Genomic DNA, 57671 nt, shown 5'->3' with positions numbered 1-57671 from the left:
CCTATCAGAAAAACGCTTTGATGAATGGCGTCAAATGTTAGACGTCAATATCATGGGTGTTTTAAATGGGATCGCTGCTGTTTTACCTATCATGAAAAAACAACAATCTGGTCAGATTGTCGACTGATTCCGTTGCTGGACATGTTGTTTTTCAACAAGGTGCTGTTTATTGCGGGACTAAGTTTGCTGTTCGCGCCATCATGGAAGGTCTACGACAAGAGGAACGTGAAAATAATATCCGCAGCACGCTTATCTCTCCAGGAACGGTTGATACTGAGCTCCATACAACCATTAATGACCCTGAAAGACGTAAATGGGTGGAGAATCTTCAGTGTGATATCGGTTTAAAATCAAGTGATGTAGCGGATGCAGTAGCTTATGCGATAAGCACACCTGATACAGTTGCAATAAGTGAAATCATCATTCGTCCTACCAAATCCACTGCTTTTATATTTGTTTTAGATCCTTTTTCTTATAAGGGCACCCAAAGGAGAACGGCTTAAGAAGAGGTAGGGATCTTCCTTTTTGATTACGGACAAAAATCTAATCATTTTTTAATCTTTCTATCATTTCATTCTAACCTATATTACTTAATATGAAGTTAAGCTTCTATAAAGGAGGATGCACAGACATTAACATTTTTATTTAGTTTTTAGCAGGTGGTTACTTCAGTCAAAACCAAGAGTGACTTTATTTAGTAAACCGATTTAAAGTATAAAATAAAGTCAACCTTGTATATGGTATTTAACAGCAACCAAAAAAATTGGTTTGGAAATCAGGATTACACTTAAATATGAAATCAGAAGAGGAAATGTGAGATATGCATGCCTCATGTATGAATGAGTAGATATGATAGGAAGGCTAAAGTTTTGATCTATAAAAGAAAAAAATGCATCAAAAAGAATTAGGAATAATCCTATTCAGATATATGGTACTTTTTGTATTTATTTAACCTAGCATATTAGTCACCTTTATATATACCTAAAGGAGTATAGAATATATTATTTAACAAAAAATTTAAAAAAAGGAAGATAATAAAAAATGAGTGAATGTCTTGTGGGCCTAGAAGTATTCTTTATAAGAAATAACCAAAAAGTAAAAGGGAAGATCATTAAAGTATTAGACCGGTCTGCAATCCTGGAAATAAGCCAGGAAGATGCTGATAAAATAGAATCACCTAGCACTTTAACGGTTGTAAACCATAATCATTATGAAATGATAACAGACTCGTAACCTGATAAGATAACCTAGACTAGTAGGATAGAAATTTACTTACCTATTCTTCGGAGGAAAAAAGAAATTGTGAAAAAAACAGAATCATTTAAACTAATCCATCCATTTAAAGACAATATAGAAATTGAACAAAAACGTAAACAACTGATCCGTTCAGCAATGATTAAGGGATTAAATAACCCTCAAACACTCAAAATATCTGAGGAACTAGATGCTGCCATTTTATTAATGGTGAAAAAATGTACTTCTTCACAATTGAAGACTGAATAACAGGAATTGGATACAAGAAAAACGGTTATTTCGTTTAAGAGGAATAGAGATGTGAAAAGAATAAAGTTGAGAATTGGATTTTAAGATACAGAGATTTCGGATAAAATGTGTATACACTAACTAATTTCACTTACTTTGTTTTATCACCAGTTAGCAGAAAAGTAAATCAATAAAATGATAAGAAGTAACCAAGCGGCATGATTAACTATAAGTTCTCTATTTAAATTTTTGCTGTTTATAAGGAGAACTTTGAGAATTAAGGGATCATGATCCCGCCTTAGCCCATAGTCTCGTTTGAAAAATTTCAGAATCGGAGGTGTAGTTTTGAAACGGTTTATTCTATTAATAATAATGGTGGTAATCGGTTATGGATCAAAGCCGTTATGGGAAGAGTCAGTTCAACAATTTGTTCCTTTATCGCTAAAAGATTCGATCCTTTCTACAATGTCTTCAGTAAATGAGAATTCTGATATTAAATTTGTCATGGAAACGCTAAATCAGCAACTGAATTCACTGATTACTTCGTTTGAGGAACGCCCGTCAAAATCAAACGATTCAAACATAGAAACACCAACATTAACTGCTCCTATAGATCATACCTTTTCAATTCATAATATTGAATTAGGCCAAGCAAGAACTGTTGTTGAGCAGAAAATCGGTAAGCCTAAGCGGATTTCAATAAATGAATATGGTGTAAGCTGGGAAACCTATCATGAAACCTATCAAAATTTTATCATGATTGCTTATGATGAAAATAATATTGTCCGCGGCCTATATTCCAATCAAGATTTGATTGCCTCTTCAACAGGCATCGAGCAGGATAGTCCTAAGCAATTGGTTCAGGAGAAACTTGGTACACCTGAATCAATTATGAGAAAAGGGATGATCAACTATGAGATTAGGAATAATGGAGAATATGATGTATTCCAGGTCGACAACAGCTATGTGACGATTTTTTATGATAAACATGAAAATAATACGGTAACTGCTATTCAAATTATTGATGAAAAACTAGAACAAAATAAAAGCGTTCTATATACAAAATCAAGCGAGGAATTAAAAGAAGGCTTTGAATATCAGATGTTTGACCTGACAAATGCTTCAAGAAAAAATCACGATCTTCCAATTTTAACATGGGATGATCATGTGAGAGAAACTGCTCGGGATCACAGCTTGGACATGTCAAAAAATAATTATTTTGACCATACTAATTTACAAGGACAATCGCCATTTGATCGCATGAAGGAGGACAATATTCGCTTTCAAACGGCAGGTGAAAACCTCGCATATGGTCAGTTCAGCAGCATATTTGCCCACGAGGGACTAATGAATTCTTTAGGTCATAGAAAAAACATTCTTCAGGAAAGTTATGAATATTTAGGGGTTGGAGTGGCATTTAATAACGAATCACAGCCTTATTATACTCAAAATTTTTACAGTGATTTTTCACCGCTATAAACATTAAAGAATATGTAAACAATCTCTCTTATGCTGCAAATTCTAACGTAGGGGTATTAAAGTTGCGGTAAAAGAATGAGCGGGTAATCTATATTATGGGAAAGTAGGATAGGTTTTTAATAGTAAAATTTTGTACTTAAAACGTATTAAAATGAATGGGAGCATAGTATATAGGAACTGTAGAGAGAGTATTAGATCATGGTTAACTTGTAACGGAAGAGTCCAGAATAGGGCTCTTCCTTTTTACACTTTAGAAAGCATAAAATAGCAGCAATGAAGAGAATTCGACGTAGTGGCTATTTTTTAAGTATAAAGTATAAGGGCAACTACTCATCACGCTTTGCCTTTGAGACTCGCCAATCGGCGAGTTTTCTTTAGGTTATGGCCAAAATTTCTAATCATTTTTTAATCTTTCTATAATATCCTTCTAATTCAAACTACGTAATCTGTAATAAAGTGAGTTCTATCATAATTCTCAAAAAAAAATAAATACGATTTGTTAGTTATATTCAACTCAAATATATGTCGTGTTCCTTTTGAAATTGTCTGTCTGATAGCTGGAGTAACAACATTTAAGAAAGAAACATGGTTCAAAGAGCAGGAGGTATTTTAAATAACGATCTAGTTCGTTCAGTTACGAATCCAAATAAAGATATTATTGAATTCATCACTCTAATTCATCACTCTAGAAACTATATTGCCTTGGAGGTAGAAATATTATGAAAAAACGATTAATTCAGATTCTTGCATTGCTGCTGGCCCTCATCCTTACTGCTTGCTCAAACAAAGAAAATGAAACGATGGAAACTTCCCAACAGAATCCTGAGGAGACTTCTCAACAGAATCAAGAATTCGCTGAGATTGGTTCTGGGGCTCATCTTGTAAAATTTCCTGAAGACCTTGAAGAAGGAATTGTGTTTGCCACATATGATCGAGGAGATATTCATGAAGATATTTATGTAAATAGCAGGGAAGCAATAGAAGCAGCACAGAATGGAGAGGAGCTTCCGAGCGGCACTGTTATTACTCTTGTAGGTTATAAGGATGGAGAGCTTGACCAATATTTAGTGATGGAAAAGCGTGCAGGATGGGGTTCTCAATACTCGCCAGAAGAACGTAATGGAGAATGGGAATACCAGGCATTTAATCCTGAAAAAGAAGTGAGAGAAGATAATATTGGTCGTTGCTTTACCTGTCATGCGAATCAGGAAAGGGATGATTACATGAACTCGATGGATCAAATGAAAGAATTTGATTTAGGGGAAATTTCGCAATCAAATAACAGGAGGGCAGAAGACCAAGTTGCTGCTAACCATACAGAGGACTGGAAGGTAAGTGAAATATCTGCTCATAAAAATGAGTCTAAGGATGTTAATAAAGAAGAAAGTAGATTAATAGGTGATGAGGAAAAAGCGGGAATTATCCAAGACGTTCTTTTAACAATGTATTTACAACAAGATAAAAGCTAATGAATGTGTTACTTGTAAAGATTAGTTGCACGTCCACTAAGGAAACACTCCAGTGAGTAAATTAAATAGAAAGAGGAGTATATGTTGAATCGAAAGATGTTATTCAAGCTGGTTAATGATCTTGTTATGACAGTTCTTATGTTAATAGCAATGGCTTACTATATTACAGGAACGATGATTCATGAAGTCATTGGAGTTGTGGTGCTTGTATTATTTATCATCCATAATTACTTAAATCGACGTTGGTATAAAGTGATTTTAAAGGGAAAGCATAATTTCCGGCGAATACTGCAAATCGGACTCAATCTGCTTTTTCTTGTAGCAATGGTTGTCATGATGATATGCGGAATACTAATTTCTAGTGATCTATTTCCCTTTATACCTGTTAATAATGACATGATCTTCCGGCAAATACATGTTCAGTCAGCCTATTGGGGATTTATCATCATGGCAGTACACATAGGATTATCATGGGGAATCATGATCAATTCAGTACGGAGGATGACGGGAATTACCGGTACTAGCCGAATTCGCACCCTTGCGCTGCGTATGTTGGCGGTATTAATTGTTGCCTACGGGGTGCATTCTTCCTTCGAGGGAGAAATGGGCTCTAAGCTATTTATTTACAACCCATTTGGTTGGTTCAACGATGATTCTGCCATAAGATTTATACTTGACCATCTATCGATCATGGGTATCTATATTGCTGGGACACATTATGCTTTGAAATTTATTCAGAGGCAGGAACATAGAGCAGTTCAAAAAAACTGATATAGATGTATTAGTGGTAAATATGAATATTAAGATCAATAGAAGGTTCTATTACGAACACAGAATGTTATTAAATATGATGATATTCCTTATTAGCAGAAGTAATTATATTTCTATCCTAGAAGATTGTTTATTTACATTCTTCCATTATATTAGTTTCTTAAAGGAGATAAGTATGAAAACAATTGATACCATAATTGAAGTATTAAAAAGAAAAGGAATCAATGTAAAAAAGGTAAAGATAAAGAGGATTAATCATCTATATTGGAATTTCAGTCAAAACAAAGACTCTTATAAGTAATTTGGGGACCTTTCATGAAAAGGTCTCTTTGTATATGAGGTATGTTGAAGGTACGGAAACGATTCGCAGATTGAGGGGAATTGACAGATTCTATTACCGATAAAAAATATATAAGCCGGAATTCTTCACGAGATGAGCGGCTGATAATGAACAATGTTGATTCATCTGTAAAATAATCAACATTTTGCGATTATTTAACCATTGAAAGCAATCCGTTTTTGTATAAAATTAACAACAAAAAGGTTAATGGAGGAAATACACAATGTCTAAATGGTTGAAAGACGAACTAAATAAGATTGCTGTAGCCGATGACCTGCACATTTCACCGTTCCGTGAGGATGGAATAACCTACGGCACCCCGACATGGGTTTGGTCCGTTGTGGTTGACGAATCCCTCTATGTGCGTGCTTACTACGGGCAGAACTCACGTTGGTACAAGGCCGCGGTAAAGCAGAAGGCAGGAAGAATCACTGTCGCCGGCATGACGAAAGAAGTCAGTTTTGAGCAGGTCGACGGACCAATTAATGATCTGATTGATAACGCTTACCGTAAGAAGTACAACGGCAATCCATATCTTAGCTCGATGATCAGCACGAGTGCCCGATCGGCGACAGTTAAGGTCATCCTACGATAAAACAAGATATTATCAGTCGCAAAATCCATTTTGTATTGACTTAATAAACTGAAAATTTCCTATTATGATCGAAGTGTTGGTAATAAGGCAATGATGAAAAAGGCAAAGTAACTACTCAAATTAACGTTTGGGCAATTAATACTGCGATAAACAATATTGGACATGTTGTTCTAGAGAAGAAAATATCTTGTTTAAATAATTTGTGAGCTAACAGGTAGCTTTTCTTCAAGAAGAATCATACGATCCTATATGATCTTCCGCAATCGGGTCCAGAATGTTGAAGAAGAAATTCAAATTATATGCTATAGTTATTGAACAGTTTACTATTAAGCATAGTGAACCAATTAAATGCGAAAAATTAGATCTCTTCACTCCACCTTTTATTAAAAGGGGATAAAAAATAGTAATAGGATGATAAGATGAAAAAAGAAGTCACTTTAAAGGTAAAGGGCAAGTTTGTAAATAAATATAAAAGTGGTTATCCGCTCATATCGAAGGAAGCTATACTTAACTTGGACGAATCTGTTGAGGAAGGAACCTTTATCCGACTCGTTGATGAAAAGAATAAATTCATAGCAAAAGGCTATTTTGGCAAACAAAATAAGGGGTATGGATGGGTTTTTAGCAGAAGCGAGAATGAACAGATTGACCAAAGATTTTTTATGAATAAAATGAAGGACGCGATCAAATATAGAGAGGATTTTTTTAATAGCGTAGATACTAATGCATTCAGAGTAGTAAACGGCGAAGGCGATGGGTTGGGCGGATTAACCATTGATTATTTTGATGGCTACTATTTAATCAGCTGGTACAGCAAAGGAATTTACCGCTTTCGGGATTATATTATAAATGCGCTTAAAGAATTGACTCACTTTAAAGCCGTTTATCAAAAGAAAAGATTTGATGATAACGGGAAATATATTGAAGAAGATGATTTTGTAACGGGAGAAAGAGGAACATTTCCGCTTATCGTGAAAGAAAATGGAGAGAATTTTGCTGTATACTTAAATGAAAATGCGATGGTTGGTGTATTTTTAGATCAAAGAGATGTACGAAGAAAAATCCGGGATGTATATGCGAACGGAAAGGATGTACTAAACACCTTTTCTTATACAGGCGCGTTTTCAGTGTTTGCTGCCCTAGGAGGAGCAGTTAAAACGACAAGTGTAGATTTAGCAAATAGAAGCTTAAGCAAGACCATAGAGCAGTTTCGGTTGAACGGGATAGATATTGAATCACAGGATATAATTGTTGAAGATGTATTCCATTATTTTAAATATGCTGTAAAAAAACAGCTAAGCTTTGACCTGGTTATACTTGATCCCCCGAGCTTCGCAAGGTCAAAAAAGATGGTATTTAGCGCTGAAAAGGACTATAAAAATCTTTTAAAGGAAGCCATTGCTATTACAAAAGATGAGGGGATCATTGTAGCATCTACCAATTCAAGCTCTTTTAATATGAATAAATTTAAAAGTTTTATTGATCTTGCATTTAGAGAATCAAACAGAAGATATCAACTAGTTGACGAATTCTCCCTTCCAAAAGACTTTAAATCAATAAAAGAATTCCCAGAAGGCAACTATCTTAAGGTTGTGTTTATAAAGAATTTACCATAAGAAACAAAAACCACTTCCTATAAAACATAAGGGAGTGGTTTTTTGTGTTGTTATCATTTGCTTACAAGTTTTTATAGATGACAAATGTCTCAAGAACACTATTAGAGCAGGTAGTATTAACACTAAACCATTAAGAATCGAAGCATTATTAAATCATATGGTAGAAAGTCTATTCTGTTTTTAAATTTTTTCAATTGTAACTGTAAAATCGCCATCCATACTTTTTAACTTTTCTACACCAGATTCAATCTTGCCTAATTTAATAAGTCCATTTGAATACCCGAAATCTTTATAAAAGATGGCTAAATTCCCCCAGGGAGAATAATAAGTGAAATCTCCAACTGAGGGATTACTGCCAGATGGAGCTTCTTCTGTAGATAATTTTTTTGGTAGGTAATTAATTTTTTCGGTTCCAGCATAATCTTCTAAGGTTATTGTTAATGGGAGTAATGTCATAAAATCCCTGCTTGTTGGATTATCAAACATTTTTACAATAACTTCTTCGTTGTTAAACGTTAATTTTATTCTTATATCTTCCAATGTATCTGGACCCCCACTATCAATAGTAGAACCTTCACTAATCTCGTTGTTTGATTTATCAGATGGAACAATTTGTTCACCACTTTGATTCGTATCAAGATGATCATCGCTACTGACGTTGTTACCATTTTGATTGTTACCGCAAGCTGTTAGAAACGTTGAAGCGGCCAAAATAAACAATATTATCCACTTAAATTTTATTCTCATCCAAAAGCCTCCTGATATATTTTAATCATGAATGAAAGCAAACAAGTAAACCAGCAAATTATTTTAAAAAATTGCCCCAACAAGCTATGAGGCAATTTTTTAATTAGAAAATATTATGGGGATTTTCTGGCAGGGCGAATCCTTTTTTCATTAATCGCAAAATCAATTAGATAACTTGTTTTGTTGGACGAATCAAGATTTCACTTACCGCAACAGTATCAGGTGTACTAATCGCACAAGCTAATGCATCTGCGATATCGCTTGATTTCAAAGAAAAACCTTCTCCTGAATCCATAAGGTTCTTTACCCATTCTCGATCTTCATGAGTATTAATTGTTGTATAAAGTTCAGCACTTACAGCACCTGGTGAAATGATCGTTGAACGAATATTATTTTCTCTTTCTTCCTGGCGCAATCCCTCCATAAAACCCTCTAACTGTAAACTTTGTCCCAGAGTATACAGCAGACCCTGGATAAACAACATGTTCAGCTACTGAATCAGTGGAAATAATGTGACCAGACTGTTGTTTCTTCATAATAGGTAATACAGCAGCAATTCCATTTAAAACACCCATTATGTTAATATTCACCATTTGACGCTATTCATCAAAGCGAGTTTCTGAAAGCGGCGCAGTGGGCATAACTCCAGCATTGTTGTAGAGTACATTTACACGACCATATTTTTCAACTGCCAGATCGACAACGGCCTGTACTTCCTCTTTATTCGATACATCGGCAACAGCATATGGTATTTCAGCATTTGGCAATGATTCACTAAGAGCTTTCAAGCGATCTTCACGCGAGCAGCAATCACTAATTTTGCTCCTTCTTGCGCAAGTTTCTTGGTAGTTGCTTCACCTATTCCACTTGAGGCACCCATAATAATAACAACTTTATCTTGGATAGACATCATAAATCACACCCTCTCTTAATTTTGTTTTTTACTATATTTGTATAATGTTGAACAATGATTTTAACTTAACAAAAATCATCACTGATTGATTAATCACCATATGTTTACAATTTTAAATAAAAACTAGATGCATTCAATGGTTAAATTACCGCAAATAGTTGATTATTCAACATATCAATCTAAATTGTTGAATATCTTTAGGAATTTTAGTGAATTAGCAAAGACAAAGGAGAAAATGATCGTGGGGAACAGTAGAGAAGGGAGGGGCAAAAGTGGTTTGCTCCACTATGTTTTTTATGTGGCGAAATAATTGTAATAAAAAGTTATGGTTGTAGGTCGAAAAATGAAAATGCGGGATAACTGAAAGGTAGGGATTAAAAATGGAAAATTATAGAGTGGTACATACTGATTTTTGGAAAGATCCGATTGTATCGAAGGAGATGAACATTGAGGAAAAGTATTTTTACATTTATCTTCTTACGAATCCAAATACAACTAAGAATGGGGTCTATCCAATGACGAAGGAACAAATGGCGCTTGATTTAGGTTATTCGGTTATAACTGTTCAATCGTTAATCGAACGTTTCACCCGGCATCACAAGTTAATTAGGTACAATCCTGAAACAAGTGAACTTGTCATTAAAAACCGGGGGAAATATATCCATCATAATGACGAAGAACCTGTTATAGATGGTTATCATTCAAAATTAAAAGATTTTCATCTTACGACATGTGAAGAGTCATGAGTATTGTGGAAAAAGCGTTCTTAGGAAGTTTAATGAAGGCAGAGTACCTTCTTAAAGATACCGTCATTCAGCCTGAACAACTGGAAAGTACACGGCATAAAGAAATAATGCGCAGGATGGTGGAATTAAACCAAACGGGAAAGAGTATTGATTTGATCTCATTAACAACCTGACCTGACCTCGACTCATTAGGTGGAATGTCATACCTTTCATAGGTGTTATCGTTTGCAGACGTTGAGAAATTTGAAGGATTTGAGAAGCTTATTCTTGATCAATGGAAAGAACGGGAAAAGAGAAACATTTTAATAGTAGCAGCCAATTATGATTGGGAGATTCCTAAGGTAATAGGTGAATTAGATAAAATAAACCAAATGAGGACGGATGATCACACCTCCTTACAACAAGCATTGGCAAATATCTATGAGGCACCTTGGGAAGAACAAAAAATCCTGCAAAGTGCAACAACGGGTATCAAAAGGCTTGACGAGGTGACAGGTGGCTTTCAGGATGGGGAAGTGACGATTATAGCAGCAAGGCCATCGATGGGAAAAACCGACGTCATGCTTCATTTTGCTAAAATGTCGGGATGGGCAGGTTTTCTGCCGCTCGTCTTTTCCTTGGAAATGCCTGAAAGGTCGATTACCACTCGGTTAATTGCATCGATAGGAGGCTTTAACCGTACAAAAATGCGGGATCCGAAAAGAATGTTAAGTGAAGAGCAAAAGAATAAATGGTCGGATGTGATCCATTATCTCAACGAAACTCATATGCACATTTTTGATGGGGCTGGACAAACAATTGCTGAGATGAGAGCGAAAACACGAAATTTGATGAATCAGTATCCAACCAAAAAACCGATCATTTTTATTGATTACTTAACACTCATTCAGCCTAGTCAATTATACGGAGGGAATACCCATTCAAAAGTAACTGAAATATCCAAATCAATCAAAACAATGGCAAAGGATTTTCATTGTTCAGTTATTGTTTAGCGCAGCTAAATCGATCGGTGGAAGCAAGAGTCAATAAACGGCCGATGATGTCAGATATTCGCGAATCCGGTTGTGTTGAACAAGACGCCGATGTCATTTTGTTCTTGTACCGTGAAGCATATTATGACAAGGAAACTCAGGATCAATCCCTTGAAATCATTGTCTCGAAAAACCGAAATGGCCCTGTTGGAATCATTAAAGTGAATTACAACGAGTATACAGGAAAGATTGAAGAGTAAAAGGAACAGCGTCTAACCTCTGAATAACCATTGAGGAAGATGATAGACATGAAAAATTCTCATATCGAGGTGATATTACGTGATTGTAGAAGATCTTTACCTGGATTCAATCCGCTTTGAAGAATCCACATTGGCTCATTACATTCATCATTTACTAACAGAAGAGAAAATTTCATTGGATGACAACATATCCAAAATAGATCTTGATCAAGCAGATCATCAGAAGGTAGCGAAACACTGATTGAGAACAATGTATTAGGTTTTCATAAGGTTGGCATCTATTCATTGAAGATGAATCAGAATGATTTTGTCTTTATTTTTGCTAGCAGCGAGCAAGAGGCCAGCAAATTCTATACGGATACATTTCATCAAGCTCCATTGAACTGTCATGAATCATCACTGGATTTTGAGCTTACAAGAGGAAATAAGGTGATTTCATTTCGTGACATGAAGAAAGAATTCATGAGTTTTCCGGCTATAGCTGGGTATTTTAAGAGAATGGGAACTTAAGTGAAAAATAATAATATAGATTTGGGATAAGCTAAAATATGTTTTTTGGTTTATAGATTTCATACCGAACACAGGTGTCTTTTTAGTTTTGGAAAACGAGGAATACACCTACAACTAGGAGTGCCTACAAACCAACAGTTGGTATGGGTGTGGTAAATAAATTTTTGAATTTAAACCAAGCGGAAAAAAGGGTCAGTCCCCCGTTGCTTTTTCAACTGGGGATTAACCTCTTTCCATTACAAAATAATTCTGAGATCAATTTCTATCTACGCGCGAATTAATACACATTTTTTGATTTTATGTGTTATATCACTATAGAAAAATAATTGATAATTGAGTAGGAAAGTATAACTCATATACAATCTAACTCTAACACGTTGGTCAGATATAGTCATCTTGACAAAAAATAATACGGCGCCATATAATTAGGTTACTTATTATTTTGAGAAGGTGATTCATTGAACGAGTATGTAAATCCAAATATAAAGAAAAACCTGCCTTTTTGGGATCATCACTTTGACGTATTAATTCAATTATTGGGAGTGTCACGTGAGTTGGAACATGAGCTGACTTCCAAGTTATCGTATTTTGAACTGTCCAATGGAAAATTAAAAGTTCTAATATCTATACTAAACAATGAACGCCCTCTTAACCCTTCAGAGTTAGCTAATGAGGCAAGAGTAACACGGTCCACCATGACGGGGTTACTTGATGGTCTGGAAAAGGATGGATTTATTAGAAGGAGCATTCTCGATGACCGGAGAAAAACAGCCATTTATTTAACGGAAAAAGGAAATAGCGTCTTGAATACATTAATGCCCCTTTATAAGGGTCATATGACGAAGATTTTCTCCAAGACAACCGAAGAAGAGCAACAGCTTTTGGTGAATCTGCTAGTAAAAATTAAAGATGGCTTACATGAGGCAAAAGAACAAAATAATTTTCCCGTATGATGTTGCGGATTGCATGAAAAAAGTGTCATGCATCCGTCTAAATAGATAGTTAGGTGCCTTATTAATTGATTGGTTTAGTTCAACTTTTTTCATCAGATTTAATGTAGATATCTTAGAAATACTAGAATAATGTGTTTTTTACGCATATAGTTAGGCGCCGTATTATCTTTAGGGTGAAATGATGGACGATATTATTTCTTGTTAGGAGAATCTTTATGAAAGCATATGAAATCATGAATAAACAAGTCTATAAAGTAAAGGAAAACGATACCGTCCGAACTGTCATTGAGATATTCATTAAATACTATATCAGCGGGCTCCCTATTGTAAATGACAGAAACGAAATTATAGCGTATATAAGCGACGGGGATATTATGCGGTATATCGGGAAGCATGAGGATCGATTTTTTAATACGTTTAACTATAGTTTCTTTATTCAAGGGGATGATGAAGTATTTGACGAAAGAATACAAAGATTGCTTAATAAAAATGTTCTTGAAATCGCGAAAAGAAAAGTGATCAAGGTTTCATGGAATGAAGAATTAGAAAATATTGCAGCCATCTTAGGAAAAAAACAAATTAAAAAACTGCCGGTAGAACGTAACGGAGTGTTGGTTGGAATCATTAGCCGCGGAGATGTCATTCGACATTCATTTAAAGCCATAATGTAACATCGCATTGGGCAAAATAAAATTAAAGGGATCTAAGAGAATATTGAATCGTAATCTGTGTATCAGTTCGAATATAGATTTTAATTTATGTAAGAAACAGTCTTTTTTAGCTGTATTCAACTTCATAATTTTTTGCTACTTATAAGTCTTACATTCTCATAGTTGAAGAGCAGACATTCCTTCGAAGGGATGGTGTCTCTTTTAATATCGATTCGTTAAAAGATGGTTTTTAGTATTCAAAAAGAAACATGTAACCAAAAGGAGAAATTTTATAAATGGACAAATTAACCCAGCAGCATAGAATGAAGCTTAGGGATATTAGAAACGAATTAAAAAGGTTTTCATTGATTTATAAATTTGCGCTGGATGAAATGAATACCAAAATAAATATTCTAAAAGAAGAATTTCTTTACATCCATGAATACAATCCAATTGAACATTGTAATTCAAGACTAAAATCACCTGAGAGTATTTTAAAAAAGCTGCACAGGAAGAACATTAGTTTTTCCTTGGAATCCATTAAAGAGAATATTAAAGACATTGCGGGTATTCGGATTGTTTGTCCCTTTATTACGGATGTTTATAAAATAAGTCAGATGATTGAAAAACAAAAGGATATAGAGGTAGTTAAACGGAAGGATTATATAAAGAATCAAAAACCGAACGGTTATCAAAGTCTCCATTTAATAATAAAAATCCCTGTTTTTATGTCTGACAAAGTCGAAATGGTGTTTGTGGAACTTCAAATACGTACAATTGCGATGGATTTTTGGGCAAGTTTGGAGCATAAAATATACTATAAATATGACAAGGAAATACCTGAGAGGATTAAAAAAGATTTAAAAGATGCAGCACTTTCTGCTTCTGAGTTAGATTTTAAAATGGAGAAAATTAATAATGAAGTAGCTACTCTCAAAAAGGAGGAAGATATAAAAGAAGACATTTTTAATTTCGATGAAACACTAAATATTTCTGCAACTATATTACAGTCAATGATTCATGATAAATATCGCGATGGTTTAAAATAATGTTCTACCAAAAATAAAGAAGTTTTGTTGTTAAGTTTTGAGAAGGCAGGAAGCACATACAGTATTAACTTTTATGTTGCCCTTAAAAAGGCGGCATTTTTTTATACCAAACATTAAAGTGTATACATAAAGGGACATTTGGATTAGAGTACATCCCGTTTTTCTTGTTATTAAAAGAGTGGTAGCAATTTTCTAAAAATAATGTCTTAGGAAAATGTAGAGTATAAAATGATTTTCGTTTTCTTTAGTATTTAGAGGCGTCTGTCACAGCAATCAATTTAGAATCAATTCCATTATTGCGAATGTTGACAACGATTTATCTCCAAAATAAAATGAAGTTATTGGTTCTAAGACAAAACGATCTATCCTTAAAAACTTGTACTCTCAATACATCGGCGACATGAGAATCAGGGTTAATTCAGACCAAAGGAACAATAACTAATAGTCTTGCAATCTACTTTCCACTACATTGAAAAAACCGCACATGAATTCTAGAGTTAAAGAATGCGTAATTTCTATTTTATGTTGATCATCATACTTCTATCCATGCTTCCTTGATTGAACTAATCAATAAAAATGCTGGATCATGCTGAGAATGATTAAATAAGTTATCTAACTTAATGTAAGCGTATTCGCTATACGTTAGCAGGGCGGATTTACCGCTATGAATTTTATTGACTTTTTTACCGGAACAAGACCGATCATACAGATCGATCAATTTGTCAAAAAGTGAAAGTAAATGAGTGGCGACAAAGTAATGGGAGAAGAGAGCCAGAGATATGATGAAATGAAAAAGTAATTCATACGATAAGTAGGGTATAAGTGAATCCGGTGACTCACTTATACCCTGCCTTTTTGTAGGAAGAAAGGAAGATAACATGTTATCGATAACAGAACTGAAGCATGCCGGTACAGAAGTTAGATTAGTAAACACTTCAGACCAATTACTTGATTTAACGAAAGAATGGAAGAATAACGTCTGTACAACCACTCTGAAGAATCAAACAGACCAGCCAGTAAAGGTAAAAGAGGTTGTGCTTTTCAAAAAAAATTTTGAATCAGCTCCTGTGCAAATGGTCTATGGCGAAGGCTACAACATGCTTTCGCAATACAAAGGGGATCTTTCATCCCTTCAACCTCTAGGAAAATATAGCGATCGGGATCATTATAAAATTCCGCAAAAAGAAGGGTTTCAGACAGTATATAACCTAGCTGTTCTAACGCTCAAGGATTCCAGTCACGTTCTTCTGGGCTTCTCTTCGTGCCACCGGTTTAATGGAGAATTCCGCATGAATGAAAGCTCTTTTGAAATTGTACTTGATACAGAAGAGTTAACGCTTGAACCGAAGCAAGAATGGGAGCTGGAGGAGTTCGTTTTTGCCACCGGACATGACCGGGAAGCGCTATTCGATCAATTGGCAGAACGAATCCAAATAAACCACCCGAAGCTTGTGACTGCTGAGATTCCAACGGGCTGGTGTTCCTGGTACTGTTATGGTCCAAATATCACTGAACAAGATATTTCCGACAACATGGATGCGATCAGCCAGCATGTTCCTGATTTACACTATATTCAAATTGATGACGGATACCAAGCCTATATGGGGGACTGGCTTATTCCTGCGCCAAACTTTTCCAGTAACATTCAATCCTTGTGCGCGCGTATAAAGGAGAAGGGCTTTGAACCAGCAATTTGGGTTGCGCCGTTCATTGCCGAAGAAAAATCGAAACTGTTTCAGGAGCATCCAGATTGGTTTGTAAAAGATGAAACCGGGAAGCCGCTTCTATCAAGTAAAGTATCTTTCGGGGGATGGCGCCGTGGTCCTTGGTATATGCTGGATGGCTCACATCCCCAAGCCCAGCAGTACTTATATGATGTATTCCGAACAATACGTGAAGAATGGGGATGCAAGTATTTCAAGCTGGATGCCAATATGTGGGGTGCGATGCATGGAGGACATTTTTACGATTCCAATGTGACGAGAGTAGAGGCTTACCGCAGAGGAATGAAAGCCATATTAGATGGTGCAGGAGAAGATAGTTTTCTGCTCGGTTGTAATGCACCGATGTGGCCGTCTTTAGGTACCGTTCACGGGATGCGGGTCACGAATGATATCTCAAGAAAATGGACTACTATTTCTTTACTTGCTGAACAATGCTTCTTCCGCAATTGGCAGCATAATCGTCTTTGGGTGAATGATCCGGATTGTGTTGTTTTGAAAAATTCCAGTACGAAACTTATCGAGCCAGATGGAAAGCAACGCATTAAAAATCAATCAAATGTCCGTAACGAGGAGTTTCTTTTCCATGCCACTTATATTGTGGCTTCAGGCGGAATGGTGCTGTCAGGAGATAAGGTAACTGAACTCTCCAAAGAGAATAATGGCAGGCTAAAAAAATGCCTGGAGCAAAGGTACATGGCAGCCAGATTTGAAAGCGCTGACTTCCGAATAGGGCGAATAGAAACAGCGAATGCCACTCTCGTTTGTTTGTTTAACTGGGGTGAAGAGCCTGCGACGTATGAAGTGGATTTACCGGGGAAATGTAAGCTAAGCAATTATTGGACGGATGAGGATTTAGGAATTCATGATACGAAATTCCTTGCAGAAAACATAGAACCGCATGGAGCGCTATTATTGAAAGTAGATAAAATGTTGTCTTGCTAATGCATGGTTTCGGTACAATCAGCCGTCTGGGAAAAGCAATTCTAATCGGTAACGATCGTAAAGTGGAATCACTTTTTGAGTGTCCAACCATGAAATTAAGCTAAATAAAGAATAATACCCTACCATTGAGCTTAGCTCGATGATAGGGTGGATTTTTGCTTATATAGCTGATTAACTTGAAGGGGGATCTAGCTATTGAGTGACTGTTTGTTGTTCGCACCAAATAGTCTTTTTCGAAATTGTTTTAAGCTGTTCCATTTTCTGATAAAGATCCGATAAGTCTCGCTTTATCCCCTCTTAACGGTCAGTATAGCTAATATTAAGATTCAATGAAGTATAGTTGTAGTTAACTGTTCGTAAAGATTCGATAAGTCTCGCTACCCATAAGTGGATGGATGAAGAAAACCCCTCACTTATGGAAGTCTCGCTTTATCCCCTCTTAACGGTCAGTAAACCTAATTATAAGATTCAATGAAGCAAAGAAGTATATAGTTTTAGTTTACCGCCCGTAAAGATCCGATAAGTCTCGCTTTATTTACTAAAGGCTTTTATTGTTATTTCAGAGGTTTCAAGCGTTTCACGAATTTGCCGGGCGAATGTTAGTGCTTCAGGGCTATCTCCGTGTATGCAAACAGTATGCGCTTTGACTGAAATATCGGCACCTTCCTGTGTAAGAACCTTACCTTCCTTTATCATACGGACAACCTGAGAGAGTGCTAGTTCATTTTTATGGATGAGTGCGTCAGGATGTGTTCGCGGCGTTAACGAGCCATCTGACTGATAGGTACGATCAGCAAATACTTCTTGTGCAGTTTGCAGCCCGATTTTTTCTCCAGCGTGTATTAACTCACTGCCTGCAAGGCCAAAAAGAATGAGATGCGGGTCAATTTTAAAAACAGCTTCCGCAATTGCTTCTGCTAGTTCTCTGTTTTTTGCAGCCATATTATACAAGGCACCATGCGGTTTTACATGCTGCATTCTTTCACCTTCTGCTTTAATAAATCCATAAAGAGCTCCAATTTGGTAGATGACGATGTCGTAGGCCTCCTGAGGAGAAATGCTGATGTTCCGCCGGCCAAAGCCCATTAAGTCAGGAAGTCCCGGATGAGCGCCGATCTTAACTCCCTTCAAAAGAGCAAGACAAACCGTTTTACGCATGACGGATGGATCCCCTGCATGAAAACCGCAGGCGATGTTTGCTGATGTAACAAAATCTAGAATCTCATCATCCATTCCCAGCTTATAAACGCCAAAACTTTCTCCTAAATCGCAATTTAAATCAATCTGATACAACAAAAACTTCTCCTTTCGATCTATTGAAAAGTTGATTAATTATACTAAACACCGTGTTGGACAATATAATGATTACAATAAAAAGGGGATATTAATAGACAGATTAAGTGTATTTATCACCTATTGCTTTAAAAAGTAAGGAAAACCCTAAGAATGATCGGCAGGTTAGAGTCGATTTATTAATCTGAATGTAGAGATAATTGATAGAATTCGGAATTAAGGAACAGTTGTTTCGAATAATAGCATAAAATGAACATATTGTACATCAATCATCTATTCGTGAGAGCAGGCCAGAAAATAGGTAAGACGTAACCGTTCAATATTTGCATGATGCATTTTAGCGAATAATTCTTGTCTTTTTATTTTTTGATAATTAAAATAATTTTATATATCCTATCAATAAAACGATAGTTCCAAAATACGGAAAAGAGGTGATGGAATGCTTCATACCATTTTCGATGGAAAAACAAATATAGAATTCAAACCTATGGGGGATTCCTCAATCAGTGTCCAATTTGGAACGGAAATTCATCCTGCGATACACCGAAAAGTGAAAGCGTTCGTTGATCATCTTGAAAAAGAATCCTTTACTGGTTATATTGAATGTGTTCCTGCCTTTACAAGTGTGACTGTTTTTTATCATACATTGCGGGTTTATCAAAACTACGACAAAGATAAGATTCCAGTAGAGAAGAATATGTCACCTTATAAAATTGTTTGCGCAATCCTCAACGAGATAATAAAGAATCTTGAAGAGAGTCAAGAGTCTATGCAGCGCGTGGTCGAAATACCTGTCTGTTATGGAGGGGAGTTTGGTCCCGATTTAGAGGCTGTTGCAGATTATCATCATCTATCAACAAGTGACGTTGTGGATATTCACTCGAAAGAAGAATATCTTGTATATATGTTAGGTTTTGCCCCAGGATTTCCTTATCTGGGCGGGATGTCAGAAAAAATTGCGACACCTCGTCGGCATTCTCCACGTTTATCAATACCTGTAGGATCAGTCGGGATTGCAGGTATGCAGACAGGTGTTTATCCGATTTCAACTCCTGGCGGCTGGCAATTAATTGGCCGAACACCACTTGAACTTTTTTGTCCAAATGAACATCCTCCTACACTTCTCCAATCAGGTGACATTGTCAAGTTCGTGCCTATTTCTCTTGAAGAATATCAAGCTTACAAGGAGAAGACGCTATGAGCATAAAAGTGATTCGTCCTGGTTTACATGCCAGTATTCAAGATTTAGGAAGGTATGGCTTTCAAAAATACGGGGTCATTGTTAGTGGTGCAATGGACACGTTCTCTCTCCGAATTGCCAATTTGCTTGTTGGGAACGAAGAGGGCGAGGCTGCTGTGGAAGTCACCTTAATGGGGACTTCATTCATATTTGAGGAGGACTGCTTAATTTCGGTTACTGGGGGTGACTTATCGCCTGCCATTGATGGCGAAGCTGTCCCGCAATGGCGACCTGTCTATATAAAAAAAGGGAGTGTTCTTCAATTTAAAGCATGCAAGTCAGGCTGCCGTTCGTATCTAGCCGTTTCAGGCGGCTTTGCGATTCCAGAAGTGATGAACAGCAAAAGTACCTATTTAAGGGGAGGAATCGGCGGTTATAAAGGGAGAGTTTTACAAAAAGGGGATAGGTTACACAGTCATCCAATCCCGCAAAATATGAATGCCCTTTTTCAACACTTGAAAAGGAAATGTCAATCCCGTTCATTTCTTGTAACTACTTGGTTTGTCAATGCAGTGCCTTTTAAGAAGTTGAAACAAGCACCAATGATTCGTGTCATCCTTGGAGGAGAGTTCGATCGGTTCACACAAGCGAGCCAATCACAATTTTTTTCTCAAGAGTTTCAAATCACACCAAAATCCGACCGTATGGGGTACCGAATCTCAGGTCCTATATTAGAGCTAAAAGAATCATTCGACCTCATTTCTGAGGCTGTTTCCCATGGAACCATTCAAGTACCCCAGGATGGAAATCCAATTATCCTGCTCGCAGATCGGCAGACAACTGGGGGTTATCCAAGAATAGCCAATGTCGTATCAGTTGATCTTCCTGTCATTGCACAATTAAAACCTGGTGAAACCATTCGTTTTATGGAAATTACACTAGAAGAGGCAGAGCAGCTCTACTTAAAAGAGGAAAAAAGAATGGAAGAATTGAAGGTTAGCATTTTATTTAAAATGGAAAAGGAATCTCCAGTTTAAGTGAGAAGTAAGTGGGATAAACGATCCTAAATTTGACCGAAAAAAAGGGGATTGCTGACTATCCAATCGTCATGGCCGAATTTAAAACATCAAGTATTGCAATGTTGAATAGATCGTAAAGTTAATTGAATCCTTTGCTGCTATGCAGAGGATTTTTTGTTTGTCGATAAAAAGGGATTCCAGCAGTTGGTTAGATTTAAGTGAGAAGCACGATTTCATCTATAAGACAATTATTCGTTTTTATAACGGTTTGTTAACGGAAGTTAACAGTCTATTTACAATTAAGTGAATTTCTGTTGGTTCGACATATTTTTAAGAATCACTTGTTATAATGGCATTGATTTAGAAGGAAAGGAGCTGACTACTAAATAGAAATATTTGTAAACGCTTTAATTTTTGCGGATTTAACTATTTGCCTAGTGTTTTTAGGATCAGCATGAAGCAGCAAGCATCCTCACCACTTTACAAAAAGGGATTTGGCTTCATTTCTGAAAAATCCCAGTTAATACGATAAGAGGAGGAATCATGATGGAGATATTCCTTGATATTTTTACATATCTATCGGGTACGCTTGCTGTTGGCTGGCTGATTACAATCGCTTTTAAACTGTTTAGTGAATAGGTTTCATAGCCCTAAAAAAGGAATATGATAGATGAGAATATATTGGAGAAGAAAAGAAATGTTTTCATCGAAGCAAGTCATAAAAGATCCTAGAGATAACAAACAAAGAATCAAGTAAATGAGGAACGTTATGAATCTGTTATTACATACTTGTTCCCTTCAGCCAGATGATATGAAACAGCTAATTCATTTCGAATTTAGTTCGTTCTTAAAGATTCTTTAATCTAAATTTCCAGGGAGGAATTGATGTGTGGATTTTAACCCTTTTTTTACAAGACAGCATCAAAATGTTTGAGTATGATGATAAGGATGAGGCAAGAGTAGAGTTTGAAAAAGCAGATGATTGCAAGATTCTCTCAGAGATCATCCATTATAGAGACTTTGAAAAAAGAGGAAAGTTAAAAACAAGCGAAGTCAGAAATCCTCCTTGGAAATGGTAATAAGATAGAGTATATGAGTCATTCAATGCTGAAAGCAGTTATAAGGCTTTATACGAAAATGTCATTGACGATAAAGGAAAGATCTTCTGAATTGAAGGTCTTTTATCTTTTTATAGGCTGTTGTGTTATAAATTTGCTTTTAAAATAGAAAGTTGGTTATCCGCTTTATTCATTAGAAGGTAATCAATTTATTGTTTCTATTAGTGAATAGAATATTTCTATCATTCATCACTTAGATTAAAAATTATAATGAAGATAAGTATTTTAAAAACTTTTTTTAAAAATTTAACTATAAGTGGTGAATAAAATGCAAAAAGTAGTTGGGATTATTGGCGGAATGGGACCATTAGCAACTGTTGATTTAATGAATAAAATAATATCTAATACCCCTGCAAAGAAAGACCAGGATCATATCCATATTATCGTGGACAATTTTTCACAAATACCTGATCGAACGACAGCTATTTTAGGAAAAGGGTCAGATCCTGCTCCTTTTATTATACAATCAGCTCAAAGACTAGAAAGTGCTGGTGCGGATTTCCTTGTAATGGCATGTAATACTGCTCACTTTTACTATAAATCAATAAAAAAGTCTGTTAGTATTCCGATTCTGCATATGCCGTTAGAAACAGCCCGCTTTTTACACGAAAATAATATTAGAAATGCAGGTTTGTTAGCTACTGATGGGACAATCAATACAAAGCTGTATCAATCTAGTTGCCAAATCTTTCATATTCATGTCATAGAGCCTGATATGCAAATGCAAAAAGAAGTGATGGAAGGAATATATGCAATTAAAGAAAGTGATTTAGATAAAGGACGTTTATTCCTTTCAACTGTGGCAAATAAATTAATAAAAAGAGGGGCAGAAGCTATAATAGCAGGTTGTACAGAGATTCCACTTGTACTTAACTCATCACAAGATATTTGTATCATTGATCCAACAGAAATTTTAGCCAAATCGGTCATTAAAGCTGCTGCGGGTCATAATCATCAGAAGCAATTAGGTTAATTAGATAAACACAATGGTGAACTGAAATAAGGAGCAGTAAATATGAATATTGAAAATATAGAAGCCTTCATTTATGTTTGTCAGCTAGGTAGTTTCAATAAAGCAGCAGAGGCTCTTTATTTAACTCAGCCTTCTGTAACAGCACGAATTCAATCCCTTGAACGTGAGATTAATTTAAAGCTTTTTCATCGAAACGGAAAGAACATTTCTTTAACTGAAAAGGGAGAATATTTTTATCCGCACGCACAAAAAATTCTTCAATCTTATCAGGAAGCAAAGGTTGGATTACAACAAGTAACTGTTCCTTTTGAGCTAGTGTTAGGGAGTGCTTTGTCCATTTCCAACAACATTCTCCCTGAGATTTTACCAGCTTTTAAAGCTAAGTTTAAGGATGTTAGAATCAAAATGATAACAGGTCATTCTAAAGATATTCTACATAAAGTCATTAACAAAGAGGTTGACTTTGGTATTATACGAACAGAAAACCACCCTCAAGTAGAATCAATTCATCTATACAATGATCCTATTAGCCTTGTTGTACCTTCAAAGCATGCTTTTTTAAAAGAAGAAAAAATAACAGTAGAGGATGTAAGTAAACAGCCTCTCATCTTTTTTGATTATGGATCTATCGATTGGCTTATCGTACACCGTCTCTTTCAAAGTAATGGTATAAATCCGAATATCTATGTAGAAGTCGATAATATGGAAACAGCCAAAAATTTAGTATTACAAGGTCTGGGCATTAGTTTTTTACCTGAGCATTGTGTAAGAAAAGAAATAGAAAATAAAAAGTTATTTAGAGTAGAAATGACTCCTCCTGTGAAATCGAATATTAGTATTGACTTTATTTATTTAAAAGGAAAACCTAAATCTGTTTTTATGGATTTTTTTAAAAACAAAATCTTTGAAAAACAATAAACGAATCTGTATCAATCATTGTTGGAAAATCCAGTAAAGATACCGAAATAATTCTTATATCAAAAGTAAGATTGAGAAATATTTACTTCATCTAAACCAGCTAATAGTTTGTAAATCATTTTTCAATGAAAATCAAACTTAATTTATGATAGTGAATGTTGGGCTTAAAATTCGTTAACGTACAACCTCATTTTACTACTAGGGAGGATGCTTAAGGAGGCATAGCCTTTTTCTTGTTCCGATAACGTGTAAGGAGTAGGACTCTCAAAGGTTTATTTAATAAAAAGGAGATATTGTAAATAATCATTTTAAGCTATACATGGTAATAAAAAGAGTTTAATAGGGAAAATGCTGGGGATTTACAAAAAAACAGTGCTGGAAGCTCGGTGCATACCACCATTTATCCATCACTGTATAATCACTTTTTTCTTATTTTTATGTCAACCTATCATTGATTTATTTTTCTTATATTAAAATTTTCATTTAGTAATACCCAGTTCGATGGGTATGGATATCCTAGTGCCCAATAGCTGATTCCACGGAGATTAAATTCTTTGGCCAGGTCGAATTTTGCTTGAGCGCTCCGTGCGTCCTCAAACCAAACTTCGTGACTACGGCCTTGTTCATCAACGTATCGGAAAAATGGTGATTGTGTAACGTTATCATATTGAATAGAGGCACCGTAATTTACAGCACGAGCGACCGCTTCCTGGGTACTAAAAGTTTCAGCCTCTTGACCTTGAACATGAGGCAAAAGCCAATCTCTTGCATAAATTTGAAAACCTAAAAAGATCTTTTCTGTCGGCATGACAGATCGTGCATACTCTACGACTCGCCTCATTTGATTAATCGGTGAGATCGCTTGCGGCGGTCCAAGCCGGTAACCCCATTCATAGGTCATGAGGACGACAAAGTCTGCAATTCTTCCATGAGCCTCATAATCATGCGCTTCATATAATAGACCTGCCTGCGTCGCACTCACTTTTGGAGCAACTGCAGTAGAAACAAAATATCCTCTTGGATGCAGCCGGTCAACAGTAAGCTGGAGGAACTGATTGTAATTCTCCCGATCAGCAGGCAATACATTTTCATAATCGATATTTACTCCCCGATATCCTTTTTGCTCCATAATCCGAAGCATATTAGTGATTACTCTATCACGTAATTCCGGGGTAGCCAAAATAGTATGGGCTAAATTCGAACCTGCTGCAGTTGATGTGAAGTTTGTGATCGACATCATTGGAACCACATTTTCAGCTCTTGCAGCAGCAATCATTAATTCGTCACTCACCGGTTGCAATTCCCCATTTTCGTTAATGAGGTAAGCAAAAGGACTATGATACGTAAGAAAATCACCAAGTTCCCGAATGGTTTGGGCTCCTGATGCATCTGATTGATACGAATATGCATTTACTTCTATGTTTGGCTTACGATGAGGAATTCTTAACTGTAAACCAGGATAAATCAGGTTTGGATCTTGAATATTATTTTCACGAATGATGCTCTGTATCGTTACTCCATATCGATTCGCAATAAGCCATAGTGTTTCTCCAGGCTGGGTGATGTGGATTCTTGGCGGAATGATTAGTTTCATCCCTGGATTTAATACATTCGGATCCGTTAATTGGTTCACCTGTACAATTGAATTGATTGACACACCATAATGCTGGGAAATCAACCATAACGTTTCACCGCTTCTAATGATATGTGTTGTGCTAGGCACTGGAATGACTAATGATTGACCAATTACCAACCGATTCGGATTTTCCAGTCCATTTGCTTGAATGATGCCATTCATACTCACGTTGTAACGATTGGCAATTTGCCAAAGAGTTTCTCCGCTGCGAACAACATGTATGAACAAATAAATCTCCCCCAATCATAACTTCAATATTGCACTATATGTTGGGAAGTACCGTATTGATGTCATTCTTAGGTTAATTATTTGAACGATAATAAGTTCATTTGTATTCGTTTTTCATAAAGAGAATTTTTCAATTGGCACTCATAAAACGTGATACTTTAAAGAGAAAGTGAGTGGCGAGTAAGGAATATATTAAAAAACAATAAGTCCATGTTTTTTTAATTTAAGAGGTATTTAATGATTTGTAAACACCAGTAAACCTTGGTTCTTCCAATCATGATGATTTCTTAGTACAAATCATGCAATTGGGTATATTTGTTTAGATTTTATCCAATCAGAAACATACTTAATGATAAAGTGGAAAAAGATAATGGTATTAATATAAGGAGGTTACATGATGAAAGATAACGATGATCAAATTAACGAGGGGTTAAAACAAATACTTGAAATCATCAATGCAAAAGGGGATACAGGGGAATTAAATAAAATAGTGGAAAGGACCAGCAATGATTTTAATCAGGACAAGGGTGATGCTACAACTTAATACAATGGTGATTTGTGCAATTCTTCAATTAAGAGTCGCTTTTTTTTATTCCATTATTGGGAGGGTGATTGTTAGTTGAAGAAGTTGTGAAAAAAGAAGGATAAGGGTGGTAAAGAAGAGAACAAACTGATAAAAACAGTCAGCTCTCTACTTTGGCTGTAAGTACCGTATCTTATAAAAGAAATTAGAGGGTCCTTTCAGTACAAATTATAACAACACCCGTAATTATTAAAAGCAAAAATCATCCATTAGGGGTAATTTTCTTTTCCGTACTAACCTTAACTCTGTGTTCCGATAAATCATTATATTAGGTAACAGTTTTATATAATTTATTATACAATTTTCCAAGTTCTTGAATAGCTAAATCCAATTATAGGGGCTTTGAATATCGGTAATACAATTATTACAATACCCCAATTCATGCTCAAATTTATACCACTTATTACAGCTTAAACATCGCTTGTGTAATACATTATTTATTACGAGATCATACCCATAATAGGTTATCTTTTTCTCAATTCTCATAAGAATCCCTCCATATGGTGTAATCTAGGTACCATATGTAAAAAAGCGGAAATTTGTGATTGAATTCTTGAGAAGCTGCATAAAACTACTTTTTAGCTGCTTCCAAGCTTGTTAGAAGCCAAAATCGTCGGCAAGTCAATGATATTAAAGTCATTGATAAGCATTAAAAAGGACAAGAGTCTAACCACTGATACATAAAGATGTGGCTATTTTACTTACTGATGATGCATATAGTCTTTTTTATTCCCTAGAAAAATTCTCATTACTTTTCTGTTTTTCTCTTTTTTATCTCTTTTTTTATAGCAGGTATTACTTTATCATTTACTGCTTCCTTTACTTTAGGATCTTTTAGTATTTTTTTAAATTTATTTACAACCATAAGTCGAGCCTCCATTTTTATATGATATTATTCTCTTTTACCTTTTTTATAAATAATTAAACATTCTTATACAGCTATAGGAGTTCAAAGTTGGAGATTTAATACGGACTATTTAGTTTTGTGTATTGATTTGTCCATAGGTTAGCTATTTCTTTTATCAGAAGGGTAGAAAATAAGGAAATGTTTTTCGACAAACGGTGCAGCTTTGCACTTCAAGCATAATAATGAAAATATGAGAATACATTCCGTAAATTGTTAAGGCATTACTATTTACAAAAAGATAGATGCTTATTATAGTTATTAAAGAGTTGTTATATCTATAATTAACATTTTATAATGTCTAGCAACATAGTGTCCCATTTAAAATAGCACATAAAGGAGATAGAGATATAATGGAATTCTGGGAATCAAGTTTTATAGAAAAACAAACAATGTGGGGATTTGAACCTACGGAATCCGCAATATTAGCGAAGGACTTTTTTCTTGAAAGGAATGTTAAGGATATACTGGTACCAGGTATTGGATATGGGAGAAATGCGAAGGTTTTCATTGAAAATGGAATAAATGTTACAGGAATTGAGATTTCACAAACAGCGATTGATTTGGCGAGGAAAAATGGGCTTGATAGCAGTATTTTTCATGGTTCAGTAACTGACATGCCTTTTGATAACAATCTCTATGATAGTATATTTTCCCATGCCCTTATCCACTTATTGAACAAGAATGAGAGAGAGAAGTTTATTAAAGATTGCTATAATCAATTAAAGCCAAATGGATATATGATTTTTACAACTGTTTCAAAAAAAGCACCAATGTTTGGTCAGGGTAAACAATTGAATAAAGACTATTTTGAGATAATGGATGGCGTAAAAATGTTTTTTTATGATACGGACTCCATAAAACAAGATTTTGGAAAATATGGACTTGTTGAGTATTCAGAAATTGACGAGCCAAGTAAGAACATGAAAAATAAACCTCCAATAAAATTTATAATGATAAAATGTAAGAAAGGATAATAATGATAATCATGCGAAAAAAGTAAAAAATGAAATGTTAAGAGATAGGATAGGGATATGTTAACGGCTGCTTTTCTAAATAATAGGCAGTTTTTTAGTATGTAACATTCGTGGCAGCAGTCTTGTTCTAAAAGAACATGAAAATCTGAAGAGAATCACTTTAACTAAAGGATGTTTACATTAAAAGGAATGGCTGCTAAAATGCAGCCATTTTCTTATTCGGCTAATTGGCAGCATGAGTTGAACTAGAAGGAATTCTTCTTTATGTGAAGAATATATAATGGTTTGGATTTCATAGTGTGTATTCTAGAGCGATAGGAGAATTGTTATGCAGGCTTACTTATTTGTACACTTTAAGGAAAAGAGAACACCGGATGGCGAACAGGTTTACTTTGGAGTTAGTAAAGATGGCTTCATGTGGGAAGAAGTTAATGATGGAAATCCTGTATTATGGAGTTACTATGGTGATAAGGGCGTTAGAGATTTTACGATTACTAGGACCAAAGAAGGCAAATTTGTTATTTTAGCAACAGACCTAAGTTTGTCATACGGGATGTTGAATCAATATCAACATTCATGGGATGAAATCAGCAGAAACGGAAGCAAATGTCTGGTTCTTTGGGAGTCTGATGATTTGATTCACTGGTCAGAACAGAGAATGATCAAATTTGGAGATGACGATTTCGGCTGTTTGTGGGCACCGGATGTTATTTATGATAAGAGGAATGATGATTATGTTATTCACTGGTCATCATCCCATAGCACCAATAACTTTGGGGAAAAGGGAATTTATTTTTCCCGAACAAAAGATTTTGTGAATTTTACAAAGGCGCAAGTTTTATATCAGAAAGAAGACAGCGGAGTCATTGATTCTGCCATGTATGAGGAAGATGGAAAGTATTATTTATTCTTAAAGAGTGAAAAGAATCCTGCAAGAATTATTCTCATGGAGTCAGAGAATATAACTGGACCATTTAAGAAGGTTGAAGGCTTTGATAGAAGCATGGATTCCCTGGAGGAAGGACAATATGAAGCTCCGACAGCATTTAAATTGGCAGATGGCAGATGGTGCTTATTCCTGGATTTTTATGGAGTTTCCGCAGAAGAACAAGGTTATGTTCCCTTCATAGCAGCCCATTTGTCAGAAGGTACTTTCATTCGTTCTGACCAATCATTTAAGTTCCCATATGGCTATAAACATGGTACCATTTTGCAAATTACCATGGAAGAATATGAAAGATTAAAATCTTATAAAAAGAAGCCATCGGAGTATTAGGAGAATAAAAGATTATACAAGATTAAAAAGCTGTTGATTAGTTTATCAACAGCTTTTTGATTACGTTTTATTCTCAGAATTCAAATGCGTTTTGATGATAAAATGGGAAAATTAAAACGGTTTAAAGTCCATATATTTCGTCTGAATAAAATTTCTGTATTTATTTGCATTTCGAAAAGGGTTTTTGCTCTGTTTTATCTAATTTTATAATTTAGAATTTTCTAAAAAAATAAAACGAAGAGGTGATTGAATATGAATAAAACCGAATTAGTGATTGCTGTAGTTGCACGAACAGAATTAACAAAGAAAGATGCCGCAAAAGCGGTTGATACGCTGTTTGAAATAATCTCTCAAACTCTTTCAAAAGAAGAGAAGATCCAGTTGATTGGATTTGGAACATTTGAAGTACGTGATCGTGCAGCCCGAACAGGGCGTAACCCGCAAACAGGTGAAGAAATTCAAATTTCTGCTTCTAAAGTTCCAGCTTTTAAACCAGGCAAGGAATTAAAAGAAGCTGTTAAGTAATGTAGTATTGATTTACAGAAGTGGCCTCTACTTGACGGATATTAATTGACCAAATACTAAAGCCAAGACATAGGAGCTTGACTTTTTGAACAACATTGCTCCATGTGGAGTGGAGCAATAAATTTTTTAAGCACTATAGAATTGTTATACAAAACCTTTCAATAAATTCTGTAAGTCTTTTAAATTAATGATTAAAGAATAGCCGGTATTCCTTACTATTGTACAGTAATATCGGCATTTTTTATACTTTGTTCACTAACAATAAAATTCTTTTTATGGCCGTATATAGCTATGATATCAGCTGAAATGATAACTATTCCGATGGCTGATAATGGAATGGTTTCAGTAAAGGCAGTTAGTGCATTCTTATTATTCCAAATGCAAATTATTAAAGATAGATCTTATACATAGTAATAGTTTGCTATTTTACAAGATAAAAGGAGTTGATTATATGGATTTGTTAACGATTATTGATAAAGAAATTGAAAGACTGGAATGGTGCAAGCTACCCGGTAAAAGGATTCGGTCTGCTGGATCTAATGCACGTCTTGGTGTACATGGAGATAGTGTTTACTTGGATCTTGTCCGGATAACAATTGGAGGACAGGAGGGCTTCGGGTGGTCTCGGATTAGAGAACAAAGGGCTCAAGAACTTTTAGGTAAAACAGTTGGTGAGTTATTTAATACTAATGGAGAGGTAAGGCCAGCTTATTATGATATTGAGTTTCCGCTTTTAGATTGGTTAGGCAAGAAACAGAAAAAGCCTGTTTATAAGTTATTTTTAGGTGATATTGATAATAAAATAAGTGTCCCATGCTATGATACGTCTCTTTATTTTGATGACCTTCATATTGAAAATGATGTTGATGCGGTAGAACTTATCCAATCGGAGGCATTGGCAGGAAAGGCGATGGGCCATCGTGCCTTTAAAATTAAAGTGGGACGGGGAGCAATGCACATGCCACTTGATAAAGGTACAGAACGAGATATTGCAATTATCAATGGCGTTCGTGAGGCGGTAGGGCCAGAGGCCAAAATTATGATTGATGCTAATAATGGTTACAACTTAAATCTTACAAAGCATGTTTTGAAGGCCACTGCTGAATCGAACCTAACTTGGATCGAAGAGCCCTTTCACGAAGATCCGCCTCTTTTTGAAAATTTAAAGAATTGGATTCAAAAAGAACGTTTGAATGTTATGGTTACTGATGGTGAAGGAAACTCTGCACCACAAATCGTAGATTGGGCAAAGCTGGGATATTTAGATGCTATACAGTATGACATCCTTCATTATGGTTTTCATAAGTGGAAACATTTAGGTCAAGAACTAGATAAAGAAAATGTACACTCTGCACCACACAATTATGGGTGTGTATACGGCAATTATGTATCGGGTCATTTAGCTCCACTTATTAAAGGCTTTTTATTTATAGAGTGGGATGAAGTAAATGTTGAAGGAATAGATGGATCTGATTACAACATAAAGGAAGGACATGTGGAAGTTCCAGATAAACCAGGGTTCGGTATTGATTTAGATCATGTTTTTTTCTCTAATATGGTAGAAAAAGAAGGTTGGACGGTTCATTTTGTAAAAAACTAGAAAGATCATTTATTCTCTAAACAGATTAAATGATTTTCAATTCCTTATTTTACATGAAACACAGACCTGGAGAATTTTTAGATCTTTAGTCAGTTTAGCCGGCTTTGTTGTGTTAACAAGGCATCGATCCTAACTAATGATTTACAAAGGGAGGTTTTAACTTTAATGGGGAAAAAGCTTCCAACTATTGTTGATAGTCTTCTAAAAAATTATATCAAACAACTAGATAAGGTATTACCAGGCAGGGTTGAAGGTATTTATCTTTATGGATCTGTTGCTCTAAATGCATTTGATGACTCAAGTGATATAGATTATATCACAGTGGTTAATCATTATTTAACTAAAGAAGAAGTTCATTCACTTTCTCTCATTCATCGAGAAATAGAAAAGAACTATCCAAAACCAATGATGCAGGGCGGATATCTTCTATGGAGTGATATTGGAAAAAAAGAAGAAGAAATCACACCCTATCCCTACTATACTGATGGTGTGATGTATAGTTCAGGGTTTTCAAGTCATAATCCGGTTACTTGGTGGACTTTGAAAAATTATGGCGTTAGAATACTGGGTCCTTCCATTAATGAGCTCAACGTTAAGGTTAGCGAAAGAGAACTTATTGAATATGTACATCAAAATATGAATGCTTACTGGAAAAATCGTATTACAAATATTGAACATCTAATTGATACAAATGAGCATCTTGATAAATTCACTGAAACAGAAATAGACTGGGAAATTGAATGGTCTGTTTTGGGAGTATTACGTCAATTTTATACGATTTCAGAACTTGACATTACTTCAAAAATAGGTGCGGGAATATATGCTTTGGACGTAATACCAAAACAATGGCATCGAATTATTCATGAAGCACTTAGTATCCGTAAAGGTCTTGAGGACCGCTATTATGGATCTAACCAGGAGCGAATCACTGAAGCCATAGCGTTTATAAAATACCTAATAAACCATAGTAATCATATTGTCAATAGTTCTCGAATTTAAATTTTTTGCAAAGTATAGACACTCTCTTAAAAACATAAAAAAGCAAAAGAACAGATTAGAAAGTAGCATACAAATGAACTGTTAAAGGCAAACTCCAAAGTTCCACATTGGATGTTTGCCTTTTATTGTTTATTTTATTTTCCTATTTTGAAAAGAGATTTATTGTTTGACACTCTTGAACAATTAGGTTTGATGAGCCGTTTGAACAAGACATTCCTAAGAAGTTTAAACCAGATGAATGGTAAAGAGAATAAAATAGATATCCTTATTAAGCTATTAACGGGTATTTTCCTTAGTGATTTGGCTGCTAAACATGCAGTCTTTTTTTATTGGACAAAAAAGAGCAGGTTGATGGAAGAAGGATTAATACATTGGGATGTAGAAAATGTAAAGTATTGGTAAAGTTTTATCCGTAGGGGGTTTTTTATTTATGAGTTTAAAGGTTGAAATGAATAAAAAGAAGTTAGTTGTTATTCTTGTAACTCTAGCTTTATTTCTTTTAATGGCTTGTGAAATAAATGCTACTCAAACAGAAGACATGATGAAACATTTCTCTTCCAAGGAAAAAGCTGTACAATACTATATTAAAAATGAAAAGGTTGCAGGGAGTATTGATTTAATCACTACAACAAAAGGAGATAAGCTATTAGTAACCGAAAGAAGTAAAAATCTTTTATTTATTGGACAATTAATGAAGGATCGAAAAGGATATTATGTTAGTAAAATTACTGCAGATACATTGTTAAACACAGAGTCGGTTGGATGGGAACTAGATACAATGGATGATCATAAATACACTATTTATTTTACTAAGACTAATGATAATTCTGATTTTATTTTATTACCAAATGGTGAATTTTACTTTTCTATCGAAGAAGGACATACCATATGTAAAGAAGAAGTAAATATAAAAAATGCGATTCTGAAAGTTGAAAACGTAAAGAACATAGATTATGAAAAGTAGAAAAAACAGGAAACATTCGAACGTTCTATTCTTATTCGAAAGGAGATAAAAGCAGATAGAATAATGTTTCTAGATAAGTATTTTTATTTATACATCAGCCAAGCAAATTTGAGATATCGTAAAGAAAATGATGAAACAAGAAAAAGATGAAATTTAGAAAAGCATTTAGAAATTGCAGAACCTCACCAACGTTATTATGAAACCTTAAATCAATTTGTATCGAATAGTGTTCAACCAATTGAAGCAAAGAATATAGAAGAAAATATCCTTGATCATTTACCTTCATCTTCTTTAATCAGGGATTCTGTAGAGTTACTTGATAACATGACTGATTGGTTAAAGAATAACAAAGCATCAGAGAGGAAAACTGTTACTCCACTTGACTATTAGGCAGAATATTTTTGAAAAAATTGTAAAAAAAGTAAAAATTAAATGTTATGATAAAGAATAAGATATATTATGGAGGTGGTGTTTTTGTGATTTGGTTATATTTATTGATACCTATCGTCATAATAGGTGGTATTGCTGTTTATCTTGAAAAAAGATCTGGAATGACTCCACCAGATGAAAATATACAAGCTGAAAAGCTAGGGGAAGTTTTAAATCAAAATGGCATTAATTCTAGTGGGATACACGATGGAACAAGTGGTACAGGACCAAATTAATAGTTAACTAACGGAATGCAGCCTTGGTAGCTTTTCTAATTGAGCTAACGGTGCAGGAGATTGAATAAGGAAATATAAAAAGACCTGTATCAAAAATACAGGCATTTTTTTATGAGTATGCGATAGTATCATTTGTTAAATTGTTAATGTTCTAATGGATGAATTAATAATCTAACTGGCGTAAATATAAAAGTAATTCACCTTTACTATTTTTTTTCATTTTATACATACGCATTTTGCTTTCAATTTTTTCGATTTTCTTTCGTTCATCCTGTTCATTTTCTTCATTCTCTTTTTGACTAAATAATTTCGCTAATTGATTAAATCCTTCTGCCAAAATATTCGCTGTACCATCAGATCCTAATTCTATTCCTAATGTTTCTGTTTCTGAAAGCTGAGATTGAGCCAATGTTTCTATTTCTGTTTTAAATTCTCCCCTAATGAAAATATAAAGCTCCTTATTATCAAACGCTACTAATAAATCGTCATAATTGTAAGCCTCAAAAGTTGCATTTTCTTTTTCTAATCTTAATAATTCGTTAAGTACCTCTCCTTCACTTTTTTGTACGGTTTTAGCAATCGCTTGAATCGTTTTAACTGAATAACTACTTACCTTTTTCTTGTTTACACTTGCAAGCGTTTGTTGACTTATCCCTGTTTCCTTAAATACATCGTATCGTTTCTTCCCATTTCTCTGCAAATAAATATCTAAAATACTCATGGTCATAACCTGCCTTATTTATTAGTAAATTATTTTTTACTAAACTTTATTTTAGTATATGTGTAAAAATTGTAAATGATCATTTGCAATTAATTTTTATTTCTTATTACATCTTGGGTTTAGATTAATTAGTTTGTGAAACATTTGACTAAGACGGTCGAGCAGATAAAGTCTATAAAAAATATGGCATAATCGATTAAAGGATAATGTGTCATCTTGTTGAATTAGTTAATTAATATTGACAAAGCAGGTGAGAAAGTGAAAGGTGTTTTTGCTTGGATATTTAGAAGAGGTGAGAAAAATTTAAGTAGTTTATTAGCGTTAGGGATATTACTCATCGTAATGAACCTACTGCCAAGTCCCTTATTTAGAAATCTATCTTTATCTTTTATTGTGTATTTTGCTGGGTTCTTTTTTATTTTCTATCTATTAGATCGTTTTTTGAAGTTCCTGCTAGGGAAGCACAATCCAGAGATTGGCTTTGGTCTCACATTAGTTATCTGCTTTATAGTAGCGACAATAAATACAATAATAAGCATGAATATCGAATAAAAAATTCCTGGCTAATTACAAGAATTTAAGGCGGAGTATTGTTGAAGATGTAGCTGTATTTTATTGACAGAAATATTAATAAAAGAGTTTTATTAGGAGGCAGTATGGATTGTACATAACAATTGTTATTCTTGCTTCAGTGTTCATGATCATTTCGTTGATTCGAAATCACTCAAACAGGAATTGGAAACAAATATACTCGACACATGGTAATGAGGAATACTTTAAGATAGTTGCAAAATTAAAGGAGGAAGGAATTACGTATAAAGTTGAAACTTCCTTTAGAGGATTCAATAGCCGTAATGAACGATTTAAAGACGATTCACAATACAATATATTTGTAAAAAAAGATGAAGAACATAAAGCAGTTAGGGTATTACATAAAACTAGCTAACGATACAAATAAAAACGGTAAAAATAGCTTGGCAATCGACAGCCAAGCTATTTTTTAACTAATCATACAGGTATAATTCAGTAAAAGAGATTCGGGGTATAGATTGAGTTATATTTTTTTTAATACTTCTATAAAGGTTTGAAATTAGGGAAAGGTACTTGAGCCTCAGCAAGTGATGAAAGATTAGTTAGTTCAGCAACAGAACTGATTTTTTTCCAAACGTCCATTACTTTAGCTGATTGATGTGCTTTTTCTTTAGCCTCATTGGACTTCCACTCGGCGATTTCAATAATTGTCCCATCTTCCGCTTGCAGAGTTAATAACTCACGGATTGTAATTAATCCTTCTTCTCGTAACGTTGATATATGTACTTTAAGAATCTCTTTTAACTCATTTTCTTTCCCTTTTTTTGGGCGATAAAGGGCCATAAAAACCGATGATGCCATTAATCCACCTCCCATAATATTCAATTACTATGATAACATTTTATAACTACTTCACAAACCTTACATGAACGTAATTGGATAAAACGGTGGACTCATTTTGGCCTCCCTTGCTGGTAGGCTTGGCGGAATAATGGTCAATTGGAGAGTGATTTGATTGCGGTATTCGTTTGGGTTCTTTCAGTATTAGTTGCTAATTATATGCATCAAAGATCGATAAGAGGACCTTTTGAAACCTTCTTAAGAAAGGAATCACAATTCATAACGGAGTAAAAGCTGAAGATCTATCTGGTTATCTTCAGCTTTTCTTTATTTTAAAATAGTAATAATGCGATAGGAGCTGTAATAATTAACGTGAGGAGCGTCCGTTCAAACCAGATAACGACCAACTTCGTAATACTGATAGGGATTTCGGTTGATAGAATACAAGGGATTGTCGCTGAAAAGAACAATATGGATGATACTGCTACCACAGCTATAATGAACTTAGTTACGAGAGATGCTTTAACTACGAGAAGCGCCGGCAGGAACATTTCTGCAATTCCAATAGCTGAAGCCTTCGCAGCCAAAAATGGTTCAGGGATTTGTAATGCCCAGGTAAATGGGTAAAAAAGATAACCAAGTAAATTAAATACTGGGGTATACTCTGCTAATACAAGTCCGATAAGACCTACAGATAAAATGGATGGCAGAATGCTCATTGTCATAATGAAACCGTCCTTTAAGTTATCCCATAAATTCCTGCCAAGACTTACGGAATTGTTTGCTCCCACCATTGCACTGTTCCAGGCATTTTGGAAAAGCCCTTCTTTTATTACTTCTTCTGGATCCGCATGATCCAAATAATAATCGGCGCTCATTTTATTTAATGGCCAAATACGTACGGTAATGGCAGTAACAAGATACGTTATCCCTAAAGAAACCCAAAAGTAAAGGGACCACATGTCCATAAGATCGAGGGTTTGTGCTACAACGATCATGAATGTTGCTGATACGGTTGAAAAACCAGTTGCAATAATAGCTGCCTCTTTAAGGGTATATTTTCCCTCCTTATATAGTCGATTCGTAATAAGCATTCCAATAGAGTAGCTTCCCGCTAAATCAGCAACCATATCAACTGCTGAACGCCCCGGCGTTTTAAATATCGGTCTCATGATTGGCTGCATCAGGACGCCCAAAAATTCGAGCAGCCCATATCCAATAAGAAGCGCCAAAAATAAGGCACCAAGGGGTACAACCAAGCCTACAGATATGACGAGTTTATCGAAAAGGAACGGACCCATGCTTGGGGCCATCAACCATTCAGGTCCAATCTTGAAATAGATTAAGATCGCAACGACAGCGCCTAATACTTTTAATAATGAAAAAACGATGGATACCTTATCTTTGTCCCAGGTTTTTGAAACAAAAGGATAAACAGCTCCTAATAGAATGACAACAAGAGCATAAATAGGAACGGCAGAAGGGAAGTTTCCCTTAATCCATGTTACGATATGATCGATTGGAATGCTTGAAACATCATTTATTGTAATAGGAATAAAAAACATAAAACTTCCGATTAAACTATAGATAATAAACTTTAATATATTAGTAGTTGATTGAATTTGCGTCTTCTCATGTTTTGTATCTATTCCCACATTTGGTGATCCCATAGTTAATCCCCCTTTAAGTGCATGTATCCGCTTTCAATTTCCGTCAGACCTCCTCGTTAAGTTATGTTCATTGTAAACTAAAAACTTAAATTATCTATTTACGTTTTGGTGATTATTTTATAATTCGTTTACGAAAAAATCTCTATTGCTGTTTAATTTATAATTTATCTTAATTGAAGGGAAATTTAATTGCAGAATTTGTTGCGATTGGAGTGGAATTTTGTTTTGTTAATAAAAATGAAGAATGAGAGTATTAAGAATCCCAGTTTTTAATATAAGGATGATGAAATATTTTAACCGAATTAGAATGAAGAGACTAATAAACTAATTGATTAAGAAAAAAGGTACTTTGCTTAAATAAGGTAGCAAGGCAATTTTCTTATTTGGACTGTTATCAAAGATAACAGTCCTTTGAAGAGAAGATGGAATTAAACGGTTGGTTTCGAGATGTTATTGGGAATCACTTACAAAATACTGATATTCGTTTGAATAATAATTTATTGCATTTTTGCACAAAGACCTATAAAAAATACAGTCGAATTAGTATGTGAACTGCAATAAAAATACTGCAATAAACATTGATACATAAAACAATGCTAGGGCTATTCCATAATGAATTTTTTTGAAGAACAGCATTATTATTGGGATTAAAAAAATTAACGCTGCAAGGGATCGAATTAATATAACTAGAAATGTATAACGCTCTAGAAAATGCTCGAATATTTCCATTTTATCAACTCATACAAAATATTTGGGATACTATACAGTCTTTCCATTAGAAAAGTAAAAATACCTATGAATCATTTTGTTCATTCAAACAAAACCATAAAAATATATCTTGTAATTTTCTTATTGAATCAAGATAAAAATCAATTATGTAAAAAGTACAATATAAAATGAGCTTGGTGCATTTCCCTAATTTTTAAACAGACATAAAAAACACCATTTAAAAGTGGACAAACAAACCATTTCATCTCGTAGCACTGGTATTTATCGTAAGAGAATATGAAAAGATTAGATTCATAATAACCATTTCGAGAATTTATTGTATTTATATGATTTTTGAGTATATATATGGTACTATTAATTCTAATATCTTCCATTCGATAAGGAGCTTAGTTTTACCTTATTATACAGAAATACAGATAACGCCGAAATACGTATCTGTTTTTTTGTAGGGAAGGTTTATTTTTTATTTGAGGAGGAGTTTGTAATGAAAAAGTTAATGAAATTCTGCAAAAGGTTTAATCCAAGCTTGGGGGTTATATACTATGAACCATAAAGCAAATCATAGCAAGGACTACTTTATTCAACAGGTAAAATATATTGATGAAAATATTATGGAGTTAACTGACCTTTATGTATCATCAACCCCTATACAAGAACGATTAAAACACTATTTTAATTTATACGTATTAGAAGTTGAGAACTTATTACAAATAAATCAAAAAAATGATTTTATTCCATCCTTTCCGAAAGTATATATCGGGACAAAAGTCAAAGTATTGTACGATGAAGAAAACGAAACTGAAGAATATGTAATTTGTTTCCCTGAACAGTCAAGTCCAGATTGTGGCTTTATTTCCTTTTTATCTCCGGTAGGCAGACAACTTCTTTTAAAGAATATCGGAGAAAAAATATCATTAAAAATACCAACTGGGAACCTTTTAGTAACAATAAAAGACATTTCGTTTGTTGGACACTTTTTTGATGTTGAAAGAAAAAAAGCATGATTAGTAATATTGTGATGTTCCCTTCCTAATGGAAGGGGTTTTCTTCTATTAAGTGGAAATTTTGTAACTATATAACTTTAATCCTTTTTGCAATAAAGTTTTGGCTTTGTCCCTCACTAAGAGATATAATAGTTACTCTCACATCAGCTTCCAATTTTCCTGTCCATCTCATTAATTCTTTATGTGTAGGGCTTTTGCCATGTATTGAAGTATTAAAGTAAATTCGGAAATATTTCCTTTTAAGAACACAATTCATAAAGATCACGTTCCTTTAAGAAATATTACGAGAGCTAATCTACGTATTTTCAAGTGTAATTTGCTTACAAGCACATGGCCCTCACATATAAAGGTGAGGGCTATTTATTCTCATCATAATTGCTTATTTCCTTTAAATGATGTAAGGGTAAAAAAATGAAATATCTCTAAAAAAGATACTCTTAATACGTCGAAAATACTGTAAAAACCATTATTTGAACTTGCGGGAAAAGGGATTTTATTCCAATGATTCGATGTAAGCTGACCCCCATTTGGAAAATATATCACCGTTTGGGGGCTAAGTCTGATCTATTTTCGTTTAGACTCCTGGATCGATACATTTTTGGGCCGTTTTGGATATAATGCTTTTCCTGAATCGTCAGGTCCAGTAAGGTCATTTCGTTGATCTAAAACCTTCCCAGTATACTCAATTGGGTTTTGATTTGTCATGTTTACCACCTCCATTAATAGGATTGGTAAAAATTAAGCTCCAATGACAGGTAATATTTCCATGGAGGATAAAACTTAATATTCTTTTGTCGACGGGTGATAGAATTACAGATCAAGGCTGTCACTTTGTCGGTCTCTTTTTTGTTGTAATACTGGTGAGAATAGTTAAAGAAAATGGACTGTTTCGAAACCTCTTTAATCCTTACCATTATAAAGTTAAAGGTAAGATTTGTTGGAATTAATTTATTTTCAGTGGAAATCATAAATATAAATGAGGGAAAAGGAGAATAGTTATGCCCACGGATAAAGAATTAAATCCAAGGAATGTGATGAAACCACTAAATATAAATCTAAAAATATCATATGAGACCCAACCTTTTACGTCTTTTGAAATTGGTAAACTTTGGGCTGCCAATATAGGAAACAGCATGGCCATTCAAATTTAAAGTAATTTTCTTCAAAATTGCGAGGATGAAGATATTAGGATGCTATTGGTAAATGGTTTAGCCTTAGCAGAGGAATTCACGCAGAGGATAGAGGGATTTTTCAAAAAGGAGAATATCCACATCCCAATTGGATTTACAAAAGATGATGTAAATCCTGGTGCCCCTCATTTACACTATCCCATTGCTAGAGGATATGAAAAATATGTAGAAAAACCGAATAAAATGGAAATGAAAACTATGTTAGGAATTCTATTAAACGGGAAAAACATAAATGACAGAAAATTCAAATTCGTTATTTTAACTAATAAGTGTACCTTGCATTTTTTTGATAAACATTAAACGATTGGAGGACTTTAAAATGAGAATTTATAAACCTGAATGGCTTTCACTTAGCAAGGAAATAAAGTTGAAACTTATTCGTTTAGCAGTTTTGGAAAACGGGAGATCCTTTAAACAGTTAAATAGCTCAGAGGAATAGGAGGCCTTTAAATTTTTAATAAGAAGAGGTAATTTTCAATGGAATACAGGGATTTAATGAATCAGAAAGGCTATATCTATATCACCCTTAACAGATTAATAGAACAAGAAACAAATCCTCTAAGAATATTTATTGATAGATGTAAATTAAGCCAACAAAGTGAAGCTTTTGAATTAGGAGAAAATATCATAAGTGAGTCATACCACTTAGAAGTAGATGAAAATTTGCCAATAGTACAATTAGACTTTGATTCGTATGTATATTATATGGAACTTTCTTTCAATAAACAAAGAAAGACCCACTCAAGGATATTTCTTTGTTCGACAATTTTTCGGATGTTGCCTGTCACCTTATTAGATATTTGCTTAATACTTGTTTCAGGGATTGGTCTGTCTGCACCCATTCATCAAGCTTATACTTATTTAGCATTTTTGCCAGGTTTGGCTTGATGCCGATTAATTTTATGACGCTGCCAGTCATAAAGTTTAAGGTTTTCATCAGCTGAGTGAACTTTTCAATGCCTCTTGCTTCAATTTTTCCAACAGCAGTAAGATCAAAGAGAATTTCTTCGTATTCGACCGTAAACACTGCTTTCAGGCAGCTTTCAGAGATGATGTTCATTTTTTCTTCTGTGATATCACCGAATATGGGAATCAAGCACATCGTTTCAGACAGTGGGATAAACGGGCCGGATAATTCATTCAAGCGAATGAGGACTTGCTCGAGCTCTTCTTTTTTCTCTAAAAGCTCAAAATCGGTGGAAGCAAGGCGTTTCTGCATCTCCATTAATTTTTGGAGCAATCCTTCATTAGAGCTGTCTTTTGGCAGAAAAATCATATTGGCATGATCATTGCTGTCCCATAGAATATGAACTTCGAATAAAGCTATCGGTTCATTTTTCGTTTTCATATTCAGTTCCAGCCTCACGGAATCAAATTCAGGTACCCAACTGTATTGAAGCAGTTTTATGACAGATTCTTCATCGAGAATCCCTTTTAAATTCCCCTCGCTCAGTTCAAAATTCTCACGTGCAAGAGTCGAATAGCTCAATATTTCTCCATTCCTGTCAGCTTTTAAAAACGCAAGCGGAAGCGGATGATCAAAATATTGCATTTTGCTGACCTCCCGCCACATAGTTTTTTAGCCATTCCTTTGTTTCTGACAAGTCTCGAAGTATGACTGTATTCTGCGAACAATATGGAAGCAGGTCATACTTGACTGCTAGGCGTCCGCCAAGAAGAACGGCTGGCTTGTGCGGCAGTTTGGAAAATTCTTCGGTATATTCCTTCAGCTTTAGTAAATGGTAGACAATGCTGACTGACAATCCAATTACATTTGGCATCCAAACTTTTGCCGTATTCAGAGCATATTCTAAAGGCAGGCTCGGGCCAAAATATTTTGTTTCCCAGCCATGTTCTTCAAAAATACTGTTGACCATTTTCAAGCCAATATAATGCTGTTCTCCGTCGAGACATAGGAACATCGCTTTTTGTGCTGATTGCCTTTTCTCACGGCCATAAGCAAGTCTTGAAAGCACAAAATCACACGTAGCTGTTGCCAAATGTTCATCTGCCACAGTGATTTGATTTCTCTCCCATAAAAGACCGATATGCTGCATGGCAGGTGTAATCAGATTTTGATAGACTTGCAGACGTGATAGTTCCGGATGATTTTTTTGAATGAACCCCCAAACTTTGGAAGTATTGCCTTCAAGCAATAAGGAAGCCAATGTTTCAGCATGCTGCATCCTATACTTCTCCATTCACTGGTTCGCCTTTCAAAACAGCAATGGCGTCTGCCAGGTAAACGTTGAACCTTTCTTCCTGTTCTGCAATGCCTTTATCTTTTGCCAGCACAATCCGAATGATATCAAAGTTGTCAATAAGATGCTGAGTTTTCATACCGTGCTTGGTTAAAATTCCATCAAGCCAGACAGCATAATCAATGAAAAAAGAAGATTGGTTTAACTCGTAAGCTGTCTGGAGATGTTTCATATGATGATAGTTATCTTCGAGGCATTTTTCTTTTCCTTTTACGCCAAAACGCTCAAGGAGGGAAGGATTGCGTTCATAAATTTCTTCGGTTACTTTAATTACGATCTCTTCAAAATTCACTTAGCCACCACCCTATATTGCGACACTTTCGGAACGACCGCAGCTAACTCCTGATCCGGGTATTTCTTCTCTAAATCATGAATTCTCTTAAAATCTTTGCTACGTACCCAATTCAAATAGTTCTCATTGGTATCAAAAATGAGTTGAACTGTCAGTTCGCCGGCGCGCTTATCATTCTGCAGAAGCAGAAAATCGATAAAACCCTCCGCCTGGTCGATAGACCGCGAACGGTTTTTATATAGGCTAATGACTTCCTCCGATTTTTCATCGGGAACATCAAATGTTGAAAAAACTATGTACATGAACTCTCCTCCTTTTTTGGAGTATTCTGCTTTATTAAGTATAACATACTGTTTGGATCATCTCTTGGACGGCGCAAGCTGATAGATCTACTGAGGGGCACCTTCAAGATTTTGACAATTTACTATGTTAAGGATACAAAGGCTATTATATCATGTGAAATATGAGGTTTGTATTAATAAGGTCTATTCTATTGAAATTGAGCCCTATATTACATTATAACAAGGCTTTCACTGTCTCATAAAACTTGTAACAAAATGTTTAGTGTTATAAATTGCATTTACTGATTCCATCCCAATCGGTGTTTGCTGTTTATCTCTGCCTTTAGTCTCGAATCGTATGATGTCAACAGGTTTAGTCAAGATAGTCAAGGCACCTCAAAAGATTTAATAACAATTTCTCGTATACAAGAAAGCCAAACTGTATTTATCGGTGGAACTGCCATTCATTAAGTACTACTCAAATATTTACCTACTTAAATTTCCTTTACTGTAGTTACAAACTCTATAGAAATCGCAAATCACTAACGGGATAATGAAAATATTAGTACCTATGTAATTGGAGGAGAAATGAATAGTTTTGGCAATATCGAGTTCAACAAGGATTAATTTGAGCTTCGTAGGAGGTTTCTTTATATTAGTATAGAATATATACGTATTATCTCATTGAAACTAATGCAATGGAGGAAATCATGGAGCCAAATTGTGTATTTTGCAACATTATCAACAGGAAAATTCCAGCAAAAGTTGAATATGAGGACGACCAGGTTATAGTATTTCACGACATTCGTCCTACAGCTCCCGTTCATTTGCTTGCTGTCCCCAAAAAACATATCCCAACCTTGATAGATGTAGAAGAAGCAGACCTACTTATTATCTCTCATATACATAAGATTGCCCAACGCATGTACCATCAGTTAAATCTTGAGGGAATGAGTATGAATAATAACTGCGGGGAAAAAGGTGGGCAGGATGTGTTTCATGTCCATTACCATATCAAGGGATGGAAATAAGGATATACGTGAGAGTTATTCAAAAATAATTTATTGTGCTAAAATATGCTTTGCTTCAATAAGGAGCAAGGCATTTTTTCTTTTTCGACTAACGTAAGCAGGTTTGTGGAAGGTAGTGGGTGTCGCCTTTTTTGGTTGGACAAACGAGGTACATTAGTAAACGAAAGCAATATCTAATGAGTTAATGGAGTGATCTTTCTACCTTAAATGAGGTGTACGCTATGTCTAATTATGATATCAAAGCAGTTGTACAAGAGCCATATTATAAATGTCCTGAATGGCTTGAAACAGTTGAATATAAAGAATACATTATTCTCTCGAAAAAAATTTCTAACCATGATGTAGATTTATTTCTGGTTGAGTTATTTGGCTACAACGACATTGATGTGGATAGAGAACCAAAGCAAGTATTTAAAGATCTACTTAATGAAGAGAGTATTGTAGTCGCGGGAGGTGTCCTGTTTGTTGAGAACCATGACAAAATGATATTCCCCAGTTGTTGCTCCGGTTTAGAAGGATGGCGAGAGAACCTTAACGGGGTTATCGAGGGGAAAAGCCCTTGTATGGGGCACGATCCCTCTCCTACTTTAGAATTTCATGGTGATAAGGTTCGTATCTGGTCTGATGACTATAAGGGGAAACAAAACCTTCCCAATAGTGATATTTTTTACATTGAGTTTGACCGACATGATTTAATAAGCAAGTTGAGAAATATTGAAACTGATTTGAAAGAATTCGCCTGTTCACCTCTTTACAATCGTGTGAATCTGTTTGATAAAACACTTGCTGAACAGATGATTGAAAAATTCTCTGCTTGGTTTGATCTAACGAATAATTAGACAGTGACCAAATAAACTTCGGCCATTTCACTCCATGATGGATCAATTCTTCAACAAACGTGGGTTTTAGCTTAACAACGGAGGTAGCTGCGGCACCTCCATTTCTTATTGAACAATCGGGGCAGGGTTAGTTTAACAAGAAGCCCTTATTTGGCTATTGTTTTTACAATTTTTGATAAGCGTTTTATACCATCATGTATATTGGGAAGAGAAGCAAATGAATAGGAAATTCGCAGATATTGTTCAGCTTGATTATCATAAACATTTCCTGGATTCAGTAATATTCCTTCTGCAAGTGCCATTTCAAATAATTTTCTCATAGAGATTGACGGCAACAAACGCAGCCAAATATAAAATCCTCCAGTTGGCTTATTCCAAACTGCAATATCAGAAAAATACTTGTTCAAAGTATCTAAAGTAAAATCCCTTCGAGTTTTCAGTTGTTCTCTTACTTCATTTATATGTTTATAGTAAAGTCCACTGGAAAACCATTCTACTGCTGCCCACTGTGATAAAGAACTAGAACCATAATCGGTTTGCATTTTAATATCTGCTAAGTGCTCAACTACTGGTTCTGGACCAACAATCCATCCAATACGAAGACCAGGACTTAAAGATTTAGATAAACTTCCCAAATAAAGAACCAGTCCATGTTTGTCAAAAGCCTTAATTGGGTTTGGCGGACTTTCATCGAACCATAATTCTCGGTATACATCATCTTCAATTAAAGGCAGTTGTTCTTGTTGACAAGTATCCAGCAATTGTTTACGTCTTTCCAAAGTCATTAAGGTACCAGTTGGATTATGAAATGAAGGAATGGTATAGAGTAAAGCAGCTTTTTGTTGTTTTTTATATTGTTGAATAAGATTGGCTTGAATTCCTTCTTTATCCAAAGGGATACCCACTAAACGCATACCTGCTGACTGGAAGACATTTAAAGAATGAAGATATGATGGCTTTTCTGTTAATACGGTAGAACCCCTATTTAATAAACCAACACTAATAAGCTGTAGGGCTTGTAATGCACCTGATACGATTAAAATGGAAGAAGGAGATGCAGAAATCCCAATTGTCCTTAAATAGTTGGCAATTGATTCTCTTAAGGACAGCAACCCCTTTGGTTCTTCATAGCCATAAGAAATTTCGCTATTCGACATTTGATGAATAATTTTTTTCATCGATGTGCTCGGAATAAGATTTGGCGATAATTCTCCAGTTCCCAAACGAATTATGTTAGGAATAAATTCAGCTTGATTTATTTCTTGAATCGTTGGCAAGTTGGGCTTGTGAGATCCTACCTTTACATATGAATTCCAATCAGGAGGAGGGGTTGTTGCTAGCAAGTTCCATGTATTGTTTACCACTCTGGTTCCACTTCCGCTTTTTCCCTCAATAAGTCCTTCAGCTATTAATTCATCATATGCAGTTACAACTGTACTTCTATTTACTCCAAAAACTTTTGCTAATGTACGTTGGGGAGGGAGCTTATATCCTATCGTCCACTCTCCATTGGATATTTTTTCTTTAATCCTATCGGCTATTTGTTTATGTAATGGAACTGGTGATGACTTATTTGGTTTCCAATCGGTTTTAAACATCAAAATCGTTCTCCTTTTGTTATTATTATATTACTTGGTTGGTTTCGATTCCATCCAATTGGTCGGAGACAAAAATAAAATTTCAAAATAAAATAAGACTCGTTGAATTATATACAAGAAAGGGCGTACTTAGGATGTTAGAACCATTATTTCATGGATTTATTCTTGCACTAGGGCTGATTCTTCCTCTTGGTGTCCAAAATGTTTTTGTTTTTAATCAAGGGGTATATCAGCCACGTTTTGTTAATACATTACCAGCTACTATAACAGCTTCTTTGTGTGATACCCTCTTAATCCTGATATCTGTTTTGGGTGTTTCATTTGTTATTTTAGGTTCATTCTGGATAAAAATGTTTTTGGTTGGGGCAGGTTGCATTTTTTTAATCTATATGGGATGGACCACATGGAATAGTAAACCAAGTAATGAAAGAGGAGTAAGTGCGAATAAATTTTCTTTAAAGAAACAAGTATTGTTTGCAGCATCTGTTTCCTTACTAAACCCTCATGCCATCATGGATACTGTAGGTGTAATTGGAACTAGTTCATTAAGATACCAAGGGGAAGATAAAGTAATCTTTGCATTTGCTTGTATTTTGGTTTCATGGGTTTGGTTTTTTGGGCTTTCACTGATTGGTCGAATAAGTGGAGAGCGTGATAAATCTGGTAACTTTTTATTGATTTTAAATAAAATATCAGCCCTAGTTATGTGGGGGGCAGCAGTCTATCTATTGTTTACTTTATTTAGTAAATAGCACAAGTTAATTGGGATAGAGGTAAGATTGTGAAGAGATGTACTTAAGTTAACGGGGTCAAGAGTTAAAGAAGCAATGCTCAAAGTGTTTTATTTCCTTTGCAGGGAGTAAAGCTCTTTTTGTTGAATATATTTGCTTAAAGAGAAGAATAAGAGGAGACAATAAATGGATAAAAATTATGATGAATATATTAACAATGCAATTGAGTGGGCTAAATGTCATTTGAATTCTAAAGAATATTGTTATATTTGTTTGGCTTTTGTAGAGGATGCATTAGAAAGAAGTAATAACATTGAAATCTTTGGTGGGGATACTGCAAAAGAATCTGCGGATTTATATGAAGCAAATAAGCATACAGGTATGCCTCCAAAAGGAACCTTTGTTTTTTATGATTGCTTAGGAGTAATTAATGGTGAGCGTAAAAATTGGGGGCATGTAGGCTTATCTATTGGTAATGGTGAGGTTATTCATGCTTGGGATAAGGTAAGGATTAATAATTACCTTGATGTAGAAAAGTTAACTACTGCTCCAGGTTGGGAAAAACCAAAGATTATTGGATGGGTATCTCTTGAACGTATTATGGTTGGGTTTCAAAGTAAAATTTATTAATGTTAAAAAAGAATGTGAAAAAATGTACGGGTGCGATTCTGCAATAAGAAGGATTGCGTTTTGCCTATTCAATTAGCGGATGCAATTTAATAAAAAAAAGAGATGTTAATTTTACAACATCTCCTTTACTTATAATTCCTTATGATTTTTAAACTCTATTTCATATTTTAGATATTCCAGAAAGGGTGCTTTAGTTGAAGAGCGGCGATTGTTGCCGCACCTCCATTTTCTTTTCAAAAAACGGGTTAATCAAATATGAAAGTAGTATAAGAATATTATTAGTAGGCGATACCTACACGTGATTTTATATAATCGCTTGCTTTTATCTGTCTAAATGTAAATTCTGCTGTATCATGTACGGATATTTCAGCTCCACCCTCCGGCAAAAAATTTCGGTCTATTCGATATTTGCCTACCCTTTCTCCATTCGGCAAGTACGTAGGACAGACAATCGTCCATTCGAGGGTTGATTGTTTGAGCATATCGTAAACTTTATGATGTTCTTTCGCTGCACGGGTTGACTTCTGCTTTGATTCACTTGATTGATAACGCAGAGAATTTGGCGTGGTTCTACTTTGCAGAATACCCGCAGTTCCTATAGTTATTATTCTTTTTATACCTTCGTTTTCCATTGCTTCGATAATAAGTGGCATACTTTCTGATAGAGTGGTTGTGCCATCAGTATTTAGTGCACTAATAACTACATCAATCCCATGCATTGCACGTACGATATCATCTTTATTTAAAACATTCCCTTGAATAATAGTTAAATTTTCATTATTTATTTGAATCTTCTCTGGAGTGCGAACTAATACAGTAACATGATGTCTGTCATGAAGGGAATAAGTAACTATTTGACTTCCAACTCGTCCAGTTGCACCTAAAATTAAAATATTCATAAGAATAAAGCTCCTTTTACAAATACTAATATTTTACTATAAAAGTATTTTAATGTCTTGTTCAATAAAGGGAGCAATAGTTTTAGATAAGAGCTGTCATTGTGGTAGCTTTTTCTATGCAACACGGTGCAAGATAGTTCAAGAAGGAGTCTTGATGGAAAAAGGAGAATATATAGCGTAATTTTATTATTAGGGAGAAATGAAACTATGCAAATGGCAATAATTACAGATATTCACGGCAATAGACAGTAGAAAAGAGGTCGAGCAAATATATTGCTTAGGGGATATGATTGTGATAGGTCCTGATTCAAACGAAGTACTGCATATGCTGTTCTCCAGAGATGATATAACAATGATAAATGGGAATCACGACGAAGCAATCATATCTTTAGCAAAAGGTGAGGAGTATCCACAAAGTCATTCTCACGCAAGAAAGCATCCCAATGGATTTTAGATAGAATGGATAAATCCTTCATTCCCGAGTTAGAACAATTACCACGAATAATTAAACAAAATATATAAGGTCATTCAATTTTATTTATCCACTACCAATTTGAAACCGATAAAATAAAAAAACATATTAGTAATGATCCCTTTAGCCCGATAGTAGAACCAAGTGTTGAAAATTTAGAAACTTTATTCAAACAGAATAATGAAGATTTGATTTGCTTTGGTTATCATCATCCAATTCATTATTTTAGAGGTAATAAAGCCATACACTTGAATCCTGGTTCCCTTGGATGTAACCATAAATCGGCTGCCCGTTATGCAATTGTAACTGTTTCGAAAGAAATGATTGAAATTTTCTACACTCCTTGGAAAAATTGGACAAGGAGAAATTGAGATTGAAGATTGATCTCAAATCATTCAATTCATTAACGATAAGCGTACAGCAGTCAGACACTCTGCAATTGAGGCATTAAGGGCATGTAAAAGTTCTGTTGCAGAGGAAGCACTCATTAAAATTATAACGGAGTCAACAGATGTATATGACCTAACCTATGCAAATGCTCTATTATCTAAGATTGGTACAAATAAAGCTATTCCTCATCTTATAAATTTACTTGAACATCACAAAGGAGACGTTAAATGTTCAGCTTTATGGGCATTAAATGAAATAGGGGATGATTCTTTACTTCCGACTTTTTTAGAGGCTTTACAAGACCGTTCTGTTGCAGTTAAAGGCTATGCTTTGTTAGGTATCAATAGACATGGAAATGAAACTGCCATTAAACCTGTTATCGAACGTATAAAGAATATGTTAAAAAGAAAAAGGAATGTCGAAAGTGATGACCTAATATTAGCACTTGGTTTCTTATTCGTTTTGAAGAAGACAATGAGGAAATTAATGAGTTATTTGATTGGATAAAATCTAAAAAGTGGGATTTCCTTTTTGACATAGAAAAGGAATGGATAATTAATAATATTACCTGTATAAATGAAGCATTTTAAACTATGAGGTGCTTTAGTGAAAAAAAAAACTGTCTTTTTGACGGTCTTTTTTGGTGAGATAAACACAAGTACATTTTTGTAAAGTGCCTGCTACTTATTTATAGAGTTATTATTGCTCTCATCATGATTTTTGGAAGCTGTTTTGTCATCGACTTCAGCCCCCTCTACAATCTGGTTACCAATAGCACCGCCTGAAACACCGCCTATTACAGTACCAATTAGTCCAAATTGAGCACCTATCATAGCACCCGCAACGGCTCCATTAAGAGTTCCTGCTGCTGCTGCTTCACCAAAGTCACTCGCACCTTGATTAGCATTACTACCAGCTTGATTGTTGCCGCTTTCTTCTACATTTCCACCAAAGTTATTGCGTTCGTTACTCTTATTCATCTATTCACTTCCTTGTTTATTAATGGGGAATATGCTAATGATGAAAGTACACCATCCTAAACATATACTACCCAGCTGAAGTAGTTTTACTCACTATATGTTGGTTCAAGATATGGTTGTTTTAACGGGTGCTTTACTTAAATAAGAAGTACCGTATTTATTACTTTATAGATGAAAGTTAGGAATGATCAGTCGCATTTCATAAAGGGAGATGCGACTTTTTCAACGGTTATATACAAAATTCTGTAGAGTTAAATGTTTGGAAGAAACCCCCTGTATTCAAAATTAATCAAAAGGATTTATAATTTTCGTAAATAACTAGAGATTAACCTTGAAATAATGTTTAAGGGGAAACAAAGGAAAGAGGAAATGGATCATGTTTGTTAATATGTTTTGGACAATTTATTTAGGAATTCTTGGTGCTGTTGCTATTGGATATCTGATTAAAGGAAAATATAAGACTTTCCCAGCAAAATTAGATTTTGTAATCTCGATTATTACCTGGATTGGACTTTTTGGTTACGTAACAAATGTCCAAATTATGAACACTTTTTTATGGCAGATCGTGTTTTTTGGAGCTTTATTTTGGGACATAATTTACAGCTTCTTCCTAGCTGATTACGGGGAGGAGTTCAAGGATGTATCACCTCCAGTCAAATACATGATTATTGCTGTAGTATTCGTACTTTTGCTCGGTCCATTGTATTTTGGTTTATATAAGTACGCATTCTAAAGAGCTACCAGTAAGTATTTTTACAAACACAAAATATCGGTGAACTATTATAAAGTGTATACTTGAATATTGAAGCATCGCTTTTTCCTTATTTAAATAACGGACAGCATTCCTGTAATGAAGATAGTGTAGAATCTTTGCTACCAGGTGTAAGCAGTATATAATAGGTTCATTTTAAATAAAAAATAAAAGGTCGGTAAAAAGAACCGACCTTTTATGTACGGGTTGCGGGTTTAGGCTTATGGATTAATAAGAAAATTTTATGTTTATTTAATTATTGTAAAAGAAGTTCCTGTAAAAACACTCGCACCAGAGTGATCTAATTCTTCAGTTCCAGCATTGCCTATTTTTCCAGAAACTGTAACATTGCTGTAATCTTTAATGGTGGCCTTGGATAATTGAAGATATTGATTAAAATCAATCTCTATATTTCTGTCCACGTATTTATGAGTTGAGTAATTTCTAGGATTGAATGCCCAAGTAAGATCGACAGACTCATCACCAGCAGGTGTTTCAATAGTGTAATAAGCATCGTTTTCCTCATCATATACATCTTCTACTTTAGTTAAAGCGACCGTTTTATTTACTTTTACCGTTCCTTTTGTAGTGTTGAATACCACATCGGATGATGGAACAACAGCACTACCAAAATAATATACATTAGCGTCAAAATTGTACTTTTCTAAATACAAAATATATTGACCTTTATTCTCTGGATCAGCAGTAAGAGTTGTATAGGTTTCAATTGATCCTTGAATTCCGTTAAACATTGCACTTTCAAAAGAACTTTTTGATACTGGGGAATTGCTTTGGTTACCTTGTGCCATTGCTGGCAGAGCCATTGTCAGAATGAATACAACAGTCAATATCATTACTCTTAATCGTTTCAAATAAACACACCCCTAAATAATGGAATCCTAAACCACACACATCAATTGTACTTTATTGAGAACAAAAAGTATTTAAGAAAATTTCGACATTTTTTAAAAATATACAAAATTGAATTGTAATATGCTCTGTCTAAAATCTCTTAAGTTTGTAAAAGAATGTACTTAAGCTAACAATAAGTGGAGACGCATTTTTATTGAAGTAACGGTGAAGTTTAGCATTCCTGTAGATCGTTAAATAACGGGTTTGAAAAAAATAGGACCCCTCAGTAAGATACGAGTATAGAGACCAATCTAACTCATATTCTTAAGGAGGAGTCTTACTATGAATTTTAAAATGCAAGACAAACAAAATCAACTAATTGAAAGAATTTCCGATACACATCTTATTGTTGGTGTAGATATTGCTCAACAATTACACGTTGCACGAGCTGTTAATTTTCGTGGAATTGTAGTTGGAGATCCACTAATATTTGAAAATAATGAAGATGGATTCGTTAAACTAATAAACTGGATTCAAAAGTTACAAAAACTAAAAAACTTAGATTCGATAATAGTGGGTATGGAACCTACAGGCCATTACTGGATTAACCTATCAAAATGGTTAGATAAGCAGAACATCGAGGTAGTAACTGTTAATCCCCACCTGGTAAAAAAGAATAAAGAGAATCGTGATAATACCCAATCTAAGAGTGATAAGAAAGATGCACTCGTTATCGCAGATATGGTGAAAAACGGCTACTATTCCTTTGTTCGTCCGTCATCAGAATCCTTTGATAAACTTAGAGTTTTAATGTCTAATCGTGATGTGATTGTTAAACGTCTTGTAAGCTCTACTAATCAGATCAATAGATGGGTAGATATTGTCTTTCCAGAACTCAGACTAGCATTTAAGGATATTACGTGTAAAGGAGCGATTGCAACTCTTCGATTGTTTCCGATACCTAATGAAATAACTACACTGCAACCCCTAGATGTCATGCGGGGATGGAAGTCATTAATGAAAAGACAACCTGGATCTAAAAAGGCTAATTTATTGATCCAACTAGCAAAATCCTCTATTGGTACCAGACAGGCACTTGATGCTTATAAATTTCATCTAGAACAATTATTAGAGGAATATGACCTCGCGGTAATACAACTCGAAAGAGTTGAACAACAAGTTAAAGAAGTTCTCAATAAAAATACCGTTCGCAAAGAAATTGCTTATGATTAAAGGGATTAGTGAAATTTCATTAGCTGGTATTTTAGGTGAGGCAGGGAACTTAAGTGGATTCTCTCATGGAAACTCTCTGTTACGTCATGCAGGATTACATCTAGCTGAAGCAAGCTCGGGAAAATGGAAAGGGCAAATAGTTATTTCTAAACGTGGAAGGTCCAGGCTACGACGTTTCCTCTATCTAGCAACAATGAGTCTTGTGAGGAATAACCCTGAGTTTAAAGCCTTCCATACTAATAATGTGAAGGTCAAGAAGATGAAGAAAATGAAGTCTATTATGAAGTTGGTAGGTAAATTAGTTAGAATTTTTGTAGGAATAGCACGACGAAATGAGGCCTACTGTCCAAATAAAGTAAAAGAAATTGTTCCTCTAGCAGTATAGTAGAGAAACACTGATTCTGTAAAAAACAAAAAAAGTTAACTTTTATTTTGAATGTTGTCTTATTCGTAGGATTTCAAATATGTACGGAGTACCAGGTTTCTTCAACAAAAGGGCATTGTGACCCATCAGTTTAGCATAACTGGCCTCCACCCCTTGGACAGGCATGACGAAGGAATGACAGGGCAATTGACCCGTTGAGACATGGGAGGGAAAGCCTCCAGGGGCGACGTGGGGATGTGCATTATATGGTAAAATATGGAGTGATAGCTGTCTCCTTTATTTAACTATGCCTTCACGAAGCCAAAATGATCTGAACTCATTCCGTTTACCCGAAATTTCAATTACAAGGGTTTTGAAATCCTGCGAATAAGTGAGCATTCGAGAGATATTTGTATCAAACTGAGGGAGTTGAAGAAGCTTTTTGGAACTTTTTTAACTAATAATCGTCTAAATAATAGGGGGAGGACGAATAAAATGCGGCCTATTTTTATTGGTATAACACTTCTTCTTCTTTTAGTTATTACAGGATGTCAATCAAATAATATTGAAGAAGTCGTAAACGAACACAATGATATTCAAAATTTAGAGGGTTTAAATAGATTTGTTGAAAATGTAAACAATCAAAATGAAGCTGAAATAAACTATGTTCAGTACGGGGTAGAGGGACAACGTGGAGTAAGGACATTAACGTTTAATGGAGAACTAATTAATGTTTCTCATAGTGTCGATGGAAAATTTATTGAGGAATATGAGTGCAAAGATATAATAGTTGAAACTGAAGAAGAGGTTAAAAAATATATACTTAGCCAATGTACGGGAAATTTTAATGGCGATTTCGAGTTATTATCAGTTCCCAATAAAGATAACTAATTCCACTAACGGGTGCGAGTGCGGCCGAGCTTAGGTCGTATCATATAGCGGGTGGGATTCCCGTCGAGTAAGAACTAGCCATTCACTCGTAGCGAGTCTTGGAGGGCTAAAGGTAACTTCAGTCTTTAAGCGTAGACAGTTAGATGGAGCAGCCGTCAAGGCTGAGAATCTCATGGAGTGAAAGTCTCCTGTCATCAATTGGCCGAATTCGGATGACTAGCATATCCAATGCGTGGGGAGGTAACAAACTACGTTCTGCTTGGAAGTAAAAGTCACGGCGGCCTATTCTACACTGAGAGAATAAGGTCGGAACAGTCTGTGTGGCGAGCAAACCTAGAGGCCAGAAGGAATTAACGAATACTGCAGTCCCGAAATCTACGCCCCTCCAAGAAACTGTTTCGAGGGATGATTTGCTTAGCGTCGACCTTTATCTAACGGGGGAAGACCGATGCCTTACGGGAAGAAACGGTCAAAAGCACCGTAAGGGCAGCCGGGGCACGGGTTCTAGCATCTAGGGAAAGATTCTCAGAGATAACGACGGGAAGGTCCTACTTCAAATTTGAATGGTACAAACCAATAAAGACCTATCATATAAGAGGCTAATAGAAATTGGTAGGAAGATTTAGGACTGGCGCATGAGGTCGTAGTAGCAACGAGAGAAGGGTAATGCCTTCTTAAGTGTAAGGAAATTACACTTCTATTAAGGTAACACCTATGATGGAGCGAAGGACCTCTGGGCACTTGGAATGTTTAAGCATAATAGACTCTGAGCTATTAAGTATGTTTAAACTAGCTTACAAGTAAACTTACAAATGATGGGGGAATATGTGTACCGACATTTAATCCTGCGGTTGTATGGGAAGACCTGTAGGTGATTAACCAAGGTCAGAACCGGACTCGGGAAATCCGACCGTCCGGGATCGTAGGGGGGCTACAGGAAACGTGATTTTATCATATGCGCGCGCCTGTTTTCTACCCGACGGCGGGCCGAAAGCCAAATGGCTGAAGGGATTGAGCTCCATAAACGTTAGTAAACCGAGAGGGCTGATGCCTTACCTGCGTGCAGAAAGCAACATTTTATCCTTCGTCAAAGGCTAGAAGGATGAAACCTCTCTGGAGTCAGAGACCTTGGGACGTTACACATTGATATGATACGGCAACTCGGGAGACCCTACCGGTCTTTTCTACTTTATAGAAGAGTATGGTCTACAAGCGATAATAAGCAAGGAAACCAAATGCCGATGTAGGGAGTCGGATAGCAGCGTAGTACCAATGAAGTTGGGTAATGCCGATGGAGGAAAGGCTAGCTACCAGTTATCACCCTTACTAGGGACACATTTACTACACACAGAGGTAGGGATAATAAATGGAAACAAAACTACTAAGGATAGCAGAATTAGCAAAATCTGATACTAAATTGAAATTCACATCACTTGCACACTTATTAAATGAGCAAACGCTAACACAGTGTCATCATGAACTACCTAATAAAAAGGCGACTGGTGTTAATGGAACGACTAAAGAACAATACAGCGAAAACATGGAAGAAAACATAAAGGATTTAGTAAGTAGGCTTAAAAGCAAAAGTTATCGACCTGTTCCAGTAAGAAGAATGTATATCCCAAAACTCAATTCAAACAAGAAAAGACCTTTGGGGATACCGGAACATGAAGATAAAATTGTTCAAAAAGGCATTACAAAGATACTAAATACCATCTATGAAAATGACTTTCTTGATTGCTCCTTTGGATTCCGTCCAAATCGTAATTGCCACGATGCTTTGAAAATACTGAATTATTACATTGAAAAGAAGTCAGTAAATTATATAGTAGATGTAGATATCAAAGGATTCTTCGACAACGTTGACCACACATGGATGATGGAGTTCTTAAAACTACGAATCTCTGACCCTAACCTACTAAGAATAATTGGTAGGTTTCTTAAAGGTGGATATATGGAGAAAGGTAAGAAATACAAAACAGACAACGGCACACCGCAAGGGAGACCTCCGAAAAAGGCACGTTTAAATGTGTTCTTTAGGTGATTTTTACATTTTCCGGGTGTTTATAAGGGATATTCTATGTTAAAAGGGGTAAATTCAAGAGATAAATGAGGGTTTTCTCCTTTTTATTCCTATGATTCTTGTAAAAGGGCAGACTTCTCCCGTTGTCGTTTTTGAGTAATTAATTTACTCATACGTTTTACATTACAAGCTATTGTTGATAGAAGAGAGTGAATGGATGTTCTTTCTAACCCTCTGTAACGGCTGCGACGTAAACTATGATTTCTTACTTTATCTGCATGTCGACGCTCAATTAACCATCTATTTTTACTCGCCTTTTTATAATCATTTGTTTGATAGTGCTCACGTCCTCGTGCTAAATCAAAGTAATAGTTACTAATATACACGTGTCTT

Annotated in this window: 59 protein-coding genes and 5 pseudogenes (1 of these 64 running past the window's edge); 47 read left to right on the top strand and 17 right to left on the bottom strand. The window is 35.1% G+C overall.

Going from position 1 to position 57671, the window contains the following annotated elements; translation table 11 throughout:
• The 9 genes and pseudogenes from WQ54_RS28920 to WQ54_RS28885 all read left to right on the top strand — a co-directional run.
• Positions 1–503, top strand: a pseudogene (locus tag WQ54_RS28920) (SDR family oxidoreductase); it begins 287 nt to the left of the window's first position.
• Positions 504–1041: 538 nt separating this feature from the next.
• Positions 1042–1233 (top strand): DUF2187 family protein, encoded by a 192-nt coding sequence (locus WQ54_RS28915; RefSeq protein ID WP_046589890.1) that lies wholly within the window; start codon positions 1042–1044, stop codon positions 1231–1233.
• Positions 1234–1302: 69 nt separating this feature from the next.
• A complete protein-coding gene (locus tag WQ54_RS28910) occupies positions 1303–1503 on the top strand; it encodes an aspartyl-phosphate phosphatase Spo0E family protein (protein WP_046589888.1) in 201 nt (66 codons plus the stop codon).
• A gap of 324 nt (positions 1504–1827) precedes the next feature.
• Positions 1828–2961, top strand: a complete 1134-nt coding sequence (locus tag WQ54_RS28905; RefSeq protein ID WP_046589885.1) for a CAP domain-containing protein — start codon at positions 1828–1830, stop codon at positions 2959–2961.
• A 719-nt stretch (positions 2962–3680) separates the two neighbouring features.
• Positions 3681–4430, top strand: a complete 750-nt coding sequence (locus WQ54_RS32280; RefSeq protein WP_052738034.1) for a cytochrome P460 family protein — start codon at positions 3681–3683, stop codon at positions 4428–4430.
• Between the two features lie 81 nt (positions 4431–4511).
• Complete coding sequence (locus WQ54_RS28895) at positions 4512–5201, top strand: DUF4405 domain-containing protein (protein ID WP_046589884.1); 690 nt, start codon at positions 4512–4514, stop codon at positions 5199–5201.
• A 175-nt stretch (positions 5202–5376) separates the two neighbouring features.
• Complete coding sequence (locus WQ54_RS35380) at positions 5377–5502, top strand: hypothetical protein (protein WP_269431600.1); 126 nt, start codon at positions 5377–5379, stop codon at positions 5500–5502.
• A gap of 262 nt (positions 5503–5764) precedes the next feature.
• Positions 5765–6136, top strand: a complete 372-nt coding sequence (locus WQ54_RS28890; RefSeq protein WP_046589882.1) for a DUF2255 family protein — start codon at positions 5765–5767, stop codon at positions 6134–6136.
• Between the two features lie 419 nt (positions 6137–6555).
• Positions 6556–7752: a class I SAM-dependent rRNA methyltransferase gene (locus WQ54_RS28885; protein ID WP_046589880.1), complete on the top strand. Its 1197-nt coding sequence runs from the start codon at positions 6556–6558 to the stop codon at positions 7750–7752.
• Positions 7753–7932: 180 nt separating this feature from the next.
• Here WQ54_RS28885 and WQ54_RS34455 read toward each other — a convergent pair whose 3' ends face one another.
• Both WQ54_RS34455 and WQ54_RS28875 read right to left on the bottom strand, forming a co-directional pair.
• Entirely contained in the window at positions 7933–8499 is a 567-nt protein-coding gene (locus WQ54_RS34455; protein WP_084822374.1) for a cyclophilin-like fold protein, read from the bottom strand.
• A 166-nt stretch (positions 8500–8665) separates the two neighbouring features.
• Positions 8666–9412: pseudogene (locus tag WQ54_RS28875) on the bottom strand (SDR family oxidoreductase).
• A gap of 380 nt (positions 9413–9792) precedes the next feature.
• On the opposite strand from WQ54_RS28875, the gene WQ54_RS28870 reads away from it, so the two are divergent.
• The 9 genes and pseudogenes from WQ54_RS28870 (at position 9793) to WQ54_RS28840 (ending at position 17217) form a co-directional block, all read left to right on the top strand.
• The gene (locus WQ54_RS28870) at positions 9793–10158 is read left to right on the top strand and encodes a hypothetical protein (protein ID WP_046589878.1); all 366 of its coding nucleotides are present in this window, start codon (positions 9793–9795) and stop codon (positions 10156–10158) included.
• Entirely contained in the window at positions 10155–10331 is a 177-nt protein-coding gene (locus tag WQ54_RS35050) for a DnaB-like helicase N-terminal domain-containing protein (protein WP_231597687.1), read from the top strand. Before WQ54_RS28870 ends, WQ54_RS35050 begins: the two co-directional genes overlap by 4 nt.
• Positions 10332–10529: 198 nt before the next feature.
• Positions 10530–11389 (top strand): annotated as a pseudogene (locus WQ54_RS35770) (DnaB-like helicase C-terminal domain-containing protein).
• 79 nt (positions 11390–11468) lie between these two features.
• Complete coding sequence (locus WQ54_RS35035) at positions 11469–11630, top strand: hypothetical protein (protein ID WP_231597683.1); 162 nt, start codon at positions 11469–11471, stop codon at positions 11628–11630.
• A 44-nt stretch (positions 11631–11674) separates the two neighbouring features.
• Positions 11675–11899: a hypothetical protein gene (locus tag WQ54_RS35030; RefSeq protein WP_231597682.1), complete on the top strand. Its 225-nt coding sequence runs from the start codon at positions 11675–11677 to the stop codon at positions 11897–11899.
• Positions 11900–12357: 458 nt separating this feature from the next.
• Entirely contained in the window at positions 12358–12852 is a 495-nt protein-coding gene (locus WQ54_RS28855) for a MarR family winged helix-turn-helix transcriptional regulator (protein WP_052738033.1), read from the top strand.
• A 215-nt stretch (positions 12853–13067) separates the two neighbouring features.
• Positions 13068–13523: a CBS domain-containing protein gene (locus WQ54_RS28850; protein ID WP_046589876.1), complete on the top strand. Its 456-nt coding sequence runs from the start codon at positions 13068–13070 to the stop codon at positions 13521–13523.
• Between the two features lie 302 nt (positions 13524–13825).
• Positions 13826–14551, top strand: coding sequence for a GTP pyrophosphokinase family protein (locus WQ54_RS28845; protein WP_231597681.1), 726 nt, complete (start codon positions 13826–13828; stop codon positions 14549–14551).
• Positions 14552–15429: 878 nt separating this feature from the next.
• Positions 15430–17217 carry an alpha-galactosidase gene (locus tag WQ54_RS28840; RefSeq protein WP_052738032.1) on the top strand — a complete coding sequence of 596 codons (1788 nt, stop codon included), beginning with the start codon at positions 15430–15432 and terminating at the stop codon, positions 17215–17217.
• 531 nt (positions 17218–17748) lie between these two features.
• Here the strand turns inward: WQ54_RS28840 and WQ54_RS28835 are convergent.
• Positions 17749–18510, bottom strand: coding sequence for a LamB/YcsF family protein (locus WQ54_RS28835; protein WP_046589872.1), 762 nt, complete (start codon positions 18508–18510; stop codon positions 17749–17751).
• A gap of 439 nt (positions 18511–18949) precedes the next feature.
• Here WQ54_RS28835 and pxpB point away from each other — a divergent pair, with 439 nt between their 5' ends.
• The 5 genes from pxpB to WQ54_RS28810 all read left to right on the top strand — a co-directional run bounded on the left by pxpB (position 18950) and on the right by WQ54_RS28810 (position 23718).
• Positions 18950–19711 carry a 5-oxoprolinase subunit PxpB gene (gene pxpB, locus WQ54_RS28830; protein ID WP_046589870.1) on the top strand — a complete coding sequence of 254 codons (762 nt, stop codon included), beginning with the start codon at positions 18950–18952 and terminating at the stop codon, positions 19709–19711.
• Positions 19708–20727 carry a biotin-dependent carboxyltransferase family protein gene (locus WQ54_RS28825; RefSeq protein ID WP_046589868.1) on the top strand — a complete coding sequence of 340 codons (1020 nt, stop codon included), beginning with the start codon at positions 19708–19710 and terminating at the stop codon, positions 20725–20727. Before pxpB ends, WQ54_RS28825 begins: the two co-directional genes overlap by 4 nt.
• A gap of 869 nt (positions 20728–21596) precedes the next feature.
• Positions 21597–21788: a hypothetical protein gene (locus tag WQ54_RS28820; protein WP_046589866.1), complete on the top strand. Its 192-nt coding sequence runs from the start codon at positions 21597–21599 to the stop codon at positions 21786–21788.
• A 307-nt stretch (positions 21789–22095) separates the two neighbouring features.
• Positions 22096–22800, top strand: a complete 705-nt coding sequence (locus tag WQ54_RS28815) for an aspartate/glutamate racemase family protein (protein WP_046589864.1) — start codon at positions 22096–22098, stop codon at positions 22798–22800.
• Positions 22801–22842: 42 nt separating this feature from the next.
• Complete coding sequence (locus tag WQ54_RS28810; RefSeq protein ID WP_046589862.1) at positions 22843–23718, top strand: LysR family transcriptional regulator; 876 nt, start codon at positions 22843–22845, stop codon at positions 23716–23718.
• A gap of 448 nt (positions 23719–24166) precedes the next feature.
• Here WQ54_RS28810 and WQ54_RS28805 read toward each other — a convergent pair whose 3' ends face one another.
• Positions 24167–25582, bottom strand: coding sequence for a LysM peptidoglycan-binding domain-containing protein (locus WQ54_RS28805; protein ID WP_046589860.1), 1416 nt, complete (start codon positions 25580–25582; stop codon positions 24167–24169).
• Between the two features lie 394 nt (positions 25583–25976).
• Here WQ54_RS28805 and WQ54_RS34450 point away from each other — a divergent pair, with 394 nt between their 5' ends.
• The 9 genes from WQ54_RS34450 (at position 25977) to WQ54_RS28765 (ending at position 34075) form a co-directional block, all read left to right on the top strand.
• Complete coding sequence (locus tag WQ54_RS34450; protein ID WP_197089691.1) at positions 25977–26126, top strand: hypothetical protein; 150 nt, start codon at positions 25977–25979, stop codon at positions 26124–26126.
• Between the two features lie 1296 nt (positions 26127–27422).
• A complete protein-coding gene (locus WQ54_RS28800; protein WP_084822373.1) occupies positions 27423–28046 on the top strand; it encodes a bifunctional 2-polyprenyl-6-hydroxyphenol methylase/3-demethylubiquinol 3-O-methyltransferase UbiG in 624 nt (207 codons plus the stop codon).
• Between the two features lie 328 nt (positions 28047–28374).
• Positions 28375–29322: a glycoside hydrolase family 43 protein gene (locus WQ54_RS28795; protein ID WP_046589857.1), complete on the top strand. Its 948-nt coding sequence runs from the start codon at positions 28375–28377 to the stop codon at positions 29320–29322.
• 252 nt (positions 29323–29574) lie between these two features.
• A complete protein-coding gene (locus WQ54_RS28790; protein ID WP_046589855.1) occupies positions 29575–29847 on the top strand; it encodes an HU family DNA-binding protein in 273 nt (90 codons plus the stop codon).
• A 451-nt stretch (positions 29848–30298) separates the two neighbouring features.
• Complete coding sequence (locus tag WQ54_RS28785; protein WP_046589853.1) at positions 30299–31447, top strand: mandelate racemase/muconate lactonizing enzyme family protein; 1149 nt, start codon at positions 30299–30301, stop codon at positions 31445–31447.
• Positions 31448–31612: 165 nt separating this feature from the next.
• The gene (locus WQ54_RS28780; RefSeq protein WP_046589851.1) at positions 31613–32446 is read left to right on the top strand and encodes an aminoglycoside adenylyltransferase domain-containing protein; all 834 of its coding nucleotides are present in this window, start codon (positions 31613–31615) and stop codon (positions 32444–32446) included.
• A 234-nt stretch (positions 32447–32680) separates the two neighbouring features.
• Entirely contained in the window at positions 32681–32848 is a 168-nt protein-coding gene (locus WQ54_RS28775) for a hypothetical protein (protein ID WP_156178228.1), read from the top strand.
• A gap of 28 nt (positions 32849–32876) precedes the next feature.
• The gene (locus WQ54_RS28770) at positions 32877–33410 is read left to right on the top strand and encodes a hypothetical protein (protein WP_046589847.1); all 534 of its coding nucleotides are present in this window, start codon (positions 32877–32879) and stop codon (positions 33408–33410) included.
• Between the two features lie 476 nt (positions 33411–33886).
• Positions 33887–34075, top strand: a complete 189-nt coding sequence (locus WQ54_RS28765; protein ID WP_046589845.1) for a hypothetical protein — start codon at positions 33887–33889, stop codon at positions 34073–34075.
• Between the two features lie 163 nt (positions 34076–34238).
• Here WQ54_RS28765 and WQ54_RS28760 read toward each other — a convergent pair whose 3' ends face one another.
• Complete coding sequence (locus WQ54_RS28760) at positions 34239–34796, bottom strand: helix-turn-helix domain-containing protein (protein WP_046589843.1); 558 nt, start codon at positions 34794–34796, stop codon at positions 34239–34241.
• Positions 34797–35457: 661 nt separating this feature from the next.
• On the opposite strand from WQ54_RS28760, the gene WQ54_RS28750 reads away from it, so the two are divergent.
• Positions 35458–35742, top strand: a complete 285-nt coding sequence (locus WQ54_RS28750; protein ID WP_046589839.1) for a hypothetical protein — start codon at positions 35458–35460, stop codon at positions 35740–35742.
• Between the two features lie 128 nt (positions 35743–35870).
• On the opposite strand, the gene WQ54_RS28745 is transcribed toward WQ54_RS28750, so the two are convergent.
• On the bottom strand, positions 35871–36188 hold the full coding sequence (locus WQ54_RS28745; protein WP_046589837.1) for an antibiotic biosynthesis monooxygenase: 318 nt from the start codon (positions 36186–36188) through the stop codon (positions 35871–35873).
• A gap of 311 nt (positions 36189–36499) precedes the next feature.
• A complete protein-coding gene (locus WQ54_RS28740; protein WP_046589835.1) occupies positions 36500–37837 on the bottom strand; it encodes a YjiH family protein in 1338 nt (445 codons plus the stop codon).
• A 1271-nt stretch (positions 37838–39108) separates the two neighbouring features.
• On the opposite strand from WQ54_RS28740, the gene WQ54_RS28735 reads away from it, so the two are divergent.
• On the top strand, positions 39109–39570 hold the full coding sequence (locus tag WQ54_RS28735) for a GreA/GreB family elongation factor (RefSeq protein ID WP_046589831.1): 462 nt from the start codon (positions 39109–39111) through the stop codon (positions 39568–39570).
• Positions 39571–40134: 564 nt separating this feature from the next.
• On the opposite strand, the gene WQ54_RS34060 is transcribed toward WQ54_RS28735, so the two are convergent.
• Complete coding sequence (locus tag WQ54_RS34060; RefSeq protein WP_156178224.1) at positions 40135–40275, bottom strand: hypothetical protein; 141 nt, start codon at positions 40273–40275, stop codon at positions 40135–40137.
• A gap of 293 nt (positions 40276–40568) precedes the next feature.
• Between WQ54_RS34060 and WQ54_RS34055 the strand changes: the two genes are divergently transcribed.
• Positions 40569–40721 carry a hypothetical protein gene (locus WQ54_RS34055; RefSeq protein ID WP_156178222.1) on the top strand — a complete coding sequence of 51 codons (153 nt, stop codon included), beginning with the start codon at positions 40569–40571 and terminating at the stop codon, positions 40719–40721.
• A 15-nt stretch (positions 40722–40736) separates the two neighbouring features.
• Positions 40737–41060, top strand: a pseudogene (locus WQ54_RS32275) (DUF3231 family protein); the annotation flags it as partial.
• A gap of 484 nt (positions 41061–41544) precedes the next feature.
• Here WQ54_RS32275 and WQ54_RS28720 read toward each other — a convergent pair.
• From WQ54_RS28720 to WQ54_RS28705, 4 genes are read right to left on the bottom strand one after another with little or no spacing between them, the layout of a single operon-like run.
• Positions 41545–42312 carry an STAS domain-containing protein gene (locus WQ54_RS28720; protein ID WP_046589828.1) on the bottom strand — a complete coding sequence of 256 codons (768 nt, stop codon included), beginning with the start codon at positions 42310–42312 and terminating at the stop codon, positions 41545–41547.
• Positions 42299–42946 (bottom strand): B12-binding domain-containing protein, encoded by a 648-nt coding sequence (locus tag WQ54_RS28715; protein WP_046589826.1) that lies wholly within the window; start codon positions 42944–42946, stop codon positions 42299–42301. Before WQ54_RS28715 ends, WQ54_RS28720 begins: the two co-directional genes overlap by 14 nt.
• 1 nt (position 42947) lies before the next feature.
• Positions 42948–43313 (bottom strand): hypothetical protein, encoded by a 366-nt coding sequence (locus WQ54_RS28710; protein WP_046589823.1) that lies wholly within the window; start codon positions 43311–43313, stop codon positions 42948–42950.
• Positions 43310–43615 (bottom strand): antibiotic biosynthesis monooxygenase, encoded by a 306-nt coding sequence (locus tag WQ54_RS28705; RefSeq protein WP_046589821.1) that lies wholly within the window; start codon positions 43613–43615, stop codon positions 43310–43312. Before WQ54_RS28705 ends, WQ54_RS28710 begins: the two co-directional genes overlap by 4 nt.
• 689 nt (positions 43616–44304) lie before the next feature.
• Between WQ54_RS28705 and WQ54_RS28700 the strand changes: the two genes are divergently transcribed.
• Positions 44305–44625, top strand: coding sequence for an HIT domain-containing protein (locus WQ54_RS28700; RefSeq protein WP_046589820.1), 321 nt, complete (start codon positions 44305–44307; stop codon positions 44623–44625).
• Between the two features lie 221 nt (positions 44626–44846).
• Positions 44847–45464 carry a hypothetical protein gene (locus WQ54_RS32270; RefSeq protein WP_052738030.1) on the top strand — a complete coding sequence of 206 codons (618 nt, stop codon included), beginning with the start codon at positions 44847–44849 and terminating at the stop codon, positions 45462–45464.
• Positions 45465–45610: 146 nt separating this feature from the next.
• Here WQ54_RS32270 and WQ54_RS28690 read toward each other — a convergent pair whose 3' ends face one another.
• Positions 45611–47062 (bottom strand): PLP-dependent aminotransferase family protein, encoded by a 1452-nt coding sequence (locus tag WQ54_RS28690; RefSeq protein ID WP_046589818.1) that lies wholly within the window; start codon positions 47060–47062, stop codon positions 45611–45613.
• A gap of 134 nt (positions 47063–47196) precedes the next feature.
• On the opposite strand from WQ54_RS28690, the gene WQ54_RS28685 reads away from it, so the two are divergent.
• On the top strand, positions 47197–47814 hold the full coding sequence (locus WQ54_RS28685) for a LysE/ArgO family amino acid transporter (protein ID WP_046589816.1): 618 nt from the start codon (positions 47197–47199) through the stop codon (positions 47812–47814).
• A gap of 165 nt (positions 47815–47979) precedes the next feature.
• A complete protein-coding gene (locus WQ54_RS28680) occupies positions 47980–48423 on the top strand; it encodes an NlpC/P60 family protein (RefSeq protein WP_046589813.1) in 444 nt (147 codons plus the stop codon).
• Positions 48424–48701: 278 nt separating this feature from the next.
• Here WQ54_RS28680 and WQ54_RS28675 read toward each other — a convergent pair whose 3' ends face one another.
• Positions 48702–49322 (bottom strand): NAD(P)-dependent oxidoreductase, encoded by a 621-nt coding sequence (locus WQ54_RS28675; protein ID WP_046589811.1) that lies wholly within the window; start codon positions 49320–49322, stop codon positions 48702–48704.
• Positions 49323–49614: 292 nt separating this feature from the next.
• On the opposite strand from WQ54_RS28675, the gene WQ54_RS34050 reads away from it, so the two are divergent.
• From WQ54_RS34050 to WQ54_RS35760, 3 genes are all read left to right on the top strand, one after another.
• The gene (locus tag WQ54_RS34050; protein ID WP_156178220.1) at positions 49615–49776 is read left to right on the top strand and encodes a hypothetical protein; all 162 of its coding nucleotides are present in this window, start codon (positions 49615–49617) and stop codon (positions 49774–49776) included.
• A gap of 77 nt (positions 49777–49853) precedes the next feature.
• On the top strand, positions 49854–50165 hold the full coding sequence (locus tag WQ54_RS35765; RefSeq protein ID WP_156178234.1) for a metallophosphoesterase family protein: 312 nt from the start codon (positions 49854–49856) through the stop codon (positions 50163–50165).
• A gap of 19 nt (positions 50166–50184) precedes the next feature.
• Positions 50185–50691: a HEAT repeat domain-containing protein gene (locus WQ54_RS35760; protein WP_084822372.1), complete on the top strand. Its 507-nt coding sequence runs from the start codon at positions 50185–50187 to the stop codon at positions 50689–50691.
• Positions 50692–50864: 173 nt separating this feature from the next.
• Here the strand turns inward: WQ54_RS35760 and WQ54_RS28665 are convergent, their stop codons facing one another.
• The gene (locus tag WQ54_RS28665) at positions 50865–51164 is read right to left on the bottom strand and encodes a hypothetical protein (RefSeq protein WP_052738029.1); all 300 of its coding nucleotides are present in this window, start codon (positions 51162–51164) and stop codon (positions 50865–50867) included.
• 376 nt (positions 51165–51540) lie between these two features.
• Here WQ54_RS28665 and WQ54_RS28660 point away from each other — a divergent pair, with 376 nt between their 5' ends.
• A complete protein-coding gene (locus tag WQ54_RS28660) occupies positions 51541–51897 on the top strand; it encodes a hypothetical protein (protein ID WP_052738028.1) in 357 nt (118 codons plus the stop codon).
• 266 nt (positions 51898–52163) lie between these two features.
• Here the strand turns inward: WQ54_RS28660 and WQ54_RS28655 are convergent, their stop codons facing one another.
• Positions 52164–52787, bottom strand: coding sequence for a hypothetical protein (locus WQ54_RS28655; protein ID WP_046589809.1), 624 nt, complete (start codon positions 52785–52787; stop codon positions 52164–52166).
• Positions 52788–53109: 322 nt separating this feature from the next.
• Between WQ54_RS28655 and WQ54_RS28650 the strand changes: the two are divergent.
• The 3 genes and pseudogenes from WQ54_RS28650 (at position 53110) to WQ54_RS28640 (ending at position 57299) form a co-directional block, all read left to right on the top strand.
• Positions 53110–54385: pseudogene (locus tag WQ54_RS28650) on the top strand (IS110 family transposase).
• Positions 54386–54859: 474 nt separating this feature from the next.
• Positions 54860–55255 carry a DUF4362 domain-containing protein gene (locus WQ54_RS28645; protein ID WP_046589808.1) on the top strand — a complete coding sequence of 132 codons (396 nt, stop codon included), beginning with the start codon at positions 54860–54862 and terminating at the stop codon, positions 55253–55255.
• 1366 nt (positions 55256–56621) lie between these two features.
• A complete protein-coding gene (locus WQ54_RS28640; RefSeq protein ID WP_046512795.1) occupies positions 56622–57299 on the top strand; it encodes a reverse transcriptase domain-containing protein in 678 nt (225 codons plus the stop codon).
• A gap of 89 nt (positions 57300–57388) precedes the next feature.
• On the opposite strand, the gene WQ54_RS33125 is transcribed toward WQ54_RS28640, so the two are convergent.
• Positions 57389–57671, bottom strand: a 283-nt coding sequence (locus WQ54_RS33125) for a transposase (protein ID WP_197089541.1), incomplete at its 5' end; no start/stop codon positions are given.

The sequence above is a fragment of the Bacillus sp. SA1-12 genome, assembly GCF_000981385.1.
Taxonomy (GTDB): Bacteria; Bacillota; Bacilli; order Bacillales; family Bacillaceae; genus Metabacillus.
This window is presented reverse-complemented; position numbering and strand designations above follow the sequence as displayed.

Excerpts from the sequence above, each read along its gene's own strand:
- WQ54_RS28715 (WP_046589826.1), bottom strand. The coding sequence starts at position 42,946 with ATGCAGCATGCTGAAACATTGGCTTCCTTATTGCTTGAAGGCAATACT.
- WQ54_RS28685 (WP_046589816.1), top strand. The coding sequence starts at position 47,197 with ATGTTAGAACCATTATTTCATGGATTTATTCTTGCACTAGGGCTGATT.
- WQ54_RS28770 (WP_046589847.1), top strand. The coding sequence starts at position 32,877 with ATGAGTTTAAAGGTTGAAATGAATAAAAAGAAGTTAGTTGTTATTCTT.
- WQ54_RS28800 (WP_084822373.1), top strand. The coding sequence starts at position 27,423 with ATGGAATTCTGGGAATCAAGTTTTATAGAAAAACAAACAATGTGGGGA.
- WQ54_RS35380 (WP_269431600.1), top strand. The coding sequence starts at position 5,377 with ATGAAAACAATTGATACCATAATTGAAGTATTAAAAAGAAAAGGAATC.
- WQ54_RS28785 (WP_046589853.1), top strand. The coding sequence starts at position 30,299 with ATGGATTTGTTAACGATTATTGATAAAGAAATTGAAAGACTGGAATGG.
- WQ54_RS28780 (WP_046589851.1), top strand. The coding sequence starts at position 31,613 with ATGGGGAAAAAGCTTCCAACTATTGTTGATAGTCTTCTAAAAAATTAT.
- WQ54_RS28890 (WP_046589882.1), top strand. The coding sequence starts at position 5,765 with ATGTCTAAATGGTTGAAAGACGAACTAAATAAGATTGCTGTAGCCGAT.
- WQ54_RS32280 (WP_052738034.1), top strand. The coding sequence starts at position 3,681 with ATGAAAAAACGATTAATTCAGATTCTTGCATTGCTGCTGGCCCTCATC.
- WQ54_RS28705 (WP_046589821.1), bottom strand. The coding sequence starts at position 43,615 with ATGTACATAGTTTTTTCAACATTTGATGTTCCCGATGAAAAATCGGAG.
- WQ54_RS28680 (WP_046589813.1), top strand. The coding sequence starts at position 47,980 with ATGGATAAAAATTATGATGAATATATTAACAATGCAATTGAGTGGGCT.
- WQ54_RS28645 (WP_046589808.1), top strand. The coding sequence starts at position 54,860 with ATGCGGCCTATTTTTATTGGTATAACACTTCTTCTTCTTTTAGTTATT.
- WQ54_RS28845 (WP_231597681.1), top strand. The coding sequence starts at position 13,826 with ATGAAGCTTAGGGATATTAGAAACGAATTAAAAAGGTTTTCATTGATT.
- WQ54_RS28850 (WP_046589876.1), top strand. The coding sequence starts at position 13,068 with ATGAAAGCATATGAAATCATGAATAAACAAGTCTATAAAGTAAAGGAA.
- WQ54_RS35050 (WP_231597687.1), top strand. The coding sequence starts at position 10,155 with ATGAGTATTGTGGAAAAAGCGTTCTTAGGAAGTTTAATGAAGGCAGAG.
- WQ54_RS28790 (WP_046589855.1), top strand. The coding sequence starts at position 29,575 with ATGAATAAAACCGAATTAGTGATTGCTGTAGTTGCACGAACAGAATTA.
- WQ54_RS28915 (WP_046589890.1), top strand. The coding sequence starts at position 1,042 with ATGAGTGAATGTCTTGTGGGCCTAGAAGTATTCTTTATAAGAAATAAC.
- WQ54_RS28760 (WP_046589843.1), bottom strand. The coding sequence starts at position 34,796 with ATGAGTATTTTAGATATTTATTTGCAGAGAAATGGGAAGAAACGATAC.
- WQ54_RS28870 (WP_046589878.1), top strand. The coding sequence starts at position 9,793 with ATGGAAAATTATAGAGTGGTACATACTGATTTTTGGAAAGATCCGATT.
- WQ54_RS28840 (WP_052738032.1), top strand. The coding sequence starts at position 15,430 with ATGTTATCGATAACAGAACTGAAGCATGCCGGTACAGAAGTTAGATTA.
- WQ54_RS28700 (WP_046589820.1), top strand. The coding sequence starts at position 44,305 with ATGGAGCCAAATTGTGTATTTTGCAACATTATCAACAGGAAAATTCCA.
- WQ54_RS28735 (WP_046589831.1), top strand. The coding sequence starts at position 39,109 with ATGAACCATAAAGCAAATCATAGCAAGGACTACTTTATTCAACAGGTA.
- WQ54_RS28810 (WP_046589862.1), top strand. The coding sequence starts at position 22,843 with ATGAATATTGAAAATATAGAAGCCTTCATTTATGTTTGTCAGCTAGGT.
- WQ54_RS28745 (WP_046589837.1), bottom strand. The coding sequence starts at position 36,188 with ATGGCATCATCGGTTTTTATGGCCCTTTATCGCCCAAAAAAAGGGAAA.
- WQ54_RS28795 (WP_046589857.1), top strand. The coding sequence starts at position 28,375 with ATGCAGGCTTACTTATTTGTACACTTTAAGGAAAAGAGAACACCGGAT.
- pxpB (WP_046589870.1), top strand. The coding sequence starts at position 18,950 with ATGCTTCATACCATTTTCGATGGAAAAACAAATATAGAATTCAAACCT.
- WQ54_RS34055 (WP_156178222.1), top strand. The coding sequence starts at position 40,569 with ATGCCCACGGATAAAGAATTAAATCCAAGGAATGTGATGAAACCACTA.
- WQ54_RS34060 (WP_156178224.1), bottom strand. The coding sequence starts at position 40,275 with ATGACAAATCAAAACCCAATTGAGTATACTGGGAAGGTTTTAGATCAA.
- WQ54_RS28660 (WP_052738028.1), top strand. The coding sequence starts at position 51,541 with ATGTTTGTTAATATGTTTTGGACAATTTATTTAGGAATTCTTGGTGCT.
- WQ54_RS34450 (WP_197089691.1), top strand. The coding sequence starts at position 25,977 with ATGATGAAAGATAACGATGATCAAATTAACGAGGGGTTAAAACAAATA.
- WQ54_RS28665 (WP_052738029.1), bottom strand. The coding sequence starts at position 51,164 with ATGAATAAGAGTAACGAACGCAATAACTTTGGTGGAAATGTAGAAGAA.
- WQ54_RS28885 (WP_046589880.1), top strand. The coding sequence starts at position 6,556 with ATGAAAAAAGAAGTCACTTTAAAGGTAAAGGGCAAGTTTGTAAATAAA.
- WQ54_RS28895 (WP_046589884.1), top strand. The coding sequence starts at position 4,512 with ATGTTGAATCGAAAGATGTTATTCAAGCTGGTTAATGATCTTGTTATG.
- WQ54_RS28775 (WP_156178228.1), top strand. The coding sequence starts at position 32,681 with ATGAATGGTAAAGAGAATAAAATAGATATCCTTATTAAGCTATTAACG.
- WQ54_RS28640 (WP_046512795.1), top strand. The coding sequence starts at position 56,622 with ATGGAAACAAAACTACTAAGGATAGCAGAATTAGCAAAATCTGATACT.
- WQ54_RS28740 (WP_046589835.1), bottom strand. The coding sequence starts at position 37,837 with ATGGGATCACCAAATGTGGGAATAGATACAAAACATGAGAAGACGCAA.
- WQ54_RS28675 (WP_046589811.1), bottom strand. The coding sequence starts at position 49,322 with ATGAATATTTTAATTTTAGGTGCAACTGGACGAGTTGGAAGTCAAATA.
- WQ54_RS32270 (WP_052738030.1), top strand. The coding sequence starts at position 44,847 with ATGTCTAATTATGATATCAAAGCAGTTGTACAAGAGCCATATTATAAA.
- WQ54_RS28825 (WP_046589868.1), top strand. The coding sequence starts at position 19,708 with ATGAGCATAAAAGTGATTCGTCCTGGTTTACATGCCAGTATTCAAGAT.
- WQ54_RS34455 (WP_084822374.1), bottom strand. The coding sequence starts at position 8,499 with ATGAGAATAAAATTTAAGTGGATAATATTGTTTATTTTGGCCGCTTCA.
- WQ54_RS28815 (WP_046589864.1), top strand. The coding sequence starts at position 22,096 with ATGCAAAAAGTAGTTGGGATTATTGGCGGAATGGGACCATTAGCAACT.
- WQ54_RS28720 (WP_046589828.1), bottom strand. The coding sequence starts at position 42,312 with ATGCAATATTTTGATCATCCGCTTCCGCTTGCGTTTTTAAAAGCTGAC.
- WQ54_RS28690 (WP_046589818.1), bottom strand. The coding sequence starts at position 47,062 with ATGTTTAAAACCGATTGGAAACCAAATAAGTCATCACCAGTTCCATTA.